We start from the raw sequence: 45081 nt of genomic DNA, 5'->3' as shown, positions 1-45081 counted from the left end.
CGAAAAAAACGCCTCCGCGTGTGCGGAGGCGTTTCGTTATAAATCGGTTCTTTCCGAAAGTCAGAGCTTGACGCCCCTTTACACCGCTTCCGGCTCGAAGCCGCCTTTGGTGAACTGGCTGTTGTATAAATCGGCGTAGAAACCGCCAAGCGCCAGCAGTTCCTCGTGCGTTCCCTTCTCGATCACGGTACCGTGATTCATCACGAGAATGAGATCGGCGTCCCGAATCGTGGACAGCCGGTGGGCGATGACGAAGCTCGTTCTGCCCTTCATCAGCTCGTTCATCGCTTTCTGGATATGCACCTCGGTCCGGGTATCGACGCTGCTCGTGGCTTCGTCGAGGATCAAGATCGCGGGATCGGCGAGAATCGCCCGGGCGATCGTCAAAAGCTGCTTCTGGCCTTGCGAGATATTCGAAGCTTCCTCGTTCAGGATGGTGTTATAGCCGCCCGGCAGCGTTCGGATGAAGTGGTCGGCATACGCCGTTTTGGCGGCCCGAACCACTTCTTCTTCCGTGGCGCCTTCACGGCCGTAGGCGATATTGTCGCGGATCGTGCCGTTGAACAACCACGTATCCTGCAGTACCATCCCGAACAAGCTGCGCAAGTCGCCGCGTTTCATCTCGGCGATGTTGACCCCATCCACCGTGATCGATCCGCCGTTCACCTCATAGAAGCGCATCAGCAGGTTGATCAGCGTCGTTTTGCCGGCGCCGGTTGGCCCGACGATGGCGATCGTTTGGCCCTGTTTCACGTCGATGTTCATATCTTCGATCAATAGATGCTCCGGATCGTAACCGAACTGGACATGATTGAACGCCACATCGCCGCGAGGCCGTTCCAATACAGCGGGATTCGCTGTTTCCGGCACCTGTTCTTCCTCATCCAGGATTTCAAACACCCGCTCCGCCGAAGCAACGGTCGACTGGATGATGTTGGCGATGTTCGCCGTTTGCGTGATCGGCATCGTAAATTGGCGGGAGTACTGGATAAACGCCTGCACATCGCCGATTTCGATCGTTCTCTTGGTCACGAGTATCCCGCCGACCACCGACACAAGCACGTATCCGATGTTGCCGATGAAGCTCATGATCGGCATGATCACGCCGGAGATGAACTGCGCCTTCCAACCGGCTTCGTACAGCCGTTCGTTGATATTATCAAATTCCTCCAACGACTTCGTTTCGCGGCCAAACGCTTTGATGATCTTGTGGCCGGTGTACATTTCCTCGACATGGCCGTTCAGCTGGCCGAGTTCCTTTTGCTGGCGGACGAACTGTTTCTGCGACCGCTTGGCGATCGAGGTGATCGCCACGACGCTTAGCGGTAGCGTCAGGACCGCAATCAAGGTCATCAGCGGACTGATGGACAGCATCATCGCGATCACGCCAATGATCGTCAGGATCGACGTGATCAACTGCGTCAAGCTTTGCTGCAAAGTGCCGGCGATGTTGTCGACGTCATTGGTGACCCGGCTTAAAATCTCCCCATGCGTCCGGGCGTCGAAATATTTCAGCGGCAGCTTGTTCAGCTTGGCATTGACGTCCTTCCGCAGGTCGTAAACCGTCTTCTGGGCGACGCCGGCCATTAAATACTGTTGGACATAGCCAAATAGCGCACTCAGTACATATAAACCAATTAAGATCATAATAATTTGCCAGACGTACTGGAAGTCGATCTCCGCACCGGGAACGCCTTGAATCTTAGCTACGATGCCTTCGAATAACTTGGTGGTCGCTTTCCCCATCACCTTCGGGCTGAAGATGCTGAACACGGTACTCAAAATGGCCATGACCAGTACCGCGGCTAATTGAACCTTATGCGGTCTTAAGTATCGGATCAACCGTTTTAAGGTTCCTTTGAAATCTTTCGCTTTCTCCACTGGCATCCCCATGCCGGGTCCGCCGGGACCGCCGTGCCCGCGGCGAGGGCCGCCGAATCCGCGTTTTTTCTCGGTTTGCTCTCGACTCATGCGATCTCCTCCTCCGAAAGCTGGGAATAGACGATTTCTTTATAGACGTCGCAGGTCTCCATCAATTCTTGATGCGTACCGACTCCGGCGATTTGACTATCGTTCATCACGATAATTTGATCGGCATCAAGCACGGTACTGACGCGTTGTGCGACGATGATGACGGTAGATTCCTTCGTTTCCTGCTTCAAAGCCGCCCGCAGCTTCGCATCGGTCTTGAAGTCGAGCGCCGAGAAGCTGTCGTCAAAGATATAAATTTCCGCCGGCCGCACCAGCGCGCGGGCAATCGACAACCGCTGCTTCTGACCGCCCGACACGTTGGTGCCGCCTTGGGCGATCGGCGACTCGAAGCCTTGCTCCATCTTGCCGATGAAGTCGGTTGCTTGGGCGATTTCCGCCGCACGCCGCACTTCTTCGTCGGTCGCATCTTCTTTGCCGTAACGGATGTTTTCGTTGATCGTTCCGGAGAACAACACCGCCATTTGCGGGACAAAGCCGATTTTATTCCGAAGCTCCTCCTGCGTCATATCGCGGACGTCCACGCCGTCGACCCGCACGCTGCCTTCCTGCACGTCGTAAAACCGCGGGATCAAGCTGATCAGCGTTGATTTCCCGGAACCCGTCCCGCCGATAATCGCCGTGACTTGGCCCGGCTTGGCGGTAAACGAGATATCCTGAACCGCCGGCTGCTCCGCGCCTGGATAACTGAAGGAGACGTTTTGGAACTCGACGAGTCCCTTGGTTTCCGTCGCCTGGCTGCCCGTTGCCGAATCCTTGATCACCGGATCCATGTCCAGCACTTCATTAATCCGGATGGCCGAAGCCGATGCCCGCGGAATCATCACGAACATCATGGACACCATAACCAGCGAGAACATGATTTGCATCGCGTATTGCAGGAACGCCATCAGGTCGCCGACCTGCATTTGCTCGGCGTCGATCCGTAACCCTCCAAACCAAATGATAGCCACAGAAGACAAGTTCATGACCAACATCATAATCGGCATCATAAAGGCCATGATTTTGTTGACCTTGATCGATGTATCCGTCAAATCGAGGTTCGCCGCGTCAAAACGCTTGCTTTCGTAGTCGGTCCGATTAAACGAACGAATGACGCGAATCCCGGTCAAGCTTTCGCGCATGACAAGATTCAGTTTGTCGATTTTCTTCTGGATCGCTTTGAATAAAGGCAGACCTTTGCGAGCAATCAGGAAGATCGCCCCGGCCAGCACCGGCAAGATAACTACCAGCACCAGCGACAGCGTCGCGTCCTTAGAAACGGCCATAATGATCCCGCCCAAACACATCATCGGCGCCATAACCATCATGCGCAAAATCATGATCAATACCTGCTGCACTTGAGTAATGTCGTTAGTCGTGCGGGTGATCAGCGAGGCGGTGCCAATCGTGTCAAACTCCTCCAGCGAGAAGTTCGAGACATGCTTGAACACCTTACCGCGGAGCAGCTTCCCGAAGCCGGTTGCGGCTCTAGACGAGAAGTAGCTGGCTGCGATCGAACAGGCCATCCCTCCGAGCGCAACCAGCAGCATAAGCCCGCCGATTCGCCAAATATAAGGCGTGTCTCCGTTCACGACGCCTTTGTCTACGATGTCTGCCATCAACGTCGGTAAATACAGCTCGGATAACGTCTGGAAGAAGACGAATACGAGCACCGCGGCTACAAGCCAGCGGTATGGTTTCAAATTGCGGAAAAGTTTGATCAATTCCCATCATCTCCACATGTTCTATTCATTTCATTGCTCTTGGCTTTTCTCTGTATTTAGTTGCAATTCCACGTACTCATAAACCTGCTCCAGCAGTTCAATCAATTGCCCGCTCTTCTCTTTGCCCAAATACTCGACCAGTCCTTGGATTTGAACGGAACGCCTCTTGGCGATTTCCCGGATCTGGTCCATCCCCTGCTCCGTCAGCTTAACCCGAACCGCACGGCGGTCCTCCTTATCGTTGTAACGCAGGACCAGCCCGTGCTCCTCCAGGCTGCGGACCAGCGGCGTCACGGTCGGAGAGGCAACCTCCATCATCGAGCTCAACTCGGAAACGGTCACTCCGCGTTCGTCCATTTCCATGCCGCGCAGGATAAAAAACATCAATCGAACTTCGCTTGGTTTAAACGCCGACGGCGTCAGTTTGCCGAAATCGAGCCTCCGAAAGCGGTGAAATGCCTTCAGCAGCCTTTGCGCCTGCGGGTTATCACCGGTGAACAAACCAATCCCCCCTTATTTATTTTCACTGTTTAATAATTAGTGCCACTATTAATTTGCATGCCTAATTATAAGAGCCTGTAAATGCGAAGTCAAGCGCCGTCAAATTTCGGACACATTAATTGCAAGTTCAAAAAGTCATTCAAGATTCGACGTCGAACCCACTTCACAAACTCGACCTTCGTCATGGAAAGATGACTTTTTGAACAACCTCATGAAGCAAAAAAAGACCGTACCGCGTGGCTGATCGCCCGCCTGTAACGGTCTTGAATTTAGGGTTGCGGTCGCGTTTGTCCCGGTTTCAGCTCATCCAGGCTCTTGAACTCGTAGCCCTGCCGCCGAGCTTCATCAATGATCGCTCCCAGGGCCGCCGCATTGTCCTTGGAGACGGAGTGCAGAAGGATCACCGCGCCGGGATGCAACTGCGAGACGACCTTCTGGTAGGCGTAATCCGCCCCGCGCTGGTCGTTTACGTCCCAATCCTTGTAAGCAACGGACCAAAAAACGTTCGTATACCCAAGCGTCCTCGTCACTCGAAGCGTCCGGTCGCTAAAGATGCCGCGAGGCGGGCGCAGATAATCCATTTTGGGCTGCCCTGTGACCTGGGCGGATGCGCTTTTTACCTTCTCCAGCTCTTCCCGGATTTGCGCATCGGAAATCGTCGTCATGTCCGGATGGCTCCAGGAGTGATTGCCGATTAAATGGCCCTCTGCGGCCATGCGCTTCAGCAACTCCGGCTGATCCTTAATGTAGTGGCCGGTGACGAAGAAAATCGCCGGTACCTTCTTCGCTTTTAGCGTATCGAGGATCGGGGCGGTATAACCGTTCTCATACCCGTTGTCGAACGTCAGGAACAACTCCTTGCGCGAGGGATCGCCGAGGAAGATCGCGCCGTTCTGATCGATGATGTCTTTGAACCCTTCCTCGTTGATCGAGGGAAGCTGGCCGCCAACGCTCTTCTTGAATCCGAAATGGTGGGCGACGTCCGCTTGGGCTGCCGCAACCGGAACTCCCATTCCGAACAGCAGGCTGGCCAGCAATGAACCGATTAAGGCAAACTTCACAGCTGTCTCTCCTTCGTTGCTTTTAGGCTTTTCAAGTTTCGACACGCCTTTTACTATCTGCCAAATTCCCGGGAAATATTCGAAAAAGCCCTCCGAAGCCGGCAATGTGTCGAACCGGCCCGAAGGGCATATCCTGCAGGTTATTCCATTCTTTTGCCTAACGGCCGTGTTGACTTCGAGAGCTCGCTATGCTTGTATCCATAGGCAAAGTAGACGATGAGCCCGATGCCCATCCAAACCAGGAAAGCGACCCAGGTCACTGCCGGCAAGCTGATCAGCAGATACCCGCAGGTCAGCACGGCCAGCACCGGAATCCACGGAACCAGCGGAACTTTAAACGACCGTTCCAGGTCCGGGCGCGCCTTGCGCAAGATGATAATGCCCAGCGACACCGAAATAAACGCGAACAATGTCCCGATGCTGACCAGGTCGGCCAGCTTGCGCAGCGGGATCAATCCGGCAAAAATCGCCACGACAATGCCGGTCACCCAGGTGCTGTTCGCCGGAACGCCGGTTTTCGGATTCAACCAAGCCAGCGGCTTCGGCAGCAGGCCGTCCCGCCCAATAGCATAAAGCAGACGCGACTGCCCAAACAACAACACGAACAATACGGTCGTAATCCCGACGATCGCCCCTAGCGAGATGAAGCCGGCAACCCAATTCTGGTTGATATATTGCAAAGCGAAAGCAACCGGATTTTTCACATTTAATTCGGCATAAGGAACAATCCCCGTCAGCACGGCCGTCACGAGAACATATAACAAGGAGCATACGACCAAAGACCATAAGATGCCGCGCGGCAAGTCCTTTTGCGGGTTTTTTACTTCTTCCGCAGCCGTAGCCACGGCATCGAACCCGATGTAAGACAGGAACGCCGTCGCCGCCCCCGTCACGACCCCGCTGAAGCCATACGGCATGAACGGCGTCCAGTTGCCCGGCTTGACGTAAAATGCACCTACCACGATAAAGAGAAGAATCACGGCGATTTTTACGATCACCATAATCGAATTCAGCCGCGAAGACTCCTTGGAGCCGCGGGAGACGATAAACGTCAACACCAGCACGATCAGGATGGCCGGGACGTCGACATAAGTGCCGTTCGTCGGGTCAAAGGCGCTGCTGAGCGCGGTCGGTACCGTAATCCCCAAGCCGGAGATCAAGCCTTGAAAATACCCCGACCATCCGCTCGCCACCATCGAAGCGGCAAATCCGTATTCCAGGATCAGGTCCCAGCCGAGAATCCAGGCGATCAACTCGCCAAAGGTAGCGTAGCTGTAAGTATAGGCACTTCCCGAGACGGGAACCATGGAGGCGAATTCGGCATAACACAATGCGCAGAAGGCGCAGACGATGCCGGCCAGAATAAAGGATAAGATCAGGCCTGGACCGGCGTGTTGGGCAGCAGCCACTCCGGTCAGCACGAAAATCCCCGTACCGACGATGCAGCCGATCCCCAACATGGCCAGATCAAAGACGCCTAGCTCTTTTTTCATGCCGCCGGCCCCGGAGCTGGCCGTTTGTTTCTCCTGTAACATCGAAGCAATCGATTTTTTTCGCAACAAACTCATTTAAGCTTTGTCCCCTAATGTCAATTTGTGAATCATTTCGCTATTATAGGTAGGCCGAGCCGGTTGCACAAGTAGTCCGGCGCCGCTTTGTTTGTCAGAACTCGGACATTTCGCCAATTGCTATCCCATCCGGGGCGTCAGCACTTCCTGGGCAAACCGAATCCACTCACGGGTGGCAAAAGACAAATACCTGTCATCGCGCCATACGATGCCGAGCTTCCATGGAATAACCGGCTTGACGAGGGGAATGATCCGCACGCCTTCATCGTCGATCTCCCGGCAGATCGTTTCCGGAAGCAGCGTAATGCCCAGGCCGACGGCGACCATTCCGCTAATCAGGTCCCATTGCGAGCTCTCGTAAATGACATGAGGCTGAAACCCGGCTTTGGCACATTCCCCGATAATGCGGCCATGCAGCGTAAAGTCCTCGCGGAACAATACGAATCCGTCCTGGGCCAGCTCGGCCAATTCCGCCGATTCGCGCTCCGCGAGCGGATGCGAGGGGTGCACAACCAGATTCAGCTTCTCCTCGACGAAAGGAAAGGAGCTGAGCTCCGCCTCTACCGTCGGCAGCACGACAACCCCGACATCCAACAGCCCCCCGGCAACGTCCTGCTCCACTTTTTTGGCTCCGTCCTCAAACAGCTGGATGGTAATGTCGGGATACCGTTGATGGAATTCCCCAATCACCTTCGGAAAAAAGCTCGCTCCCACCATCGGCGGAAGCCCGATGCGGAGATGCCCCTTCTTCAGATTGCGCAAATCGTCGAGCTCCGCCATCAGATTATGGAAGGAAGTCACGATTTGCTGCGCCTGCGTGGCGATGATCTGCCCCGCATCGGTCAGCTCGATCTTTTTGCCGACTCGGTCGAACAGCACGACGCCCAATTCCTCCTCCATCGCCTTAATCGTTTTGCTGATGGTGGGTTGCGTAATATACAACGCTTCGGCCGCCTTAGTGAAGCTTCGCAGCCGCGCGACCTCGATTAAAACCTGCATTTGCCGGATATCCAACAGCCTGCTCTCCTTTACGCCGAATTATCTATAACCAAATGGAATGCTACTCATTCAGTATATTCATTTTACTCATGAAAACAATCGGTGTAAGATTTCATTACCAACCAAAAACAGAAAGGAGCTGCTCAAATGAACAAGATGAAAGAGATTGGCATGGGGATGATTCAAGTCGCCATCCTGTTCTTCGTCTCGATCGCCCTGAACAAGGTCGCGGAGCTGCTCCATTTACCGATTCCAGGTTCGATTCTTGGCATTGCTCTCTTGTTTACCTTGTTGAAAACCGGCGTCGTTAAGTTGAAATGGATTGAACGGGGAGCGAATTGGCTCCTGGCCGAATTGTTGCTGTTCTTCGTTCCTTCCGCCGTCGGCGTCATGCAATATATTCCCTTGCTCGAAAGCGAAGGCGTCCGGATCCTGATCGTCGTGATCCTCAGTACCGTCATCGTCATGGCTTGTTCCGGTCTGATCGCCTCGCGCATCGAAAAACGAAAGGAGGGCCGAATCTCATGATAATCGGCATACTTTGCTTCGCTTGCACCTTGATCATTTACGGATTATCCAAACGGCTGTATCGGATTCGGCCAAGCGTTTACTTGTCCCCGCTGCTGATCACCCCATTGATCCTGGTCATCGGCTTATTGTGGGCGCAAATCCCTTACGAGGCTTACCATTCCGGCGGCAAGTGGCTGAGCAGCCTGCTGCAGCCGGCCACGATCGCGTTTGCGATTCCGCTGTACAAATACTACAATGTGCTGAAAAAACATGCTGTGGAAATTCTCATTAGCGTGCTTAGCGGCTCGGTCGTCGCGATGTTCTCCTCGGCGTTTCTGGCCGAGTGGCTGCATCTGGACGATCAGCTGATTACCAGCTTGATTCCCCGCTCGGTCACCACGCCGATCGCCATGAACGTGTCGCAGGTTATCGGCGGCGTACCGAATATCACCGCAGTATTCGTCATTCTGACCGGCTTGCTTGGCGCCATGCTGGGGCCGCTGGTGATGAAGCTGTTCCGCATCGAAGGCGAGGTTGCACGCGGCGTGTTATTCGGCACCAGCGCCCACGGGACCGGGACGTCCAAAGCGTTCGAACTGAGCTCCCTGACCGGGACCATCTCCAGTATCTCGATGATCCTGGCTGCCCTGTTTACGTTAGGGGTCGCTCCGATGCTCATCTCCGTGCTGCACTTTTAAGCTCCCTAGCACTCGGCACCCGGTTCATTTCCTTACGGTTCCTCCTAATTTTTCATATAGCGTTCCTTTGGGCTCCGCCTTGGCGGGGCCGCTTTTTTTGTCGATCTTTGGGCGGGTATGGCATTGCCGCGCCTAACAATCTATTATATGATAATTTAGTTATGATTCTCTTTTGAGAGAGGTGCCGTGGAGCCTTGCTTTTTAATTCATACGAATTCATTTTTGCCTTTTGGCCGATCTCGTTTATCGTTTATTTTCTGTTGAACCGGCTATGCCCTCCCGTATTCGGAAAGCTTTGGCTTGCTGCGGCTTCGCTGTTCTTCTACAGCTATTGGAGCATCAAGTCGCTGCCGCTGATTCTGGCGTCGATTGCCTTTAACTATGCCATCGGCCGTTCGATCAGCCACTTCGCCGACAAGCCGCTGCGGCTGCGGAAGCTGCTGCTGACTCTCGGCATCTCCGGCAACGTGCTGCTGCTGGGCTATTACAAGTATGCCGACTTTTTCATTACGAATATCAATTCGCTGTTCGCTTCGCATATCAAGCTGCTGGAGCTGGCCTTGCCGCTCGGGATCAGCTTCTTCACCTTCACGCAGATCGCTTACCTCGTCGATGCCTATCGCGGCAAGGCGAAGGAGTACAGCATCGTCAGTTATGTCCTGTTCGTGACGTTTTACCCGCACCTGATCGCCGGACCGATCTTGCACCATAAGGAAATGATGCCTCAATTCGACCGGTCTCGGAGCAAGCGGATCATCCCGGGGAATGTGGCCCGCGGGTTCTTCATTTTCTGCATTGGCTTGTTCAAAAAGGTCGTGATCGCCGATACGCTGGCGCCCATCGCAACCCAAGGCTTTGATGTCTCCACCCATTTGGGGTTCGTCGAGGCTTGGATCACTTCGCTGGCCTATACCTTCCAGCTGTATTTCGATTTCAGCGGATATTCGGATATGGCGATCGGGATCGCGCTACTGTTCAACATCAAGCTGCCGATCAACTTCAACTCGCCTTATAAAGCTTTGAGCATTAAGGATTTCTGGAGCCGTTGGCATATGACGTTAAGCCGTTTCCTGAAGGATTATATCTATATCCCGCTCGGAGGGAACCGCAAAGGAACGTTCCGCACCTATTTCAACCTGGTGGCGACCTTTCTGATCGGCGGCTTCTGGCACGGCGCAGGCTGGACGTTCATTGTTTGGGGACTGATGCACGGCATCGCCCAGGTTATCCAGCGATTGTGGCAAAAGACGGGCATCGCCCTGCCGCGCTGGTGCGGCTGGCTGATCACCTTCTTGTTCATCAATTTCACCTGGGTGTTCTTCCGAGCAACCTCTTGGGAGGATGCGTTGAAGGTATTGCGCGGCATGTTCAGCATCGGAGACATCAACGTGTCCCTGACCTTGGCAGGTCAAGCGTTGTTGGTCGTCGCCGCCTTTGCGCTGGCATTGTTCGCGCGCAATTCGATGGAGCTTAAGCTGAAATTCAAGCCAAACTTGCGTTACGCCGCTTATATCGCGGGATTGTTTGTGTTTTCGATTCTGTATTTCAACCAGGTCAGCGAATTTTTGTATTTCACGTTCTAATTTTGACGTTGGTAAAAGGAGAAATCCCCTTGAAAAACATTCGTTTCGTCGTCTGGTTTATGGCCTTTGTCCTGTTGTTCGCAGTCCTGGTCGGCTCGTTCGTCTATGCCGTCGACCCGTTGCAGCTATACCGGAAGGCCTCCTACCCGCCCCTCTTTACCAAGCAGCAGCGATACCAAAACCCGGGGCTCGCCAAAAATTACGCCTATGACACGATTATCCTCGGCAGCTCCATGACCGAGAATTTCGTTCCTTCGGAAGTCGGCAAGCTTCTCGGCGGCAACGTCATGAAGTTGTCGATGGAGGGTTCCACCGCCAAGGAGCAGCGATTGATCGCCGACGTTGCGGTCGGAACCGGCCAGGTTACGAAGGTGTTGTGGGGCATCGACTATTTCTCGTTCCGGGACAATGCCGTGCGGGACGAAGCCAATTTCCCGTTTTATTTGTACGACGATAAGATCTGGAACGATTATAAATACCTGCTGAACATTTCCGATGTCAAGCATGCTCTCGGCGCGTTGCTCCTGCCAAAGGATCAAATGCCCCAGCTTCGCAACCTCGATCTGTTGAACAATTGGGATGCTACCGCCGTTTACGGGCCGGACCAGGTGTTCGCGAAGTGGCAGGATGCCCGGATATCGGAGCAATTGACGGCCGAATACGAGCCTCCCCTGGAAATCGTCAAGCAAAATTTCGAAGACAACACGATGAGCTTCATCGAGGCGCATCCCGAGATCGAGTTCATCATCTACTATCCGCCGTATTCGATCTTGCGCCAGCAGATGTGGTATAGTTTGAACCCTGACCGTTTCGAGAACCAACTGAAGATGAAGAACTACATGTACGAGCGATTCAGCGCCTATGACAACGTCCGGGTGTACGATTTCCAGAGCGACAGCACGATCACCTACGATCTGGACGAATACAAGGATTTATCTCACCATTCCGCCGATATCAATCGCCGGATCGTCGAGGAAATCGCCGCCGGCACCCACCAGGTTACCGCGGCGAACGTGGAATTGAACAACCGCCTGCTGCAGGAGCAGGTACAAAGCCTCGTAATCAACGAAGACGGTCCGGTCTATTCGGTGGTCGTCAATGTGAACGGCCAGGAGATCACCTTCAATGAACTCCCGCCAGCCGATGAGGATCAGGTCCGCGTACCGCTGAAAGACTTTGCTATGGCGGCCGGCATTGAATTCAACTACGATGCCGCCGAGAAGACGGCCCGTTTGACCCGAGGCGACCGGGAGGTTAAGGTCGCCGTCGGCGCGGATACCGCCACCGTCAACGGCACGGAAACGCCTTTGGAAACGCCAACGAAGATCTACAACGGCCGTCTAACCGGTCCGTTACTCCAACTCATCCACCTGCTGCAAGGGGACGTCGAGGTGGACGAATCGGAGCAGGACGCCTACATCGTGACTTATAACATCACGCTGGATTAAAGCGGAAGAAAACCCTCGCCTTTGGGCGAGGGTTTTTGGTCTGCGCACAAAAGCAGGCAGCGAGACTTGAATGATTGAACAGCAAACCAGCCTGTTGCCTGCTCCTGCCGCGTAACGCTTAGGAGCAACGCTATTTGCTGCAAAATCCCGTCCTGTACGATGTAACGCTTGTCAGAGCGCTTATTCGTCCATTTTCAAGCTAAAACGCCTGTTTTCATACTAAATAAGACCCCAGATCAGCGTTAGAAATAAAAATCTCCTTCAACAGCCCAAATAAGACTTCTGGCAAGCGTTAGCGCTCACTCAACTTCGGATCAGGCGCATAGGCGCGCAATACTGTAAAGCACTGCGATACGCCGCTCTACGTCGTAATACCTTTCTATACCGTTGCTATACCGTTGCTACGCGTTACTATGTGTTGCTACACCTTGCTGCACGTTGCTTCACTTTGCTGCCGCTAACCCTTCGCTAACCCTGCCCGACGCGCTGCAGCTCGCGGCAATGCGGACAATTCTCTTTGACGCACACCTTCTCCTTCAAGGTCTGAAGATTCCGTACGACGAACCCTTTGCGGCTAACCTGGACGATGCCTTCCTTGCGGAGGCTGGTCAACAGGCGGCTCACCGTTTCCCGGGCAAATCCAATCGTGCTGGCCAACTCCTGGTGCGTCACCGGGATCGGAACTACGACTTCCCCTCCCCGCTCCAGCCCAAAATGCTCGGCCAAGTAGATAAGAAACGATATTCCTCGTTCTTCTACGCTCCGTTGATTGAAGTTCAGCAGTTTGTCTTGAAGTTCGCGGATTTTCCCGCTCATGAGTCCCATCATCTTGAACGCGAGCTCCGGCGAACCCGCCAGAAGCTGCTCGAAGGAGCGAAGAGGCAGGGCGAGCAAGCTGGTTTCGACGACGGTCGCGGCGGTCACCGGCGAGACCTCCGCATCGAAGCGGCCCGTGAGCGGGAACATATCACCTTGCTTTAGAAACGAGAAGATCTGTTCATTGCCTTTCTCGTCCGTCCGGCTCGTTTTGATCAACCCGCTGGCCACAAAATAAATCGACTCTACCTCGTCCCCCTCCCGGAACACCGCCGCCCGCCTCGGCAGCAGCCGGGGGACGGCGAGCTGGGCGATCCGGGCCGCCTCGTCCGCGGTCAACCCTTGAAATAAGGGGAAAGAACGCAATACTTGTATTGAATGTCCCATACTCCACGCCTCCTATTCGAACGTTTCTTCTTCGGCGACGTTCGGTTTACGCAGGTGGAACATCGAACGGACGATCACGTACACCAGGGGCATAATCCCCGCCACGATGAAGATCGTGTCCGGAATCATTCGCAGCCACAGCAGCAGGCTTACCGTATCCTGTTGATAGAACGAGAAATCGCGAGCCGACCAGAAACCAAAATCAAACGAATGCTTCAATTGGATAAAGCCTACCGGGAGGAGGGTAATCACGATCATCCCCGTTAACCCGATGTTGAGCCCCCAGCAGGAGATGCGCAGCAGCTTGTCGTTCCACTGCTCCGGCTTCACGATGTTGCGCATCGTATACAGCAGAACCGCAATCGCGAACATTCCGTACACGCCCATCATCGATCCGTGGGCATGAGCCGTCGTCAACGTGGAGCCGTGCATGAAATAGTTGACCGCCGGCAGGTTGATCAAGTAGCCGAGCACCCCCGCGCCGACCAAATTCCAAATCGCCGTCGACACCAGGAATCGGAAGGCGGACGTGTAAGGGAAGGTCTGGCCGCCATCCTTCATCATTTTGTATTGGTCGTAAGCCTCCAGAATCAACAACGTCAGCGGAATCACTTCCAAAGCCGAGAATACCGCGCCCAAGGCAATCCAGATTTCGGCCGAACCGTTGTAGTAATAGTGGTGGCCGATCCCGATCACGCCGCTGCCCAGCAACAAAATCAGCTGAAACAGCAAAGAGCGCACCGTGGATTCTTTCGTGACCAGCTTCATCCGAACCATGAGGAAGCCGATGACGACGACGGCAAACACCTCGAAGATCCCTTCGACCCACAAATGGATGATCCACCACCGCCAATAATCGGCGTAAGTGAACGACGTCGTCGGATTAAAGAAGAACGCAAAGATATAGAAGAACGGAACGGCGATCGCCGAATAGAACAGCAAATGCGTTAATCCGCCCTTGTCGGTTTCCTTCTTTAGAGCGCTGCGGATGGCACGATACACGATGAACAGCCAGATCGCCATGCCGATGACAAGGAGGACTTGCCAGAAGCGCCCCAGTTCCAAATACTCCCAGCCCTGATGGCCCAACCAGAACCACAGGTTGCCGAGGTAGCCTTTTGCCCCGAGCCACTCCCCGACCGTACTCCCGGCCGTGAGCGCAACCAGCGCCCAGAACAGGATATCGACCAGCACCCCTTGGCGTTTCGGTTCCTTCCCACCGACGAGCGGAGCCACATAAATCCCCATTCCCAGCCATGCCGTCGCCACCCAAAGGATCACGAGCTGCAGGTGATACGATTTGGCGATGTTGAACGGGAATAGCTTGACGATCCAGTCCAACCCGAAGAAGCTGTTCGGTTCAACGTAATAATGCGCCAACAAAGCGCCGAAACCGACCTGAATCAGGAATAGCAGCACGACGACGAGAAAATATTTCGCCGTTTTGACCTGGCTTGCCGTCACCGGCATGCGGTTCAGATCCAACACCGGGAATTTGCCCGGCTCATAGGCTTCCTGCATATGCAGACGATAACGGTTATAGAAGTACAACACTAATCCGAGCACTAAAATCAAAAGCGTCATGCTGATGCCGCTCCAAAGAACGGCGGAATAACTCATCGTATTGCCCGCATCTTCGAAATACGGCCAATTGTTCGTATACGTAATCGTGTCGCCCGGCCGCTGCGTGCCGGACAGCCACGCGGTCCAGAAGAAGAAGTCGGCGATTTGCTTGCGCATGTCCCCCGGCGCCACATAAGCGCGTCCTTCCTCCGGCATCGTCTCGTTTCCGAACAAATTCGGCTGAATGCCGCGTCCGTCGCCTTCCGTGAACACTTGATCATAATAGGCGCGGACCCGTTTCAGCCCTTCAGCCTGGCCGTCGGTCAGGAGCAAGGTCTTCGCGTTCTTGTCGTAGCGGTTCTGTTTCATTTCCGCCTTGACCTTCTCAAAAATCAACGTTTGCCGCTCCGGATCCAGGTCGGCATATGCCGTACCGTACTCCGCTTGCGCATGCTGATCATGCATGGCATCCGTGATGATTTTCAGCGATTGCGCCGTGTAATCCGGTCCCAAATAGGAGCCGTGACCCAGCACGGTGGCGTAATCCATCAGGCCATATTTCTGAAATACCGCCTGCCCTCCGGTAATCTGCTCCTGGGTCGTCAATACTTCGCCTGCGCGATTTACGACTTGAAGCGGCGTAGGCGCCTGCGATTTAAAAATCCAATATCCTCCGGCAATAAGCACCGTGAAGCTTAGTAAAAGGACACAAATCAATATTCCCTTCAAAAATGAATTTTGGGCTTGGTTTCCCTTCATTCCCTCGTCTCTCCTTTCTTCTGAACAGAATCAGGATAAGATTTCGGCGGGAAGGGAATTGTGATTCGGATTACAAATCCGGATTTCTTTATCTTTCCACAACGAAAAAGATCACATTTATTTCAAATTTTCATTACTCCCCAATACGTACCGGATTCCCCGTCCGGGCCGATTCTAGAGCCGCGCAGGTGATCTGCTGGGTTTTCACGGCATCGGCGTAATCGGACAAAATCCGCGAGGTATCGCCGGTACGCAGGGCATGGATAAACGCCTCGGTTTCGGCTAAGTAGGGATTATCCTGCCCGGTGTACGCCGTCTTGGTCCCCGGCAGATGGATTTCCAGCCGCTCCGGGCTCCAGGCCAGAATGCCGGCATCGGTGTACAAATGAAGCCCTACCTCGGACACGCCGCCCGGCAGGATGCAGGTATTGGAGAGGGTGGCGACCGCTCCGCTTTGCAGCTTCATCGTAACGGTACCGACGTCCGGGACGGTCACGTTATCGAAGCGCTCCTGCACAACGCGATTCCCGTAGGCGGCATAAACCTCAGCGACCTCGCCAGCCGTATACCGCAGCAGGTCTACGATATGCGTCGTCTGCTCCACGAACTGTCCGCCCGACCCCTCTTGGCTCCGCCACCAAGCCACTTGCGGCATATCGCCCATCCATCCGCCCAAAGCCATGCCGATCGTCCGACCCTCCAGGGATTCCTTCAGCTTGCGGATCGACTCTTTATAACGAAAATGATAACCTACCGCATGAACCAACGGCTTCTGCTCCAAACGCGCAAGAATGCCCTGCGGCGTGGCTAGGCCCGCGGAAAGCGGTTTTTCCACGAAAAAGGGAATGCCCCGCTCGATCAACTCGGCTTCGATGTCCCCGTGCGCCATCGGCGGGATACAGAGATAAACGGCATCGAGCTTCTGCGAATCCAGCATATCCGTTAAGCTGCCGAAGCCGATCGCCCCCGGGTAGCGGTCTGCCAAGGCCTGCGCTTTGGCAGACGTCGTTCCGGTGACAGCCGCCACTCGAACGCCTTCCAAGCCCGCCAAAATGTCACCATGCACCTTGCTAAACCAACCTGTACCGACGATTCCGATCTGCAATGTCATGTGATTCCCTCCTGTATTTAAAAAATTCGAACTCGATCCATTACCTCTTTAAGATAATGGTTATCCTAAGTAACCTCAAGCTTTAGGCTTTCTATATACCGAATGAACTGTACTTGAATTCATAACAGTTGAGGATTATACTGGTCACATACAGAAAACGAAAATAGAAAGGGTGGAGTTTGTACATGAGCACGCTAAATCAAGTGGACTTAAATGATTTTTATACCGTACTGAAGGAACGGCATTCCGTTCGCGTTTACGATCCTTCCGTGAAAATTCCCCGCGAGGAACTGAAAGAAATCGTGGAGTTGTCCTTATCCGCTCCGTCGTCGTCCAATCTGCAGCCATGGCGTTTTCTGATCATCGATGAACCGGAATTGAAGCAAAAGCTGCTCCCGATCGCCAACAATCAGCAACAGGTCGTTGATTCGGCAGCCGTGATTGCCGTACTGGGCGATCTCCGCTCGTACGAGCGCGCCGAGGAGATTTACGCCGAGGCCGTACAGCTTGGCGCGATGACGGAAGAGGTCAAGACCAGCTTTGTGGAGCGTCTGCATAAAGGTTATGGCGGCATGGGACCGGAACGTTTGCATCAAGTCAACCTCCTGGACGCCGGGCTGGTATCGATGCAGCTGATGCTGATCGCCAAAGCCAAAGGCTACGATACGGTACCGATGGGCGGATATAACGCCGAGAAATTCGCCGAGGCTTTCGAGGTTCCGGAAACCTTGAAACCGATCCTGCTGATCGCCATCGGCAAGGCGGCAAAATCGGCGCATGCAACCCCCCGCCTTTCGGTGGACCAAGTCGCGCACTGGAACTCGTTCCAGCAATAATTATCTTTACCCAAGAACGGCCGATCCGCAACGAAACCCTGTGCGGAAACGGCCGTTTTTTCGTCTGAAACGCGCTTTCGCCGGACATAATATTCTTGATCCAGCTCGCGTAAGGCCGCTCCCCCGCTTCAGTTCATCTCATTCGATCATCAACTTGATCTCAAATTAGCTTTGTTAATAGCTTACATCAATATTACAATAGAGGTCATAAATATCGTGAAAAGGTGAACGTACTCATCCGATTACGCACACAAGAAAGGTGGAGTGGATATCATGGCTTTAACACAGCAGCGCGAAGCAGGCTTAGAGGCAGCCCGCAATTATGTAAATCAGGTATACCAAGCCGTCCAACAACGGAATCCGGGGGAGCTTGAGTTTCACCAAGCCGTCAAGGAAATCCTCGACTCGTTGGTTCCCGTGTTCGCCAAACATCCGAAATACCAGGAGCAGGGGATTCTCGAACGGATCGTCGAGCCGGAAAGAATGGTCAGCTTCCGCGTACCTTGGGTTGACGATCAAGGCAAAGTGCAAGTCAACCGCGGTTTCCGGGTTCAATTCAACAGTGCGATCGGTCCTTATAAAGGCGGACTCCGCTTCCATCCGTCCGTGAACGCCAGCATCATCAAATTCCTCGGATTCGAGCAAATTTTCAAAAACTCCCTGACGGGTCAGCCGATCGGCGGCGGCAAAGGCGGATCCGACTTCGACCCGAAAGGCAAATCCGACCTCGAAGTGATGCGCTTTACGCAAAGCTTCATGACGGAGCTGTCCAAATACATCGGTCCGGACACGGACGTTCCTGCAGGGGACATCGGCGTGGGTGCCCGGGAGATCGGCTACATGTTCGGCCAATACAAACGGCTGTACGGCAATGAAACCGGGGTATTGACCGGGAAAGGCCTTACTTACGGGGGTAGCTTGACGCGGACCGAAGCGACGGGTTACGGACTGGTCTATTTCACGAGCGAAATGCTGGCGAGCCGCGGTGATAGCTTCGCAGGGAAAACCGTCGTCGTCTCCGGCTCCGGCAACGTATCGATCTATGCCATCGAGAAAGCACAGCAGCTCGGCGCGAAGGTCGTTGCTTGCAGCGATTCGAACGGTTACGTCTACGACAAAAACGGCATTGATCTCGAAACGGTGAAACGTCTGAAAGAAGTGGAACGGAAACGGATCAAGGATTACGTTAACGAGCATCCTACTGCCGAATATGTGGAAGGATGCCAGAACATCTGGAGCATCCCTTGCGACATCGCTTTGCCTTGCGCGACGCAGAACGAAATCAATGAAGCGGCCGCGAAGCAGCTGGTCGCAAACGGGGTCAAATATGTGGCCGAAGGGGCAAACATGCCGTCCACATTGGAAGCCATTGAAGTCTATCTGAACAATGGCGTATACTTCGGACCGGCCAAGGCGGCCAATGCCGGCGGGGTTGCCGTCTCCGCGCTGGAAATGGCGCAGAACAGCGCAAGACTTGCCTGGACATTCGAAGAAGTGGATGCCAAGCTCAAGGACATTATGCGCAACATCTACCAAAGCAGCGTGAAAGCGGCTGAGGAATACGGTTATGCCGACAACCTGGTCGTGGGTTCCAATATCGCCGGCTTCCTCAAAGTTGCCGACGCCATGTTGGCTCACGGTATTGTATAAAGGTTATCTTAAGTAAAAGAGTCGCCGGGAGGAGGATCCTTCCGGCGACTCTTTTTATGTTCCTTATCGCAACCTTGGCTTAGTAAGCCAGGGCGTCAAGCGCTTTGATATGGGATAGGTAACGGATGTTGCTCGCTTCCTTCATCATCGTTGCCGGCAAGCCGCGCAGCTGGGTATTGCTCGCGCCGATCGTCGCTACGGCGTCCTTGCGCCCCAGGGAAGCCAGCGTACCGGAGTTGACCGGGCTGAACGCGTTCAGTTGCTTGCCGCCAAGGTATGCGAACAGATTGTAGCCGATCAGCTCGCCCATTTGCCAGGCGATTTGCGCCGTCGGCGGGTAAGGACGGCCGTCCGGGCCCATGTACACGGCGCTGTCGCCGGCCACAAACACGTCCGGATGGGAAACGGACTGCAGGAACTCATTGACCGAAGCGCGGCCGCGGTTCACTTCCAAGCCCGATTCGCCAACCAGCGGATTGCCTTGCACGCCGCCCGTCCATACGAAGGTATTCGCCACGAGCTTTTGTCCGTCTTTAAGATCAATCGTGTTGCCTTCCACATTGGTCACCGGCAGACCGGTCAAGAACCTCACGCCGCGTTTCTCAAGGCTGGCCGTGGCGCGTTCGATCAGGACGTCCGGAAGCACCGGCAAAATTTTCGGTCCCGCTTCCACGAGCATCAGCTTGATGTCGCTTTGGGAAACACCGTAGTTCTTCGTCAGCTCAGGCAGCTTATCGGCGATTTCCCCAACAAGCTCGACGCCCGTCAAACCGCCGCCGCCGATCACGATGGATGCATCCGCTTCGTTGCCGGAGGCTGCATATTCACGGATACGGGATTCGATATGCTCGTGAATCCGTTTGGCGTCGTCCGCCGATTTCAGCACCATACTGTACTTTTCCAAACCTGGAATGCCGAAATAAGCGGTGATGCTGCCTAATCCAACGACGAGGGCATCATAGGACAAAACCGTGCCGTCGGAGAGTTTGACTTCTTTCTTGTCGACCGAGAAATTCTCCACTTTGGCGATCCGCAGATCGATGTCTTTTCCTTTGAACAGCTTCTCCAGCGGCAAAGACACCGCGCGTTCCGAAATGCTGCCCGCCGCCAAACGATGCAGCTCGGTGATGATCTGATGCGTCGGATATTGGTTGACTACCGTGATCCGCGCCTGCGATTTATCCATGAATTTACGGGCCGACAAAGCGCTGAGTACGCCGCCGTAGCCGGCGCCCAAAATTAAAATGTGTTTTGACATAATCGTTTTTCCTCCGTTAGTTTTGATGACGGTCCCGTTCACCGGAAACTTGAAGATAAGCGTTCACGAACCGAAGCAGCTTTTGGGTTTGCGGATCCTTCAGCATCTTCATTAACCCAAACACGCCGATCACCTCTTGGCTGTCCTCGGCGCGGTCTTTCGCTTCGATGACGTTCGCGGCCAGATGCTTCACTTTGCCCACGACCGGTCCGGCGATTTCCGAAATGGCGCCAACGGTATCGCTCTTCAGGACTTCGTCCGCAGCCACCGTTTTGGCAAAATCATACGTTTTCGTCAAAACCCCTACGAGTTCGTTCAATTTGGGAAGCTGCTCCACCAGGGCGGTCAGCGATTGCTGCACCTCCGGCTTCAAGAGCTGCTCCAGGAGCTCCTGCTGCCCGCTAGCGGCCGGGACTGCAGTTTGCTCCGCCTTCGTTTCAGTTACTGTTTCTGACATATTCGATTCTCCTTTGCGATAATCTGAGGATTAACCTGCCGAACTCCAGTTCAAGCATAGTGTTCCTCCTTTGGATGCCTCTAACCCGCTTCGAGTTAGTGAAAATTTGCACATCTTAACCTTGAACAATTCGAATAAATTGTAACACATTTTCAATAAAAAAGGACCGCGAAAGTGATAAATTTCACGGCCCCTATCGATATCAATTTTCGATGAATCCTAATTCCCGCACGAGGACGACAACGTCTCTTTCAAAAAATCATAAAAAAGCTTTTCCGTCGGCGCAAGCTCCCGATTGGCCGGAATGATCACCCCGACCTCCCGGGTCACCTGCGGCTCCATCATCGGCAGCGACACGATCGTGGACGGAATATGCTCGCCCAGCGCGATTTCGGGAAGCAGCGTCAACCCAAGCCCGGCTGCCACCAGCCCCTTGATCGCATCCAGATCGTCCCCTTCGAACGAAACCTTCGGTTGGAATCCGATTTTGTCGCAGGCGTCGACCACGATTTCCCGCAGGACAAATCCTTTGGGGAATAAAACGAACACGTCATCCCGCAGATCCTCCAGCCCCACCGCTTTGCGGCCGGCCAGCCGATGTCCCGCGGGCAGCAACACCTTGAACTTCTCGCGGAACAACGCCTCGCCCGTTACCTGCGGCTCCCCTTGTGGCACCGGACCGATCATGGCCAGGTTCATCACGCCGCCGCCGACCCAGTCCAGCAGCTCCCGATAGGATCCGTGCTGCAGTTGAAAATGCACCTCCGGGTACCGGCTCCGGAACGCCGACACGACCTTCGGCACCAGGTTCGCGGCCAGGCTGCTCGGAAAGCCGATGCGGACCGTCCCGCGCTCCGGATCAAGATATTCGTTGATTTCCTGGCGCGCCTGTTCAATGACCTTCATCATTTGCTCCATATGCTGCAGGAACTGCCGGCCGATCGGCGTCAGCTTCACCTTCCGGCCTTCATGGACAAACAGATCGACGCCCAGCTCCGACTCCAGCTTAAAGATTTGCCGGCTGACGGCCGACTGCGACACATGCAGCGCATACGACGCTTCCGTCACATGCTCCAGCTTGGCCGCCTCCATAAAGTATTGGATTTGCCTGAGCTCCATCCCCTCACCCCGTTCGCTGCATTATAGTGGTTCACCCGGTTAGGCAAAGATTATAGCTTACACCTCGTGTTAATATATTAAAAACCATTATATCGACTCCCCTACGAAAACGGAAGCGCGAAAGGCATTTTCGTAAAGGAAAATAAAAAGTCGACAGCTGCTGGATGCCTGAAGGAGGAGGCAGACATCTTGTCCAAACACAAAAATCAAGCGTGTGGCGACGAACATCCTATGCAAGTGTAAAAGTGCAGTTCATGAAGCTCGTAAGCCGAATTCCACGATAATGAAGTGTACTTTTGCAGTTGGGCCACTTTGCCGTCAACCATGAAGCAGTCTCTCAGCCTCCGGTCATAAAAAAACGGCGATGCCGGTTTCCCTAACATCGCCGCCTACTTCCCGTATGTGACTTATTCCTCCGGGCAATCCAGCAAGTACAGGTTGCGGTACCGCGGCTCGCGAGCCAGCAGTTCCGCATGGCTGCCGCGCATGACGATTCGTCCGTGCTCCATGAAGACGATCTCGTCCATCCGTTCCGCGCCGACGAGGTGATGCGTCACCCAGATCAACGACTTGCCTTGCGTCGTGCGGAAGATCGTCGCCAGCAGCTCGCGTTCGGTGCGCGGATCGAGGCCGACCGTCGGCTCATCGAGGATGAGCACCGGTGTATCCTGCAGGAGGATCCGCGCCAGGGCCACGCGCTGCCGTTCGCCGCCGGAGAACCGCCGACCCGTTTCACGCATCGGCGTGTTCATCCCCTGCGGCAGCGCGGCAACCAGCGGGCCGAGCTGCGCCGCCTGCGCGGCCCGGCCGATCTCCTCGTCCGTCGCCTCCGGACGGCCGAGCCGGATGTTGTTCGCCACCGTCGTGTCGAACAGGTGGGGGCTTTGGTTCAGGACGGAGATCACTTCCGGCATCCGGTCGCCGTAGGCGGCGGCCGGGATGCCGTTGATCTGCACCGTCCCGCCGCTTGGGGCAAGCGCGCCCTGGATCAGCTTCAGCAGCGTCGACTTGCCTGCGCCGCTGCGGCCGATCACCATGATCCGCTTGCCCTGCGGAATGTCCAGCGAGACGCCGTCCACCGAATCGGCGTCCTCCGCCGCGTAGGCGAAGCGGACGTCTCGCAGCCGCACATCAGCGGCAGCGGTGCGCGAGACGCCTTCGCCCGCCGCAGCGGAAACCGAGCCGCCGGCCGCAGGATCCAGTGCGCCGGTACCGGCACCCTCGCCCGAGATCCGGGCGAGCCGATTCAGCGACACGCGGTACTGCGGCGTGCGCTCCACTGCTTCGGACACGGGCAGAAACGCGTCCGACAGCGGAAACACGATCAGCACGAAGGCCGCGATCAGCGTGGCGTCGATCCGTCCGGCCGCCGCTTCGCCGCCGGCCCAATACACCATCGAGACTACGACGAGCCCCACGACGAAATGGCCGATGAAGCTGCGCCAGCGGGCCCAGGCCCGCAGCTTGCGGTCCTTGCGGGCTACCGCGGCCTCATCTTGCGCATACGATTTCAGGAACTCCTCCGTCCGCCCGCTGATCACCCAATCGCCGATCCCCATCACGGCATCGGTTAACTTCTGGTAGAGCCCATTCCGCTCGCGTTTGACTTCCTCGTTCGTCGCCCGCGTCAGCCGCAGCGAAAGGTAAGGAAGCACCGCGACGAGAACGAAAATGTACGCCGCCAACAGCAGTGCAAACGCAACGTCGAACACGCCCATGGCGATCACTGCTGCGGCATACAAGATCAGCGCCACAACACTGGGGAAAACGGTGCGGATATACACGTTTTGCAGCTGCTCGATATCGTCGGCCAGCGCGCCGAGAATATCGCCCGTCCGGAAGCGGGAGCGGATGAACAACGCTTGCGGTTCCAGCACGCGGTACAAGCGCACGCGCATTTTCGCCAGGATCCGCAGCACCGTATCATGGCCGACCAGCCGTTCGACATAATGGATCACCGCCCGGCCGATCCCAAAGGTGCGGACGCCGACGATCGGAACGTATACCAGCAAAATGTTATAAGGCTGCAACGCCGATTTGGAGATGAGAAATCCGGAAGTAAACATCAACATCCCGGCGGTCAACAGCGTAAGCACGCCCAAAATCAGATAGAGCGCAAACCTTCCGCTATACAACCGAAAATACGGACGAATCCAGGACTCTTGCTTCATGTAATCTCCCCCCGCTGCGCCGACGCCAACCGATAATAAGCTCCCCGCTTGGCCATCAGCTCGGTATGCGTGCCGGCTTCCGCCACCCGGCCCTGTTCCATCACCACGATGCGGTCCATTTCGCGCATCCAGTGCAGCCGATGGGTCGCCAAGATCACCAGCTTCCCTTCAAACAGGGGCAACATCGTATTCTTCAGCTCGTATTCCGTCTCGATATCCAAATGCGCCGTCGGTTCGTCGAGCAGAATGACGGGCCGCCGGCTGAGCAAAGCCCGGGCGAGCGCCACGCGCTGTTCCTGGCCGCCGCTCAACGGACGTCCGCCGCCGCCGATGAGCTCGTCGAGCCCGCCCGGCAAGCTGCGCACGAGCCCGTCCAGCCCGGCCGCCGCCGCCGCCCGTTCCACTTCTTCCCGCGTAGCTTCCGGCGCATTAAAGCGGATATTGTCCGCCAACGATCCGCTGAAAATATACGGGTTCTGCGGGATATAGGTGATCTGCTCCCGCCAGCCCGGCGCCGTCAAATCGCCTAGCTCCGTGCCGTTCAGCGCGAACCGGCCCGAGGTCGGTCGCAGGAAGCCGCCGAGCACGTCGATCAGCGTCGATTTGCCGGCCCCGCTTTCGCCGATGATGCCGATCGTGCCCATGCCGCCCAGCGTCAGGTTCACCTCGGCCAACGAAGGCTTGGCTTCCGCCTCGTGGAGGACGCCGATCCCGCGCAGGCTCAGCGTGCTTTCCGGCGTCCACGTCCAGCTCGTCCCCGGCGGAATGGGCGCGGCTTTCGCCGCCTCTTCGTCCGCGGCGGCGATAATCTCGTTCATCGCTTCGCCGGCGGCTTTACCGTCCTGAGTGGCGTGAAAATCCGCGCCGACCATCCGAACCGGCAAGAAATATTCCGGTGCCAAGACGAGCACCGTCAACGCCGGCAGCAGCACCATCTCGCCATTAACCAACCGCAAACCCAGGCTAACCGCGACCGAGGCGACGGACAGCATCGTAAAGAAGTCCAGGGCAAACGAGGACAGGAATGCGACCCGAAGCGTCCGCATCGTAGCCGACCGATAGGAGTCGCTGACCCGTTCAATCGAGGCTTCATGCGATTTGCTGCGCCCTAAGAATTTCAACGTCTCCAGCCCGCGAAGCGAATCGACGAAATGATTGGATAACGTTCGGTAGGATTTCAGTTGCCGCTCGGTCTGCTTGCGTGCCGCAAGCCCGACTAAGATCATAAAGGCGATCAGGATGGGCATCGTCAGCGTCAAAATGACCCCGGACGCCAGATCCAGCTTATACACGTAAGCCAAAATCAAGACCGGCGTGAAGCCCGTCGCCAGCATACGCGGCAGGAACAACTCGAGATAATTGCGGTACTTCGTTACGCCTTCCAGCACCAAAGTGACCAAGTTCCCGGTGCCTTCGGTTCCGGCGAAACGAGGCCCCAATTGAAACAGCTTCTCCAGTACCTGCTCCCGCAAGGTCCGCCCCGTCTCCTCGGCAAATGCGTAGGCCGTCTTCTGCTGCAGCATGCCGCAGCCTTGCCGCACGATAAAAGCAAGCAGGAACAAACCGGCCCCGCCGGCTTGTTCCTGCAGCTTGGCTCCGGCAAACAGGGCGGAGACGATCTCCGCCAACCATTTGGCCTGCCAGATGATTGCAAAGCTTTGAACCAGGGTCAGCAAGGCCATGATCGCCATGACCGGCTTGATCCCCGTGATTTTCATTAATCCGCGTCCCATTAATATTCCAAATGCTCCTTCTCGTGTACGCGTTTATGGAAGACGAAATAACTCCAAATTTGATAGCCTAATACGAACGGCAGCAGGCTTAGCGCCACGATCGTCATGACTTTCAGCGAGTAGTGGCCGGAAGCGGCGTTATCGATCGTTAAGGAGAACGCTTCGCTGATCGAGCTGACCATGACCCGCGGGAACAAGCCGACGAACACCGCGGCGATCGACAAAGCGATCATCGTGCCGGTCATGCCAAACGCCCAGCCGTCCTTTTGTTTCGAGATGAACCAGCCGGCCAGCACGAATGCGGCTACGCCCAAGACGGCAACCAGGCCGATCAGCACGCCGCGCACTTCGAACACGTCCGTTTCGAAGAACGTCAACACGCCGAAGAGGACGAACAAAGCGGCGAGCGGAATCAACAGCTTGCGGGCCAGCTTCCGAGCCCGTTCCTGCAGGCTGCCGGTCGTCCGCAAGGAGGCGAACAGCAATCCGTGAACGAGGCAAAGCATCACGACGGTAATGCCGCCGACCAAGGTATACAGGTTGACCATATCAAACAACCCGGCCTTCATTTCCATATCTTCGCCGATCGGCAAGCCCTTCAGCAAGCCGGAGAAGACAACGCCGAGCAGAAACGGAGGCAACAGGCTGCCGATGAAGATCGACCAATCCCACGTGCTTTTCCATTTCTCATGGCCCACTTTACCGCGAAACTCGAAAGCGACGCCGCGCGCGATCAAAGCAAGCAGCAGCACGACAAGCGGGGTATAATAACCGCTGAACAACGTGGCGTACCAGTTCGGGAACGCAGCGAACATCGCGCCGCCGGCCGTGAGCAGCCATACCTCGTTCGCGTCCCAGAACGGTCCGATCGAATTGATCAGGACCCGCCGTTCCATATCATTTTTAGCCAAAAATTTGGTGCTCATTCCCACCCCGAAGTCAAAGCCCTCCAGGAAGAAGAAGCCGATAAACAACACCGCGACAAGGACAAACCACAGCTCATTAAGAGACAGCATGATATCCCTCCTTACCGAATGGATCCGCCGAATGATCCGCGCCGTCTCCCGTCTCGTCATTCGGTCCCTTCTTGATGACTTTCACGAACAAGTAAACCAATACCGCACCGAGTACCGAATAAATCGCCGTAAAGGCAATCAGCGAGAACAGGATCTGTCCGCCCGTTACGCTTGGCGATACGCTGTCCGCCGTTTGCATCAGCCCGAATACCGTCCACGGCTGACGTCCGAATTCGGTCATGATCCAACCCGAAGTATTCGCGATAAACGGCAGCGAAATCGACCACAACATAAAGCGGTAAAACCAGGTGTTCGGTTTGTCGAGCTTTTTGCGCCAAGCCAGATACGTCCCGTACAAGCCAAGCACGATCATCAAGCAGCCGGCGGCGATCATGATCCGGAAGCTCCAGAAGGTCGTCCGTACGGGAGGAATGTAGTCCCCAGGTCCATAAGTTTGTTCATATTCGGCTTGCAGCTCGTGCATGCCTTTGACCTCGCCGGAGAACTTGCTGTAAGACAGGAAGCTCAGCAGGTAAGGGATTTTGATCTCAAAATTGTTCTTTCCGTCGTCCGAATCGATATGCGCATAAAGCGTCCAAGGCGCAGGGTCGCCTGATTTGCCCCAAAGGCCTTCGGAGGCGGCCATTTTCATCGGCTGCGTCTTGACCAAATATTGAGCTTGTTGGTGACCGAACAGCGCCGTCCCAAACGAAGCGATCACGGCGACGATGATGCCGATCGTAAACGATTTTTTGAAGAAGGCAACATCCTGACGTCTCAACAGCTTATACGCGCTGATCCCGGCGATCAGGAAAGCCCCGGTGGCAAAAGCGCCCAGAACCGTGTGCGGGAACTCCACCAACAATTGTCCATTGGTGACCAAAGCGAAGAAATCGTTCATCTCCGCACGTCCGTTATTCACCTCAAACCCGACGGGATGCTGCATAAACGAGTTGGCAGCCAAAATCCACAGCGCCGAAACCGTCGTTCCCAAAGCGACCAGCCAAATGCAAAGCAAATGGACTTTTTTGGACAAGCGGTCCCATCCGAAAATCCAAAGTCCGATAAACGTCGATTCCATGAAGAAGGCAAACAGCGCTTCGATCGCCAGCGGCGCGCCAAAGACGTCCCCGACGAACCGGGAGTAATCCGACCAGTTCATGCCGAACTGGAACTCCTGGAGAATCCCCGTCACGACCCCTACCGCGAAATTGATCAGGAACAGTTTCCCCCAGAACTTCGCCATCCGTTTGTATTCTTCTTTCCCCTTGGCAACGTACATCGTTTCCATGATCGCGATGAGCAGCACCAGACCGATGGAGACAGGGACGAAGAAGAAATGGAAAATCGTTGTGACTGCAAACTGAAGGCGAGCAAGCAGAATCGGATCCAGCATTTCTTTTCCCTACTTTCTAATGATTATTATCTAATGTGAATTCTATCACCGGATCATGAAAACGAACGGTCAAAAAATAATAATTTTGTGACAGAAATCACATGAGAAATGTCACAACTGCGAACTCCGGGTCCAAACCCGCGTCAGATCAACGTTTTTTGAAGGTCGGTCAATTTTGACATTACTGTGAATGGCCCTTTTTGAACCCGTCGAGGAGGTGCAGTAGCGTGAATACCGGGTGGCGCCATAGCATCCGCGGCCCGGCAAAAGCCATCACCCGGCGGATCTGTTCCCGCTGGGCGGCCGCGTAGCAATGCACGGGGCACGCCAGGCAAGTTGCCTTGCCTTCACCGAACCGGCAGCGGTCAAGCCGCTGCTCGGCATACCGGTGAAGCTCGGCGCACTCGGCGCATAAAGATGTTGCACCAGCACGAACCGCCCCGGGTTGCTGAGGGTCGGCCTGTTCCCTGCCGCCATGGAGTTTGCGGCAATACAATGCAATCATCAGGGCCACGGTTTTCTTCTCGCGGCGAATCCGCGGCCCATCGACGCTAGATGCCATCCGGCGTCTCCTCCTTATCCGCTCCACGCGTCCGGAAGGCCCGGGTCCAACCGAGCCACGTCCCGACGATCATCAGGACGCCGTAAGCGACAACTCCAAACGGAAGGGTCGTCGCCAGCCAATGCAGCAAGCCGAATCCGCCCAGCAGCAGCATCAACCCCATGATGACGAAGCTTTGGTTCTGCTGCCCCGCTGCTTCAAACGGCTCGGAGAAGGGCAATCCCTTGCGTAACAACAGGAAACATAAGATGGCGTAACATTGCATCGCCAGCCCCGCCACGATCAGGTCCGGTAAAATGGAAGCTCCGAAAAGCACGGCGAAAATCGCAGCCTCCACAACAAACAAAGGAAGCATGAGCCGAAAAATGCAGGCCAGCAAGGCCCCTTTGTAAATCGGCGCTTCGCCGGGGATCGGGGCAGTCCGATAGATCCAGGCCGCTTTATATCGGCCCGAGTAACGCAGCATCATAATTACCGTCGGCAGCATAATGCCGCTAAAATAAATGAACAAATACGAGCGGGAACCGGCGATTCCGTCCAAACCCTGATCGAGTCCGTTCGAGAACAGGAAGATGAAGGGGAACACGATGGAGAAGCCCAAGGAAGGGTACACCTTTAGCTTGAACTCCCGCTCCGTTCCCATCATCGACCAGGCAAAACGGAAGAAGGCACTCTCCTGCGGCGTAGAACAAAGCCAATCGGATAATCGGCGCAGCGCTTTTCCCGAGCTTTGGCTGCTCTTGGCACTGGGTTCCGCCAGCTTCTGCAGGTTCCGCTCCAGCGACGGCATCAGCTTCAGGTATACCAGGAAGGCGGCGAGCGGAACGATGATGGACAACGCCGCCAGCCCGGCATACGTTAGGCCTCCGCCCGGATGAAGCAGCGTTTGAAAAGCGGCGCCGACCCATACCGGCGGCAACAGGTATTGCCACCACGCTGGCTTGAAGACGATGTCCACGGCCGTGAAGTCGAACAGCCGGACCAACACTTGGTAACCAACCGCAATCGTAATCGTCATCCCGATCTGCACGTAATTGATCATATCCTTCACCTTCTCGCCGTCAAAAAACCGCAGCACGCCCAAATACAGCAGCGCGGTCAATACCACGATCAGCAGATCCATCAGGATCAACTGCAGCAGCATCAGGACAAAGAAGCCGATTCCCTGCCGAAACAACCCGACCGCCAGCGGAATGACCGCAATCGCTCCGGTCAGAAAAAACAAATAAATAAAGATATGCACCGTCTTCGCCATGGTGATGGTCCGGCGGGAGATCGGCTTGGTCGCGAGAATGCTCCGGTCCCGGATATCCAGCAGCACCGAGGAGAAGTCGGAAATCATCGCGGTCATGACCATAAACATCATGATGCCGAACAGGATGCTCACCTGAAACAGTAAGTTGTCCCCCATCAAGACGAACATTGAACTAAGTCCGCCGAAAATGACGTACAACCAAAGCGAACGCAGGAACTGGTTCCCGTCCTGAGCTTCGTCCTGCTGCTTCTTCCTCGACTTATTGACCAGCGTCGGCACCCTTCTGGCGTCCATCGTCAGCTTCACCTGAAGAATTCGCCGCATCACCGGATAGTCCGCGCCCATCTTCTCGAATAATCCGCGGAATCGGTCCAACACCTGCAGGCTTCTCATCTCTTCCATCCGCTACACCTCTTGCACGATGGACACGAGCCGGCCGGCAATATCCTGATGTTCGTTAAACCCGGTCAATTGGTTGAAGATCTGCTCCAGCGACCCTTCGTGGTTCTGTTCCTTCAACTCATCGAAGCTGCCGTCGGCCACGATGCGCCCCCCGTCCAACAGAACGATTCGGCTGCTGATCTTCTCGACCACGTCCATAATATGAGAGGAGTAAAAAATCGCCTTGCCTTGCGCGGCCAAGAGAGCAAGCATTTCCTTGACGACCATGACGCTGTTGGCGTCAAGTCCGCTCAGCGGCTCGTCCAAAAACAGCACGTCCGGATTGTGCAGCAAACTGGAGATCAGCAGCACCTTTTGCTTCATCCCTTTGGAGAACGTCGAAATCCGGGAGTTAAAGACGTCCTTCAGGCCAAACTCCGTCATCATTCGCCGGGATTTCATCTCCGCGTCATCGGCGGATAACCCATACAACTCGCCAATGAAGGTCAGGTATTCGCGTGCCGACAGCGTATCGTACAGCTCGGCGATTTCCGGGACGTAGCCGATTCGCTTCTTGTAATCGACGCCGCCGTCGCCAGGATTTTGTCCAAACACCTGCACTTTCCCTTGATATCCTTCGACCAGGCCAAGCATGATCTTGACCGTCGTGCTCTTGCCCGCCCCGTTTGGTCCGATGTAACCGATAATCTGACCGGGATACACCTCCAAATCAACGCCGTTTAGGACTTGGCGTCCTCCGTAACTCATGCGCAAATCCGCCAACCTGATCACCGGATCTTTTGTCGTCGTCATCGAATCGATTCAGCTCCTTTCACCTGCCCCCAGTTTACCATAGATTTCCTTATGCAAGCGGGGGATTTCCTCACACAAAAAGGCATCCCCCGAACCGGACCGGTACGGAAGATGCCTTCTTTATTTAAAAGGGATGTTCATTATCCCTGAGAATTGGACGGAATAAATCCGCTGATATCCACGCCAAGCCCTTGCGCCAAGCGCATGCCGTATTCCTGGTCGGCGCGGAAGAAGTTGCACACGGCGCGAAGCTGAACCTGCTCCGGCGTTTGCTTCAAATCATTCACCAGGTTGTGGATGAGGTGATCCTTCTCCTCGGACGTAAAGCTCCGGTACAACTCGCCCGCTTGGGTGAAATCGTCGGTTTTGGCGATTTTCTCACGGCCGATGTGCCCGCTGACCGGGACCACGCTGTCGCGATAAGCCGGATCTTCCTTGGGACTCGAATCGAAGCTGTTCGGTTCATAATTGATCGGCGACGGATCCTGCTTCACGTTCATGAAGCCATCCCGCTGATGGTTGCGCACCGGCGCGTACGGGCAGTTGACCGGGATTTGCAAGTAGTTGGCGCCAAGCCGGTAACGCTGGGTATCCGGGTAAGAGAACAATCGACCCTGCAGCAGCTTATCTTCAGACGGTTCGATCCCGGGAACGAGCACGCTTGGCGAGAAAGCCGACTGCTCCACTTCCGCGAAGAAATTCTCCGGATTGCGGTTCAGCGTCATCGTGCCGATTTTCACCAACGGGTAGCTGTCTTCCGGCCATACCTTCGTCGGATCCAGCGGGTCAAAGCTCCAAAGGTCCAGATCCGCCACCGGCATCAGTTGCACGTTCAGCTCCCACTGCGGGTATTCCCCGCGCTCGATATGCTCGTGCAAATCGCGCGTCGCATGGTTGAAATCGCGTCCCTGAACTTCGCGGACTTCGTCCGCCGACAGGTTTTTCACGCCCTGCTTCGATTTCCAAGTGTATTTCACGTACGTGATCTTGCCCTCCGCATTGATCCATTTGAACGCGTGAACGCCGAAGCCGTCCATCTGGCGGTAATTCGCCGGCGTCCCGTTGTCCGAGAACACCCAGGTCATCATATGCGTGGATTCGGTCGACAGGGTCATGAAATCCCAATAGCGGGCCGGGTCTTGAATGTTCGTGTCCGGAGCCGGCTTCAGCGAGTGAACCATGTCCGGGAACTTGATCGCGTCTCGGATGAAAAAGACCGGCAAATGATTCCCCACCAAATCGTAGTTGCCTTCTTCCGTATAAAACTTCACCGCAAATCCCCGCGGATCGCGCGCCGTTTCCGGAGAACCTTGGCCGTGAATGACCGTGGAGAAACGGACGAACACCGGGGTTTCACGTCCGGCCTCCTGCAGGAAGTGGGCTTTTGTGTATTCCGCCATGCTGCGATCGGTAACGAATACGCCATGGGCACCTGCACCGCGGGCATGCACGACGCGTTCCGGAATCCGTTCGCGGTCGAAATGCCCCAGCTTCTCGAGCAGATGGTAATCCTCAAGTAGCGTGGGGCCACGCCCTCCCGCCGTTCGCGAATTTTGATTATCGCCTACCGGAGCTCCTTGATTCGTTGTCAACCGGTTATCCATCATATCATTCCTTTCAATTTATTATTGCACTTAGACTTATTCTAAAATCTATAATAAATAGTATCACTTCCGCCCTTGGGCTGCATGAAGGTTCCATGAGGGCTTGATGAAGAAAATACAATCGCCTCCTTGTTACCTCCGTTAGTATGAGAATATGGGGAGATCAACGCGAGTATGTCACTTTCCGTGCGGTCTGCCGCCTCTGCAATTTGAAAATCGTACCCGGGAATGCTATACTCACCCTGAATTTAAGTAAGCAGACAGAGAAGGAGCGACACCTCATGGATTTCGTAACTTTAAATAACGGATTACAAATGCCCAAGCTGGGGTTCGGGGTATGGCAGGTGCCTGACGAAGGAGCTACCGCCGCGGTGGCCAAGGCGCTGGAGGTAGGTTATACCTCGATCGATACGGCGATGATCTACCGCAACGAGGTTGGCGTCGGCAAAGCGATCCAGCAATCCGGCATCGCCCGCGAGAAGCTGTTCATCACCACGAAAGTGTGGAACAGCGACCAGGGCTACGACAGCACGTTGCGAGCCTATGACGAGAGCCTGGAAAGACTGGGGCTCGATGATGTCGATTTGTACCTGATTCACTGGCCGATGCCGCAAGTGGATCAATATGTAGAGACATACAAAGCGCTTGAGAAGCTATATCGCGACGGACGCGTCAAAGCGATCGGGGTATGCAACTTCGAGATCGAACATCTGGAGCGCCTGCTGAACGAAACGGAGATCAAACCGGTACTGAATCAGGTGGAATGCCATCCGCATCTGGCTCAGAACGAGCTGAAAGCCTTCTGCGCCAAGCACGACATCTTCGTTGAAGCGTGGAGTCCGCTGGAGCAAGGCGGCGAAGTATTGACCGATGCCGTGGTGAAATCCATTGCCGAAGCGCACGGGAAAACGCCGGCGCAAGTCGTTCTCCGCTGGCATCTGCAAAACAATACGATCGTCATTCCGAAATCGGTCACCCCTTCGCGGATCGAAGAGAATTTCAACGTGTTCGACTTCAACCTGACTGATGCCGAAATGGAGCGGATTAACGGCTTGAACCTCAACCGCCGCAAAGGCTCGCATCCGAACGAGATGCATATGCGTTAAGAGCGCTTACGTCGATTTGTCGGCTAATGGACTCCCGCGACCTTATTTGCCCATTTCCCGGCTATTTCCCGCACTAACGGACCCCGGTGATCTTATTGGGTTTCCTAGGCGGTCATTTGACTGTTATAGGCCAGAATAAGGGCTCCTGATTTCGTTAGAATTGGTAAAACGAACATTATGGAAGAATACCGGCCTCTGAGTCCGTTAGCATACAAAAACGCGGGTTGCATGAGAGTTCTCAAGCAACCCGCGTTTTGATGTTCAAGTTATTGAATCCCTTCCTGCACCTCTTGGATCATTTCCGGAACCGAGATCAGTCCGCCGCCGGATAGATACCAGTAGCTAGGATCGAGGTAAACGATCTTACCGTCTTTGAAGGCATTTGTCTTCTTGACGAGATCGTTCTCGACGATTTCCTTGGCAGGGGTCGCTTGTTTGCCTTCTTCGGTGACAACCGCATCGCGATCCACGACAAACAGGTAATCCGGATTCTTCTCGGCCACGAATTCGAAGGAAATTGAGTTCCCGTGCGTATCAACCTTGATGCTCTCGTCCACTGGCGTTACGCCCAATACGTCATGAACCAAGCCGAAGCGCGATCCCGGGCCAAACGCGCTGACTTTGCCGCCGGTCGTCAGGATGATCAGCCCCTTCTTGCCGCCGGCCGAAGTCACGTCATTCACCGCTTTAACCGAATCGTTAATCGCCGCCAATTCCTTCTCTGCTTCGGCTTCCTTGCCAAACAGCTCGCCAATAGTTGTCACGTTCTCCGTGAAGGATTCCATATACCGCTGCGTATCGACGCCCAAAAAGATCGTCGGAGCGATTTTGTTCAGCTCCTCATACGCTTCGGAAGACCGTCCCGAGATGAAGATCACGTCCGGCTTCAGCGCGTTCAGCTTCTCGAAATCCGGTTCGAACAGCGTGCCGGCATTCGTATATTTGCTGTCGTTGTATTTCTCCAAGTGACCCGGTAAGTTGCCCTGCGGTACGGCTGCCACCTCCACGCCAAGCTTGTCGAGCGTCTCAAGCGTACCGTAGTCGAAGACGACGACCTTCGCCGGATTTTTCTTCAAGGTTGCTTCGCCGAGCTGATGCTTGATCGTGATCTCTTCATTTTCTGCAGGCGCTGCCGCCACCGGCTCCGCCGTATTGGTGCCGGACGCTGCTTCATTGCCGCCGCCCTTATTCCCACCGTTACTGCTATTGCTGTTCGCGCCGCATGCCGCAAGCGCAAAGACCAACGTCAATGTTGCCAGCATAAACGTAATTTTCTTCGCTTTCACTTTTTAAACTCCCCCTAAACTTGTCAAATGGCATTAAAGTAAACGCAAATTTTGTTACCGCCGATCTCCTGGACCGGAATGTCCATGTCGTAAACCTCCCGCAACACGGACGGTTCGATAATTTCATCCGTCGGGCCTTCCTTGACCACCTTGCCATCCTTCAGCGCCACGATGTAGTCGGAGTAGCAGGAGGCAAAGTTAATGTCGTGGATGACCAAAATCACCGTTTTCCCCAATTCGTCCACCAATCGGCGCAACACATTCATGATTTGTACCGAATGGTTCATATCCAAATTGTTCAAAGGCTCGTCGAGCAGTACATATTCGGTGTTCTGCGCGATAACCATGGCGATGAACGCCCGCTGCTTCTGCCCCCCGCTTAATTCGTCCAGATACTTATGCTGCATGGACTCCAAATGCATATAACGGAGCGCTTCGTCAACCTGCGCCTCGTCGTCTTTCGTCAGGCGTCCCTGCGAATACGGGAACCTCCCGAAATTGACGAGATCCCGCACCGTAAGCCGAATGTTGAGGTGATTGGACTGCTTGAGTATCGAAATTTTCTTGGCGAGCTCCCCGCTTTTCCACTGGCCGATTTCCCGGCCCTCGATCTGGATTTCTCCCGCGTCCTTGGCAATGAGCCGGCTGATCATGGACATCAAGGTACTTTTCCCCGCTCCGTTCGGTCCGATAAAGGAAGTGATCTTGCCCTTGGCGATCTCCAGCGACACGTTGTCGACGACCTTTTTGCCGCCATACTGTTTCGTTACTCCACTGACCTTTACCACGATTTATTCTCCTTTAACAGCAGATAGATGAAGTACACTCCGCCGGCAAAGTTGATGATGACGCTAAGCGAAGTGGTGAAGGTAAACACTCTTTCGACGATCAGCTGACCGCCGACCAGGGCGATGAAGCCGATCAGGGAAGCGCCGAGAATCAACGTTTTATGGCGGTAGGTGTTCAGGAACTGGTACGCCACATTGGCAACCAGCAACCCCAGGAACGTAATCGGTCCGACCAACGCCGTCGAGATGGAGATCAAGACCGCCACGACGACCAGCATCCGCTTGACGACATACTCATAGCCGACGCCGAGGTTGACCGCATGATCCCGCCCCAAGGCCAGCACATCCAGATATTTGGCGAATCTCGTAAAATAAAGCGCCACCAACAATACCCCTGCCAGCGATATCAACAATAAATCGGAATGGACATTGTTAAAGCTGGCGAACATTTTGTCCTGGATCACCAGGAATTCATTCGGGTCGATCAGCTTCTGCAGAAAGGAAGTCACGCTGGAGAAAAACGTGCCGAAAATAATCCCGATCAACAGGAGGTGGTAAATGTTGCGTCCTTCCTTGCGAAACAGCATGCGGTAGAGCAGCATCGCAAACACGACCATCAACCCGACCGCCATGACGAAACGCAAATTCTTGCTCATCATTGTCAAAGCCGTGCCACCGATCAGGAAGACGATCATCGTCTGTAGCAGCATGTAAAGCGAATCCAGCCCGATGATGCTCGGCGTCAAAATCCGGTTGTTCGTAATCGTCTGGAACACGACCGTGGAGAAAGCAATGGCAGTACCCGTGAGAAGGATGGCGATCAGTTTTTTGCCCCGCCGCGGCAATATGTAGTCCCACTGTCCTCCCGCATCGATCGTCATGAAGACGACCGCAAGCAGAACGGCGATGCCGGCAAGGGTCCAAAGTTTGGCGTTATGGCTCATAGGTCTTTCTCCTCATCAGCAGATACAGGAAAATCCCGCTTCCGATCACCCCGACCGTGAGTCCGATCGACACCTCGTACGGATAGATGATCACCCGGCCCAAGATATCGCAGGCCAGCACGAAGACCGCGCCCAGCAAAGCCGTATGGGTTAAATTATCCTTCAGATTGTCGCCGCGGAACATCGTGACCAGATTCGGAATGATCAGTCCGAGAAAAGGAATCGAACCGACCGTCAGCACGACGACGGCGGTCACCAGCGCCACCAGGGCCAATCCGATATTGACGACCTGCTTGTAGTTCAATCCGAGGTTCACGGAAAATTCCTCGCCCATGCCCGCCACCGTAAATTGATTGGCATACATATAGGAGAGCACCACAAGCGGAACGCTGATATACAGCAGCTCGTATCGCCCCTGCATGATCATGGAGAAATCCCCATACAGCCAGGCGGACATGCTCTGAATCAAATTGTATTTGTAGGCGAAAAAGGTCGTTGCTGATTCCACGATGCCGCCGAACATCAACCCGACCAGCGGGATGAAGATCGCATCCTTGTATTTCACCCGATTCAGAATCGCCATAAATAAATAAGTGCCAAGAAGGGCGAAACCAAAAGCGACGGACATCTTGACGAGCGGCCCTGCGGCCGTAAAAACGAGCAGCGACACCATAATGCCGAAGCTTGCGGAATCCATCGTCCCCGCCGTTGTCGGGGACACGAATTTATTGCGGGTCAGCTGCTGCATGATCAAGCCGACGATGCTCATGCTGACACCGGCGATGATCAGGCTGATCAACCGGGGAATCCGGCTGATGCGCAAGAGCTCCCATTGTTCCGGGTCAAAACGCAGCAGCGCCGCAAGCGATACCTCCCCAACCCCGATAAACAAGGAGCCGAGGGATAACATAACCAACAGCACTGCCATATAAGTTTTCTTCATAAGTGTTCGTCCTTACTTTCCTTCCCCTGGCCAGGAGGAAGTTCAAGTTTCTCGCTGCCGGCAGGACAGACGATTTATATGATAATGATATTCATTATCAATTAGTTTGAATTATACCGTCTCGTTTTTGGCACTGTCAACCATTTTAAAATTAAAATGCTGCACGACAAAAAGGCATTCGCCTTGGTCCAGGTCTCTACGAAAACCCTGAACCGTGCGAATGCCCGGTGTTCTTCAAACTTCAAATGCTACAACTCGACCCGCCGTCTCTCTCTCGCCGAAGCCAAGCAGGCTTCCAATACCGCCATGCCTTTGACGGCGTCGGTCGGAGCGAAGCGTGGCGGATGTTCGCCGAAAGCCGCGGCGGCGAAATCATCCAACTCGGCCACGTACGGATTGGCCGATTCCGGCACCTCCGTGCGTTTCTCCCCGCGCACGGTAACGGTAAAAGCGGCCTCATCCCCGCCGGCCGTAAAGGCCAACGGCAGCTCGATCGTCCCTTCCGAGCCGACGATTTCCAGCAGCTGGCGGTGTTCGGTCCACATCCCGCAGTCGAACGTCAGGCCGATGCCGCCGGGGAATTCCGCCAGCCCGGAGGCCATCATGTCGACGCCGCCGTGACGGTCGGAGAACTGGGCCAACACGGTGACCGCCTCCGGCTCTTGGCCGAGCAGGAACCGTGCCGCGCTGAGCGGGTAACAGCCGACGTCGTACAGCGAGCCTCCGCCCCACTCCGGCTTCAGCCGGATGTTGGCCAGATCCTCGGCGTTGTTGAACGTAAACGCCCCGCGGATGGCGCGGAGCTCGCCAATCTCGCCGCTGCCTAGGAGGCTGCGGATCCGGGCCCAGCGCGGGTGGGTGATGGCGGTACATGAACGCTTCCGCCAGCACGACGCCGGCTTTGGCGGCGGCCGCCGCCATTTCCTCGGCCTCGGCGGCCGTCAGCGCGAGCGGCTTCTCGCACAGCACGTGCTTGCCGGCTTCGGCCGCGCGAATCGCCCATTCTTTATGTAAGTGGTTAGGCAGCGGAATATATACGGCATCGATGTCCTCGTCCGCCAGCAGCTCTTCGTAACTGCCGTAGGCTTTCGAGACGTCAAACCGGCCCGCAACCTCCCGGCTTTTGTCCAGATTGCGGCTAGCGACCGCGGCAAGGCTTCCTCTGACGGACTGTTGAATCGCCGGCATGACCGCATTGATCGCGATGCCGGCGCAACCGACGATGCCCCACCGCAGCTGGCGGTTGTTGTTTTGTTCCATGGCTTGCACCCTCTTTTCCCGTGGTTGTCCCCTTCATTGTACCTGTCCGGCGTTGGCAAGTATAGAGGCCCTCCGTCTGATGAAAAACGCATAAACGGGGTATAGTAATCCAAGAGAATTGGATCCACACCATACTTCAGCCAAGGAGACGATCGACCTCATGGAAAATCTGCACGAATTCGTCGAAAAGGTACAGGATCAGCAGCAGAAGCAAGCCAAGAACAAAAAACGCGGCCACGGTAACCCGGCCGGCCAACTTTCGACCAAGCAACATGGCACGCAAAAATAGCACCTCCGCAAAAAAGCCGCTCACAGACAAGCTGTGCAGCGGCTTTCGGCTTTTGCTTATCCCTCGAACCTATCTTGACCGGTGATGAATTCGTTTAACGTCTCTCCGCCTTCGGTGCGGTGGTTCTTAATGGTGGCCAAGCGGCCGTTATCCGCCTCTCCGCCGTTGCCGGCCGTTTGGTTTTGCCCGTTGCTGCTCCCGTTTCCCGTGCCGGGCTTGCGTTGCTGTTTGTTGTTTTCCATGTCGTTTACCTCCTGAGCGTATCTGATGAATGGGAAAGGCCGCTCTGCCTGTTCCTTGGGTTAGCGTTTCTTCCTCAGGATGTTTTTATTCCCGGCGGATAGACTGGACTTAGGTCCAGCTTCTTGGCTCCCCCAGAGACTGAAGTCATCCTTGCGCTTTTGTAGTATGCTGGTATCAGTTAAGTACATAGGCAAAGGAGATTGGATATGAATTTGAATAAAAAATCATGGATTGGTCCCGCGCTTATCTTGCTCGGTATCTACCTCCTCTTCTTCCGCAAGGAAGCGATCAGCGCGGGAACGCTCTTCGGCAACTTCTGGCCCACCCTGTTCATCCTACCGCTCGGTCTGTTCTTCCACTGGATGTATTTTTCGGTCACCGCTCGCAAGGCGACCGGATTGCTGATTCCCGGGGGGATCCTCTTCACCGTTGGCCTGGTCTGCCAGATCGCCACGTTGTTCGACAGTTGGCAGTATTTATGGCCGGGCTTTATTTTGGCCCCGGCCGTCGGCTTGTTTGAGTTCTATTGGTTCGGCAACCGCAACAAATATCTGCTGATTCCCATTAACATTTTGACGGTGCTTTCGCTGTTGTTTTTCGCCGTCTTCTCGCTGGGTTCGCTGTACAACCGGCTGATCTTCGGCCAGCCCGTCCTGGCCATCGCCCTGATGGCCATCGGCGCAGGCGTGATGATCGCCCCGAAGAAACGAATTTGACGTTTCGCTCAAGCAACGCTTAGAGCCGTCCGGATGATCCGGACGGCTCTTTTTTTCGGCTGGCCCGTCTAGATCATTGACACCCACTCAGGCTTCTGGTTATAATTGGCGCAGAACTAAATAACCAACGTTGGATATACAATCTTTTTTCGAAAAGGAAGATCCCCTTGACCAATCTCATCATTCTCGCCTTGTTGCGCGACCATCCGATGCACGGGTACGAAATTCAGCAACTGATCCAAACCAGCCGCATGGACACCTGGACTAACCTGCTGTCCGGTTCGATTTATTATGCGCTGAACAAGATGGAGCAGGAAGGCTTGATCGAAACGAAAGCCGAGGAACGAACCGGCGCGCGGCTCCGCAAAATCTACGGAATTACTGAAGCCGGCGAAGCGGCTTTCCAGAACATGATCCGGGAGTCGCTGACCCTAACTCCCCACTCCGTGAAGTCCGATTTCACCCTGGCGCTGAGCTGGGTCGAGGCTGTGCCCCGCGAGGAGGCGCTGGCCTTGTTACGTCAAAACCTGGGGAAGCTCGAAGACACGCTGGCGTTGTGGCGTCAAGGGCGGGAGTTGAAGAAGGAATACTTGAACGCGTTTACGGAAGCTTCGTTCGACAACGGCATGGCGCTGCTGCAGCTGGATATCGATTATCTGCGGCGGATCATCGGCTTGCTGGAAGCAAAGCCGGAGTAACGCCGTAGAGGCTGGCCGGAGGGCAAGCGGGCTTAAGCATCTGACGGTCCAAGCGCTTGCGGAAGGCCACATGGCCGCGGGCCGGCTCGACCGGTCCTGGGCCGCAAGCGTTAATAGGCCGGAAGGTTAATCAGACGGAAGTAATCGCACGAAGTCTGGGATATGGAGGGCAAACTCATTTTTTTTATGCATATATCCAACGTTGGATAACTAATATTGTCTAAAGGAGAGGATTATGATGCGTGATTTCATTCAAGCGTCCGGTCTCGTCAAAACGTATGGAGAACGGCGCGTCGTGGGCGGCCTGGACTTGACGATTCGGGAAGGCGAGGTGTTGGCCGTGATTGGCCCGAACGGGGCGGGAAAATCAACCACGCTCGATATGCTTCTGGGCCTGCGCCGCCCCGATGAGGGCAGCATACGGTATTGGACACCGAGTCCACACCGGCAGATCGGGGTACAGCTGCAAACCACCCCGTTTTTTCCGGGTTTCAGCGCTTTGGAGAATATGCGGATGTTTGCCGCGTTTTACGGGGTAAAGCTAACCGATCGGGAGATCGCAGACTATCTGGCCCGCTGCGGTCTGGATTCCGCGGCACGCACCGATGCCGCACGTTTGTCGGGCGGACAGCAGAAGCGGCTGGCCATCGCCATGACCCTGGCGCATAACCCGAAGCTGCTGTTTCTCGACGAACCAACCGCAGCGCTTGACCCTCGGGCCCGGCGAGAGGTGCGCGAGTTGATCCGCTCGCTTGCCGAAGCGGGCACCTCCGTCGTGTTCACCTCGCACGATATGGAGGAAGTGCATAAGCTGGCGACGCGTATCGTCATGATCTGCGGAGGCAAGCGGATCGCCGAAGGGTCGGCTGAAGTGCTGCTGGCCAAGTTCGGCGCGGACAATCTGGAAGATCTGTATCTTCAATTGACCGGCGAGTATGAAGGAACGAAGGAGGAATCCAACCATGATTACGATCTTTAGAACAATGTTAACGGGCATTTTGCGGGATGCGCACACCTTGTTTTGGACCATTTTGTTCCCGGTGGCCATGCTGATCGGGCTCGGGCTCTACCTTGACAACCCGGGGTACTCGGAGCGGCTCCTGGCCGGCGTTCTGACCATGAACGTCCTGTTCGGGGCCGCGATGGTGACGGCCTTCCAGGTGATGGCGCAGCGGAACCGGGGCGTCTACAAGTTGCTGCGGGCCACCCCGTTCCCGACCGCCAAGTTCATCCTGGCGATGACCGGATCGCGCACCGTCCTGACCCTGATCGTCAGCGCATGTATCCTCGCCGTAGGCGTGCTGCTGCTTGGTGTCGGCCTTAGCCTGCCAAGCTTGCTGATGATCGCTGTGACCCTGCTGGTGGGTTCAGCCTGCTTTACCGCAATAGGATTTATCGCCGCTAACCTGTCACGGGACGAAAGCAACGTCAACATGATCTCCAATCTGATTAGCTTCCCGATGCTGTTTACCAGCCAAGCCTTCTATAGCCTGCAGAACGCTCCGGATTGGGTGCAGTTCCTCGGACGTATCCAGCCGTTTCACTACTTCGTCGAGGCGATGGGCGTAGCCGTCTCTCCGAGCCGCCCCGCCGACTATTGGACCCCGCTGGCGATCCTCGCCGGTTTCGCCGTCCTATGCCTCATTGTGGCCGCGGTAACCTTCCGCTGGGATACGGAACGATCGGCTAGACGGCCAATGGCGGCGAAACGCTCCGCCTAATGTCCCTCAGCGGCCCAAGGCTGGCGTACGGTCTGCACCGTCTGCCCGGAACGGACCGCCTCCTCGAGTTGAAACGAGAGGTATTGGTCCTGTGCGGCCTCCGCCAAGCTGTAGAAGGAGGGGCCTCCCTGTACGTAGCGCCCCATTCGCTCCAAACTGGTGGCGATGGCGATCTCTTCGTCGCTAAGCCGTCCCGGGCGGAACGGATTCTCGTAGACCCAGTCGGAGCCGGCCAACACGCCCTCGTGGTAATAGCCCAAGAGGCTGCCGTCTTGGCCGGCATCCACCCGGCGCAGCTGCAGCTCGACCGGGGTGCGGAAATCGCGGAGATAGCGGAGCTCGGCGCCATCGATTTCGCCCCGGACTCCGCGCACCAGCACGCGATGGCGCCGGATCGGCGAGAAATATTGATCGTAAGTGAAATCGAACAAAGCCGTCCGCTCGCCGAAACGCAGCAGCGCGATCGTCTGGGCCGAGGAGACGATCCGCTCCTCGGACGGCCATCCGCCGCGGCCGGGCCCTTGGACCAGCGGGGACGCGATCTGCTCCCCGCGAATTTCCGCTTCCTCGAATCCGACTCCGAGCAGTTGCCGAATCAGGCTGATGCCGTGGTAGCCGTGCCCCGCGGAGACCTGCACATGCGACACCTCGCCCAGCAGGCCGGATCTTGCAATGGCAAGGCGAGCCGCATGCATCGGCTGGAACAGGAACTGCTCGGCCACTTGGATTTGTGCCGCGGAGCCCACGGTCTCATAAAGCCGCAGCAGGCCCTCCAGATCGGCCGCCGGCGGCGTCTCCGTCAGGACGGGGATGCCCGCGGCGGCGAGCCGGATCAGGAACTCCGGCGTCACTGCGCGCGGCAGCGACAATACGGCGAAATCGAAGTTTCGCCGCTCCAGGAACGCCTCCCAATGCGAAGTGGCCGGGACGCCCCAAATTCGGGCGGCTTCCCGGCCTTTCGCTTCGTCCCGCATATAAATTTCACTGATTTCGAACCGCTCCGGCATCTCGCGGGCAATGCGCAGATAAAACTCTGCCCGCCAACCTCCGCCGATTAGGCCAAACCGAATCTTGTCCATCTCGTCCTTCGCCTCCGCCTCAAGTCAAGCCAACCTCAGCATTAGGCAGCGTGCGCCCGGATCGGACCGCACAAGCGTATCGTCAGAAAGCGAGGACGACGGCGATGCCCAGCGCGACAATGCGCGCCGCATTGGTCAGCAGGAAATTTTGCACCGACAAGCCAAAAGTGTACTGCTTGGTTGGCTGTGCGGTGAACGTTTTGATATTTTTCGACACCGGCACCACGGTAAGGAGTACCAGCAACAGAATTAACGGGTGAACCCCAAGGAGGGCCAGTACAATTACATCCGCATAGGCCGTATAATACAACAGCTTAAACAGGACCAACGCCGGCCCCTTCCCGATGTACACCGGCAAGGTGTAGCGTTTATTTTCGATATCCTCTTCCATATCGCAAATATTGTTGGCCAGCATGATGTTGGCGATGCCGAGGATCGCCGGAATGGAGATCAGGAACACGAGCAACGTCTCCAGCAAATGAACCTGCAGCGTCACCGTGCCGCCCTCCAGCGTCAGCGAAGCCAATCGGTCGCCCGCGTGAACATAAGCCGATACGAATATAATAACAAATCCCATGAACAAGCCGGAAAAAATTTCGCCCAGCGGCATCCGGGAAATCGGAATCGGCCCAAAGGAGTACAAAATGCCGACCGCAAACGACAACCCGCCGAGCAACAGCAACAGCCACCCCGTCTGAAGGAACAAGATCACTCCCGCGGTCACCGCGATGGTGAACAGTACGATGATCAATGCCAGCACCGCCGCCGGATTCATGTTGTATTTCACGATGGCGTTGTGCTTTTCATAGCCGTAACCGTGCTTGCGAGCCGCTTTTTTGTAATCGTAATAATTGTTGATCGCCGTCGTGGTCATGTCGAAGCTAAGCAACGAAATCAACATGAGGGCAAAATGCCAAGGTTCGAATACATGGAACCGGTAGACGGCATAAACCGTGCCGAACAGCAGCGGAATCATGCTTGCTGCCTTGGTCTGGATTTCGACCAGCTTGAGAAATTTGGTGATTGCCATTCTCCATCATCCTCTTTCGTCTAGTTAG

General features: G+C 55.4%; 39 protein-coding genes and 1 pseudogene. 12 read left to right on the top strand and 28 right to left on the bottom strand.

Translation table 11 applies throughout. The features are described from left to right. Positions 1-78: 78 nt before the first annotated feature. The 6 genes from MJ257_RS17640 to cidR form a co-directional block, all read right to left on the bottom strand. Positions 79-1971, bottom strand: coding sequence for an ABC transporter ATP-binding protein (locus MJ257_RS17640; protein ID WP_240270461.1), 1893 nt, complete (start codon positions 1969-1971; stop codon positions 79-81). After that, a complete protein-coding gene (locus MJ257_RS17635) occupies positions 1968-3695 on the bottom strand; it encodes an ABC transporter ATP-binding protein (protein WP_240270460.1) in 1728 nt (575 codons plus the stop codon). The genes MJ257_RS17640 and MJ257_RS17635 overlap by 4 nt, the downstream gene beginning before the upstream one ends. A gap of 30 nt (positions 3696-3725) precedes the next feature. Further along, positions 3726-4196 (bottom strand): MarR family winged helix-turn-helix transcriptional regulator, encoded by a 471-nt coding sequence (locus MJ257_RS17630; protein ID WP_178023247.1) that lies wholly within the window; start codon positions 4194-4196, stop codon positions 3726-3728. 269 nt (positions 4197-4465) lie between these two features. After that, positions 4466-5209, bottom strand: a complete 744-nt coding sequence (pdaA, locus tag MJ257_RS17625; protein WP_240270466.1) for a delta-lactam-biosynthetic de-N-acetylase — start codon at positions 5207-5209, stop codon at positions 4466-4468. Between the two features lie 188 nt (positions 5210-5397). Continuing rightward, positions 5398-6825 carry a branched-chain amino acid transporter BcaP gene (gene bcaP / locus MJ257_RS17620; RefSeq protein ID WP_240270459.1) on the bottom strand — a complete coding sequence of 476 codons (1428 nt, stop codon included), beginning with the start codon at positions 6823-6825 and terminating at the stop codon, positions 5398-5400. A gap of 120 nt (positions 6826-6945) precedes the next feature. After that, complete coding sequence (gene cidR / locus MJ257_RS17615) at positions 6946-7839, bottom strand: cidABC operon transcriptional activator CidR (protein WP_240270458.1); 894 nt, start codon at positions 7837-7839, stop codon at positions 6946-6948. A gap of 141 nt (positions 7840-7980) precedes the next feature. Between cidR and MJ257_RS17610 the strand changes: the two genes are divergently transcribed. The 4 genes from MJ257_RS17610 to MJ257_RS17595 all read left to right on the top strand — a co-directional run bounded on the left by MJ257_RS17610 (position 7981) and on the right by MJ257_RS17595 (position 12063). Next, positions 7981-8352 carry a CidA/LrgA family protein gene (locus tag MJ257_RS17610; RefSeq protein ID WP_372489842.1) on the top strand — a complete coding sequence of 124 codons (372 nt, stop codon included), beginning with the start codon at positions 7981-7983 and terminating at the stop codon, positions 8350-8352. Further along, positions 8349-9032, top strand: a complete 684-nt coding sequence (locus MJ257_RS17605) for a CidB/LrgB family autolysis modulator (RefSeq protein ID WP_275693880.1) — start codon at positions 8349-8351, stop codon at positions 9030-9032. The genes MJ257_RS17610 and MJ257_RS17605 overlap by 4 nt, the downstream gene beginning before the upstream one ends. A 194-nt stretch (positions 9033-9226) precedes the next feature. Next, positions 9227-10615: an MBOAT family O-acyltransferase gene (locus MJ257_RS17600; protein WP_240270456.1), complete on the top strand. Its 1389-nt coding sequence runs from the start codon at positions 9227-9229 to the stop codon at positions 10613-10615. 29 nt (positions 10616-10644) lie between these two features. Then, positions 10645-12063: a copper amine oxidase N-terminal domain-containing protein gene (locus MJ257_RS17595; protein ID WP_178023240.1), complete on the top strand. Its 1419-nt coding sequence runs from the start codon at positions 10645-10647 to the stop codon at positions 12061-12063. A gap of 468 nt (positions 12064-12531) precedes the next feature. Here the strand turns inward: MJ257_RS17595 and MJ257_RS17590 are convergent, their stop codons facing one another. From MJ257_RS17590 to MJ257_RS17580, 3 genes are all read right to left on the bottom strand, one after another. Next, a complete protein-coding gene (locus MJ257_RS17590) occupies positions 12532-13266 on the bottom strand; it encodes a Crp/Fnr family transcriptional regulator (protein WP_240270455.1) in 735 nt (244 codons plus the stop codon). A 12-nt stretch (positions 13267-13278) separates the two neighbouring features. Next, positions 13279-15588 carry a nitric-oxide reductase large subunit gene (locus MJ257_RS17585; protein WP_240270454.1) on the bottom strand — a complete coding sequence of 770 codons (2310 nt, stop codon included), beginning with the start codon at positions 15586-15588 and terminating at the stop codon, positions 13279-13281. Positions 15589-15721: 133 nt separating this feature from the next. Beyond that, complete coding sequence (locus tag MJ257_RS17580) at positions 15722-16699, bottom strand: Gfo/Idh/MocA family protein (protein ID WP_240270453.1); 978 nt, start codon at positions 16697-16699, stop codon at positions 15722-15724. Between the two features lie 185 nt (positions 16700-16884). Between MJ257_RS17580 and MJ257_RS17575 the strand changes: the two genes are divergently transcribed. Then, entirely contained in the window at positions 16885-17535 is a 651-nt protein-coding gene (locus tag MJ257_RS17575) for a nitroreductase family protein (protein ID WP_240270452.1), read from the top strand. Between the two features lie 273 nt (positions 17536-17808). After that, positions 17809-19185: an NADP-specific glutamate dehydrogenase gene (gene gdhA / locus MJ257_RS17570; protein WP_240270451.1), complete on the top strand. Its 1377-nt coding sequence runs from the start codon at positions 17809-17811 to the stop codon at positions 19183-19185. 79 nt (positions 19186-19264) lie between these two features. Here the strand turns inward: gdhA and MJ257_RS17565 are convergent, their stop codons facing one another. From MJ257_RS17565 to MJ257_RS17515, 11 genes are all read right to left on the bottom strand, one after another. Further along, positions 19265-20443 carry an NAD(P)/FAD-dependent oxidoreductase gene (locus tag MJ257_RS17565; RefSeq protein WP_178023228.1) on the bottom strand — a complete coding sequence of 393 codons (1179 nt, stop codon included), beginning with the start codon at positions 20441-20443 and terminating at the stop codon, positions 19265-19267. A gap of 16 nt (positions 20444-20459) precedes the next feature. Then, a complete protein-coding gene (locus MJ257_RS17560; RefSeq protein WP_178023227.1) occupies positions 20460-20900 on the bottom strand; it encodes a DUF1641 domain-containing protein in 441 nt (146 codons plus the stop codon). Between the two features lie 219 nt (positions 20901-21119). Beyond that, on the bottom strand, positions 21120-22019 hold the full coding sequence (gene gltC / locus MJ257_RS17555; protein ID WP_178023226.1) for a glutamate biosynthesis transcriptional regulator GltC: 900 nt from the start codon (positions 22017-22019) through the stop codon (positions 21120-21122). A 407-nt stretch (positions 22020-22426) separates the two neighbouring features. Continuing rightward, the gene (cydC, locus tag MJ257_RS17550; RefSeq protein ID WP_240270450.1) at positions 22427-24190 is read right to left on the bottom strand and encodes a thiol reductant ABC exporter subunit CydC; all 1764 of its coding nucleotides are present in this window, start codon (positions 24188-24190) and stop codon (positions 22427-22429) included. After that, positions 24187-25923: a thiol reductant ABC exporter subunit CydD gene (cydD, locus tag MJ257_RS17545; protein WP_240270449.1), complete on the bottom strand. Its 1737-nt coding sequence runs from the start codon at positions 25921-25923 to the stop codon at positions 24187-24189. Before cydD ends, cydC begins: the two co-directional genes overlap by 4 nt. After that, positions 25923-26939 carry a cytochrome d ubiquinol oxidase subunit II gene (gene cydB, locus MJ257_RS17540; RefSeq protein ID WP_240270448.1) on the bottom strand — a complete coding sequence of 339 codons (1017 nt, stop codon included), beginning with the start codon at positions 26937-26939 and terminating at the stop codon, positions 25923-25925. Before cydB ends, cydD begins: the two co-directional genes overlap by 1 nt. After that, a complete protein-coding gene (locus MJ257_RS17535) occupies positions 26926-28335 on the bottom strand; it encodes a cytochrome ubiquinol oxidase subunit I (protein ID WP_372489841.1) in 1410 nt (469 codons plus the stop codon). Before MJ257_RS17535 ends, cydB begins: the two co-directional genes overlap by 14 nt. A 181-nt stretch (positions 28336-28516) precedes the next feature. Further along, positions 28517-28897 carry a nitrous oxide-stimulated promoter family protein gene (locus MJ257_RS17530; protein ID WP_240270447.1) on the bottom strand — a complete coding sequence of 127 codons (381 nt, stop codon included), beginning with the start codon at positions 28895-28897 and terminating at the stop codon, positions 28517-28519. Then, on the bottom strand, positions 28887-30554 hold the full coding sequence (locus tag MJ257_RS17525; RefSeq protein WP_240270446.1) for a hypothetical protein: 1668 nt from the start codon (positions 30552-30554) through the stop codon (positions 28887-28889). Before MJ257_RS17525 ends, MJ257_RS17530 begins: the two co-directional genes overlap by 11 nt. A 3-nt stretch (positions 30555-30557) precedes the next feature. Beyond that, entirely contained in the window at positions 30558-31346 is a 789-nt protein-coding gene (locus MJ257_RS17520; protein ID WP_178023220.1) for an ABC transporter ATP-binding protein, read from the bottom strand. Between the two features lie 140 nt (positions 31347-31486). Beyond that, a complete protein-coding gene (locus MJ257_RS17515; protein ID WP_270406776.1) occupies positions 31487-32950 on the bottom strand; it encodes a catalase in 1464 nt (487 codons plus the stop codon). A gap of 281 nt (positions 32951-33231) precedes the next feature. Here MJ257_RS17515 and MJ257_RS17510 point away from each other — a divergent pair, with 281 nt between their 5' ends. After that, positions 33232-34056, top strand: coding sequence for an aldo/keto reductase (locus MJ257_RS17510; protein WP_240270444.1), 825 nt, complete (start codon positions 33232-33234; stop codon positions 34054-34056). A gap of 266 nt (positions 34057-34322) precedes the next feature. Here the strand turns inward: MJ257_RS17510 and MJ257_RS17505 are convergent, their stop codons facing one another. The 5 genes and pseudogenes from MJ257_RS17505 to MJ257_RS17485 all read right to left on the bottom strand — a co-directional run bounded on the left by MJ257_RS17505 (position 34323) and on the right by MJ257_RS17485 (position 39277). Beyond that, positions 34323-35318 (bottom strand): siderophore ABC transporter substrate-binding protein, encoded by a 996-nt coding sequence (locus MJ257_RS17505; protein ID WP_240270463.1) that lies wholly within the window; start codon positions 35316-35318, stop codon positions 34323-34325. Between the two features lie 47 nt (positions 35319-35365). Beyond that, the gene (locus tag MJ257_RS17500; protein WP_240270443.1) at positions 35366-36130 is read right to left on the bottom strand and encodes an iron ABC transporter ATP-binding protein; all 765 of its coding nucleotides are present in this window, start codon (positions 36128-36130) and stop codon (positions 35366-35368) included. Beyond that, entirely contained in the window at positions 36124-37074 is a 951-nt protein-coding gene (locus tag MJ257_RS17495) for an iron chelate uptake ABC transporter family permease subunit (RefSeq protein WP_240270442.1), read from the bottom strand. Before MJ257_RS17495 ends, MJ257_RS17500 begins: the two co-directional genes overlap by 7 nt. Then, positions 37064-38017 (bottom strand): ABC transporter permease, encoded by a 954-nt coding sequence (locus MJ257_RS17490; protein ID WP_240270441.1) that lies wholly within the window; start codon positions 38015-38017, stop codon positions 37064-37066. The genes MJ257_RS17495 and MJ257_RS17490 overlap by 11 nt, the downstream gene beginning before the upstream one ends. 248 nt (positions 38018-38265) lie before the next feature. After that, a pseudogene (locus MJ257_RS17485) lies at positions 38266-39277 on the bottom strand (Gfo/Idh/MocA family protein). Between the two features lie 118 nt (positions 39278-39395). On the opposite strand from MJ257_RS17485, the gene MJ257_RS17480 reads away from it, so the two are divergent. Further along, positions 39396-39566 carry a DUF4023 family protein gene (locus tag MJ257_RS17480; RefSeq protein ID WP_308193216.1) on the top strand — a complete coding sequence of 57 codons (171 nt, stop codon included), beginning with the start codon at positions 39396-39398 and terminating at the stop codon, positions 39564-39566. 56 nt (positions 39567-39622) lie between these two features. On the opposite strand, the gene MJ257_RS17475 is transcribed toward MJ257_RS17480, so the two are convergent. Beyond that, positions 39623-39808: a hypothetical protein gene (locus MJ257_RS17475; protein ID WP_240270440.1), complete on the bottom strand. Its 186-nt coding sequence runs from the start codon at positions 39806-39808 to the stop codon at positions 39623-39625. Positions 39809-40015: 207 nt separating this feature from the next. On the opposite strand from MJ257_RS17475, the gene MJ257_RS17470 reads away from it, so the two are divergent. From MJ257_RS17470 to MJ257_RS17455, 4 genes are all read left to right on the top strand, one after another. Beyond that, positions 40016-40525 carry a hypothetical protein gene (locus tag MJ257_RS17470; RefSeq protein WP_240270439.1) on the top strand — a complete coding sequence of 170 codons (510 nt, stop codon included), beginning with the start codon at positions 40016-40018 and terminating at the stop codon, positions 40523-40525. Positions 40526-40692: 167 nt separating this feature from the next. Beyond that, positions 40693-41223 (top strand): PadR family transcriptional regulator, encoded by a 531-nt coding sequence (locus MJ257_RS17465; RefSeq protein WP_240270438.1) that lies wholly within the window; start codon positions 40693-40695, stop codon positions 41221-41223. 238 nt (positions 41224-41461) lie between these two features. Continuing rightward, positions 41462-42202 carry an ABC transporter ATP-binding protein gene (locus MJ257_RS17460; RefSeq protein WP_240270437.1) on the top strand — a complete coding sequence of 247 codons (741 nt, stop codon included), beginning with the start codon at positions 41462-41464 and terminating at the stop codon, positions 42200-42202. After that, a complete protein-coding gene (locus MJ257_RS17455; RefSeq protein WP_240270436.1) occupies positions 42186-42944 on the top strand; it encodes an ABC transporter permease in 759 nt (252 codons plus the stop codon). The genes MJ257_RS17460 and MJ257_RS17455 overlap by 17 nt, the downstream gene beginning before the upstream one ends. On the opposite strand, the gene MJ257_RS17450 is transcribed toward MJ257_RS17455, so the two are convergent. Both MJ257_RS17450 and menA read right to left on the bottom strand, forming a co-directional pair. Next, the gene (locus MJ257_RS17450; RefSeq protein ID WP_240270435.1) at positions 42941-44023 is read right to left on the bottom strand and encodes a Gfo/Idh/MocA family protein; all 1083 of its coding nucleotides are present in this window, start codon (positions 44021-44023) and stop codon (positions 42941-42943) included. The genes MJ257_RS17455 and MJ257_RS17450 overlap by 4 nt on opposite strands. An 82-nt stretch (positions 44024-44105) precedes the next feature. Continuing rightward, positions 44106-45053, bottom strand: coding sequence for a 1,4-dihydroxy-2-naphthoate polyprenyltransferase (menA, locus tag MJ257_RS17445; RefSeq protein ID WP_240270434.1), 948 nt, complete (start codon positions 45051-45053; stop codon positions 44106-44108). Positions 45054-45081 lie beyond the last annotated feature (28 nt).

The sequence above is a fragment of the Paenibacillus timonensis genome (genome assembly GCF_022427145.1).
Lineage (GTDB): Bacteria > Bacillota > Bacilli > Paenibacillales > Paenibacillaceae > Fontibacillus > Fontibacillus timonensis.
This window is presented reverse-complemented; position numbering and strand designations above follow the sequence as displayed.

Coding starts and splice junctions, on each gene's coding strand:
- gltC (WP_178023226.1), bottom strand. CDS start 22,019: ATGGAGCTCAGGCAAATCCAATACTTTATGGAGGCGGCCAAGCTGGAG.
- MJ257_RS17560 (WP_178023227.1), bottom strand. CDS start 20,900: ATGTCAGAAACAGTAACTGAAACGAAGGCGGAGCAAACTGCAGTCCCG.
- MJ257_RS17470 (WP_240270439.1), top strand. CDS start 40,016: ATGAATTTGAATAAAAAATCATGGATTGGTCCCGCGCTTATCTTGCTC.
- MJ257_RS17590 (WP_240270455.1), bottom strand. CDS start 13,266: ATGGGACATTCAATACAAGTATTGCGTTCTTTCCCCTTATTTCAAGGG.
- MJ257_RS17530 (WP_240270447.1), bottom strand. CDS start 28,897: ATGGCATCTAGCGTCGATGGGCCGCGGATTCGCCGCGAGAAGAAAACC.
- menA (WP_240270434.1), bottom strand. CDS start 45,053: ATGGCAATCACCAAATTTCTCAAGCTGGTCGAAATCCAGACCAAGGCA.
- cydC (WP_240270450.1), bottom strand. CDS start 24,190: ATGAAGCAAGAGTCCTGGATTCGTCCGTATTTTCGGTTGTATAGCGGA.
- bcaP (WP_240270459.1), bottom strand. CDS start 6,825: ATGAGTTTGTTGCGAAAAAAATCGATTGCTTCGATGTTACAGGAGAAA.
- MJ257_RS17525 (WP_240270446.1), bottom strand. CDS start 30,554: ATGGAAGAGATGAGAAGCCTGCAGGTGTTGGACCGATTCCGCGGATTA.
- MJ257_RS17605 (WP_275693880.1), top strand. CDS start 8,349: ATGATAATCGGCATACTTTGCTTCGCTTGCACCTTGATCATTTACGGA.
- gdhA (WP_240270451.1), top strand. CDS start 17,809: ATGGCTTTAACACAGCAGCGCGAAGCAGGCTTAGAGGCAGCCCGCAAT.
- MJ257_RS17475 (WP_240270440.1), bottom strand. CDS start 39,808: ATGGAAAACAACAAACAGCAACGCAAGCCCGGCACGGGAAACGGGAGC.
- MJ257_RS17505 (WP_240270463.1), bottom strand. CDS start 35,318: ATGCTGGCAACATTGACGTTGGTCTTTGCGCTTGCGGCATGCGGCGCG.
- MJ257_RS17580 (WP_240270453.1), bottom strand. CDS start 16,699: ATGACATTGCAGATCGGAATCGTCGGTACAGGTTGGTTTAGCAAGGTG.
- MJ257_RS17575 (WP_240270452.1), top strand. CDS start 16,885: ATGAGCACGCTAAATCAAGTGGACTTAAATGATTTTTATACCGTACTG.
- MJ257_RS17640 (WP_240270461.1), bottom strand. CDS start 1,971: ATGAGTCGAGAGCAAACCGAGAAAAAACGCGGATTCGGCGGCCCTCGC.
- pdaA (WP_240270466.1), bottom strand. CDS start 5,209: ATGGGAGTTCCGGTTGCGGCAGCCCAAGCGGACGTCGCCCACCATTTC.
- MJ257_RS17490 (WP_240270441.1), bottom strand. CDS start 38,017: ATGAAGAAAACTTATATGGCAGTGCTGTTGGTTATGTTATCCCTCGGC.
- MJ257_RS17510 (WP_240270444.1), top strand. CDS start 33,232: ATGGATTTCGTAACTTTAAATAACGGATTACAAATGCCCAAGCTGGGG.
- MJ257_RS17565 (WP_178023228.1), bottom strand. CDS start 20,443: ATGTCAAAACACATTTTAATTTTGGGCGCCGGCTACGGCGGCGTACTC.
- MJ257_RS17515 (WP_270406776.1), bottom strand. CDS start 32,950: ATGGATAACCGGTTGACAACGAATCAAGGAGCTCCGGTAGGCGATAAT.
- cydD (WP_240270449.1), bottom strand. CDS start 25,923: ATGGGACGCGGATTAATGAAAATCACGGGGATCAAGCCGGTCATGGCG.
- MJ257_RS17460 (WP_240270437.1), top strand. CDS start 41,462: ATGCGTGATTTCATTCAAGCGTCCGGTCTCGTCAAAACGTATGGAGAA.
- MJ257_RS17455 (WP_240270436.1), top strand. CDS start 42,186: ATGATTACGATCTTTAGAACAATGTTAACGGGCATTTTGCGGGATGCG.
- MJ257_RS17495 (WP_240270442.1), bottom strand. CDS start 37,074: ATGAGCCATAACGCCAAACTTTGGACCCTTGCCGGCATCGCCGTTCTG.
- MJ257_RS17610 (WP_372489842.1), top strand. CDS start 7,981: ATGAAAGAGATTGGCATGGGGATGATTCAAGTCGCCATCCTGTTCTTC.
- cydB (WP_240270448.1), bottom strand. CDS start 26,939: ATGCTGTCTCTTAATGAGCTGTGGTTTGTCCTTGTCGCGGTGTTGTTT.
- MJ257_RS17450 (WP_240270435.1), bottom strand. CDS start 44,023: ATGGACAAGATTCGGTTTGGCCTAATCGGCGGAGGTTGGCGGGCAGAG.
- MJ257_RS17520 (WP_178023220.1), bottom strand. CDS start 31,346: ATGACGACGACAAAAGATCCGGTGATCAGGTTGGCGGATTTGCGCATG.
- MJ257_RS17585 (WP_240270454.1), bottom strand. CDS start 15,588: ATGAAGGGAAACCAAGCCCAAAATTCATTTTTGAAGGGAATATTGATT.
- MJ257_RS17535 (WP_372489841.1), bottom strand. CDS start 28,335: ATGCTGGATCCGATTCTGCTTGCTCGCCTTCAGTTTGCAGTCACAACG.